56 protein-coding genes (1 of these 56 cut by a window edge) are annotated in these 56,581 nt (G+C 61.6%); 28 read left to right on the forward strand and 28 right to left on the reverse strand.

The features are described from left to right. Nucleotides 1-92: 92 nt before the first annotated feature. From J0909_RS13525 to phnF, 7 genes are all read right to left on the reverse strand, one after another. A complete protein-coding gene (locus tag J0909_RS13525) occupies nt 93-1,202 on the reverse strand; it encodes a DEAD/DEAH box helicase (protein ID WP_207263632.1) in 1,110 nt (369 codons plus the stop codon). A 304-nt stretch (nt 1,203-1,506) separates the two neighbouring features. Further along, nucleotides 1,507-1,686 carry a hypothetical protein gene (locus tag J0909_RS13530; RefSeq protein ID WP_207263634.1) on the reverse strand — a complete coding sequence of 60 codons (180 nt, stop codon included), beginning with the start codon at nt 1,684-1,686 and terminating at the stop codon, nt 1,507-1,509. A 66-nt stretch (nt 1,687-1,752) separates the two neighbouring features. After that, entirely contained in the window at nt 1,753-2,316 is a 564-nt protein-coding gene (locus J0909_RS13535) for an Hsp20/alpha crystallin family protein (RefSeq protein ID WP_207263636.1), read from the reverse strand. Nucleotides 2,317-2,416: 100 nt separating this feature from the next. Continuing rightward, nucleotides 2,417-2,986: a phosphonate metabolism protein/1,5-bisphosphokinase (PRPP-forming) PhnN gene (gene phnN / locus J0909_RS13540; RefSeq protein WP_207263638.1), complete on the reverse strand. Its 570-nt coding sequence runs from the start codon at nt 2,984-2,986 to the stop codon at nt 2,417-2,419. Then, nucleotides 2,983-3,690: a DUF1045 domain-containing protein gene (locus J0909_RS13545; protein ID WP_207263640.1), complete on the reverse strand. Its 708-nt coding sequence runs from the start codon at nt 3,688-3,690 to the stop codon at nt 2,983-2,985. Before J0909_RS13545 ends, phnN begins: the two co-directional genes overlap by 4 nt. After that, entirely contained in the window at nt 3,687-4,331 is a 645-nt protein-coding gene (locus tag J0909_RS13550; protein ID WP_207263642.1) for a DapH/DapD/GlmU-related protein, read from the reverse strand. Before J0909_RS13550 ends, J0909_RS13545 begins: the two co-directional genes overlap by 4 nt. 223 nt (nt 4,332-4,554) lie before the next feature. Next, nucleotides 4,555-5,274 (reverse strand): phosphonate metabolism transcriptional regulator PhnF, encoded by a 720-nt coding sequence (gene phnF, locus J0909_RS13555; RefSeq protein WP_207263644.1) that lies wholly within the window; start codon nt 5,272-5,274, stop codon nt 4,555-4,557. Nucleotides 5,275-5,354: 80 nt separating this feature from the next. On the opposite strand from phnF, the gene phnG reads away from it, so the two are divergent. From phnG to J0909_RS13630, 15 genes are all read left to right on the forward strand, one after another. Beyond that, nucleotides 5,355-5,834 (forward strand): phosphonate C-P lyase system protein PhnG, encoded by a 480-nt coding sequence (gene phnG / locus J0909_RS13560; RefSeq protein ID WP_207263646.1) that lies wholly within the window; start codon nt 5,355-5,357, stop codon nt 5,832-5,834. A gap of 10 nt (nt 5,835-5,844) precedes the next feature. Beyond that, the gene (gene phnH / locus J0909_RS13565; RefSeq protein WP_286182022.1) at nt 5,845-6,441 is read left to right on the forward strand and encodes a phosphonate C-P lyase system protein PhnH; all 597 of its coding nucleotides are present in this window, start codon (nt 5,845-5,847) and stop codon (nt 6,439-6,441) included. 1 nt (nt 6,442) lies between these two features. Beyond that, nucleotides 6,443-7,555: a carbon-phosphorus lyase complex subunit gene (locus J0909_RS13570; RefSeq protein WP_207263648.1), complete on the forward strand. Its 1,113-nt coding sequence runs from the start codon at nt 6,443-6,445 to the stop codon at nt 7,553-7,555. Beyond that, the gene (locus J0909_RS13575; protein ID WP_286182023.1) at nt 7,552-8,493 is read left to right on the forward strand and encodes an alpha-D-ribose 1-methylphosphonate 5-phosphate C-P-lyase PhnJ; all 942 of its coding nucleotides are present in this window, start codon (nt 7,552-7,554) and stop codon (nt 8,491-8,493) included. The genes J0909_RS13570 and J0909_RS13575 overlap by 4 nt, the downstream gene beginning before the upstream one ends. Further along, nucleotides 8,490-9,272, forward strand: a complete 783-nt coding sequence (gene phnK, locus J0909_RS13580) for a phosphonate C-P lyase system protein PhnK (protein ID WP_207263650.1) — start codon at nt 8,490-8,492, stop codon at nt 9,270-9,272. Before J0909_RS13575 ends, phnK begins: the two co-directional genes overlap by 4 nt. Nucleotides 9,273-9,280: 8 nt before the next feature. After that, nucleotides 9,281-9,979 carry a phosphonate C-P lyase system protein PhnL gene (gene phnL, locus J0909_RS13585; protein ID WP_207263652.1) on the forward strand — a complete coding sequence of 233 codons (699 nt, stop codon included), beginning with the start codon at nt 9,281-9,283 and terminating at the stop codon, nt 9,977-9,979. Beyond that, complete coding sequence (locus tag J0909_RS13590) at nt 9,976-11,142, forward strand: alpha-D-ribose 1-methylphosphonate 5-triphosphate diphosphatase (protein WP_207263655.1); 1,167 nt, start codon at nt 9,976-9,978, stop codon at nt 11,140-11,142. The genes phnL and J0909_RS13590 overlap by 4 nt, the downstream gene beginning before the upstream one ends. A 155-nt stretch (nt 11,143-11,297) precedes the next feature. Then, nucleotides 11,298-12,119 carry a phosphonate ABC transporter ATP-binding protein gene (phnC, locus tag J0909_RS13595; RefSeq protein WP_207263657.1) on the forward strand — a complete coding sequence of 274 codons (822 nt, stop codon included), beginning with the start codon at nt 11,298-11,300 and terminating at the stop codon, nt 12,117-12,119. Nucleotides 12,120-12,189: 70 nt separating this feature from the next. Next, entirely contained in the window at nt 12,190-13,074 is an 885-nt protein-coding gene (gene phnD, locus J0909_RS13600; RefSeq protein WP_207263658.1) for a phosphonate ABC transporter substrate-binding protein, read from the forward strand. Between the two features lie 50 nt (nt 13,075-13,124). After that, nucleotides 13,125-14,180: a phosphonate ABC transporter, permease protein PhnE gene (gene phnE, locus J0909_RS13605; RefSeq protein WP_286182025.1), complete on the forward strand. Its 1,056-nt coding sequence runs from the start codon at nt 13,125-13,127 to the stop codon at nt 14,178-14,180. A 543-nt stretch (nt 14,181-14,723) separates the two neighbouring features. Continuing rightward, complete coding sequence (locus J0909_RS13610; protein ID WP_207263663.1) at nt 14,724-15,977, forward strand: PAS domain-containing methyl-accepting chemotaxis protein; 1,254 nt, start codon at nt 14,724-14,726, stop codon at nt 15,975-15,977. Nucleotides 15,978-16,811: 834 nt separating this feature from the next. Then, nucleotides 16,812-17,525: a DUF429 domain-containing protein gene (locus tag J0909_RS13615; RefSeq protein ID WP_207263665.1), complete on the forward strand. Its 714-nt coding sequence runs from the start codon at nt 16,812-16,814 to the stop codon at nt 17,523-17,525. Nucleotides 17,526-17,532: 7 nt separating this feature from the next. Further along, the gene (locus J0909_RS13620) at nt 17,533-18,783 is read left to right on the forward strand and encodes a ChaN family lipoprotein (protein ID WP_207263666.1); all 1,251 of its coding nucleotides are present in this window, start codon (nt 17,533-17,535) and stop codon (nt 18,781-18,783) included. A 139-nt stretch (nt 18,784-18,922) separates the two neighbouring features. Continuing rightward, nucleotides 18,923-19,471: an ATP-binding protein gene (locus J0909_RS13625; RefSeq protein ID WP_207263667.1), complete on the forward strand. Its 549-nt coding sequence runs from the start codon at nt 18,923-18,925 to the stop codon at nt 19,469-19,471. Further along, nucleotides 19,472-19,954, forward strand: coding sequence for a hypothetical protein (locus J0909_RS13630; RefSeq protein WP_207263668.1), 483 nt, complete (start codon nt 19,472-19,474; stop codon nt 19,952-19,954). A gap of 98 nt (nt 19,955-20,052) precedes the next feature. Here the strand turns inward: J0909_RS13630 and J0909_RS13635 are convergent, their stop codons facing one another. The 11 genes from J0909_RS13635 to J0909_RS13685 form a co-directional block, all read right to left on the reverse strand. Next, entirely contained in the window at nt 20,053-23,277 is a 3,225-nt protein-coding gene (locus J0909_RS13635) for an efflux RND transporter permease subunit (RefSeq protein ID WP_207263669.1), read from the reverse strand. A gap of 17 nt (nt 23,278-23,294) precedes the next feature. Continuing rightward, nucleotides 23,295-24,386, reverse strand: coding sequence for an efflux RND transporter periplasmic adaptor subunit (locus tag J0909_RS13640; RefSeq protein WP_207263670.1), 1,092 nt, complete (start codon nt 24,384-24,386; stop codon nt 23,295-23,297). Nucleotides 24,387-24,399: 13 nt separating this feature from the next. Further along, nucleotides 24,400-25,032 (reverse strand): TetR/AcrR family transcriptional regulator, encoded by a 633-nt coding sequence (locus tag J0909_RS13645; protein ID WP_207263671.1) that lies wholly within the window; start codon nt 25,030-25,032, stop codon nt 24,400-24,402. Nucleotides 25,033-25,098: 66 nt separating this feature from the next. Then, complete coding sequence (locus tag J0909_RS13650; RefSeq protein WP_207263672.1) at nt 25,099-25,611, reverse strand: DUF2867 domain-containing protein; 513 nt, start codon at nt 25,609-25,611, stop codon at nt 25,099-25,101. Continuing rightward, complete coding sequence (locus tag J0909_RS13655; protein ID WP_207263674.1) at nt 25,608-26,228, reverse strand: TetR/AcrR family transcriptional regulator; 621 nt, start codon at nt 26,226-26,228, stop codon at nt 25,608-25,610. The genes J0909_RS13650 and J0909_RS13655 overlap by 4 nt, the downstream gene beginning before the upstream one ends. Nucleotides 26,229-26,430: 202 nt before the next feature. Continuing rightward, nucleotides 26,431-27,651, reverse strand: coding sequence for an ABC transporter permease (locus J0909_RS13660; RefSeq protein ID WP_207263675.1), 1,221 nt, complete (start codon nt 27,649-27,651; stop codon nt 26,431-26,433). 11 nt (nt 27,652-27,662) lie between these two features. Beyond that, a complete protein-coding gene (locus J0909_RS13665; RefSeq protein WP_207263676.1) occupies nt 27,663-28,328 on the reverse strand; it encodes a DUF3431 domain-containing protein in 666 nt (221 codons plus the stop codon). Between the two features lie 20 nt (nt 28,329-28,348). Then, nucleotides 28,349-29,098 carry a nickel pincer cofactor biosynthesis protein LarC gene (larC, locus tag J0909_RS13670; RefSeq protein ID WP_207263677.1) on the reverse strand — a complete coding sequence of 250 codons (750 nt, stop codon included), beginning with the start codon at nt 29,096-29,098 and terminating at the stop codon, nt 28,349-28,351. A gap of 6 nt (nt 29,099-29,104) precedes the next feature. Next, complete coding sequence (larB, locus tag J0909_RS13675; RefSeq protein ID WP_207263678.1) at nt 29,105-29,857, reverse strand: nickel pincer cofactor biosynthesis protein LarB; 753 nt, start codon at nt 29,855-29,857, stop codon at nt 29,105-29,107. After that, the gene (gene larE / locus J0909_RS13680; protein WP_207263679.1) at nt 29,854-30,615 is read right to left on the reverse strand and encodes an ATP-dependent sacrificial sulfur transferase LarE; all 762 of its coding nucleotides are present in this window, start codon (nt 30,613-30,615) and stop codon (nt 29,854-29,856) included. The genes larB and larE overlap by 4 nt, the downstream gene beginning before the upstream one ends. A 35-nt stretch (nt 30,616-30,650) precedes the next feature. Continuing rightward, on the reverse strand, nt 30,651-32,042 hold the full coding sequence (locus J0909_RS13685) for an MATE family efflux transporter (protein WP_207263680.1): 1,392 nt from the start codon (nt 32,040-32,042) through the stop codon (nt 30,651-30,653). 173 nt (nt 32,043-32,215) lie between these two features. Here J0909_RS13685 and J0909_RS13690 point away from each other — a divergent pair, with 173 nt between their 5' ends. The 3 genes from J0909_RS13690 (at nt 32,216) to J0909_RS13700 (ending at nt 33,869) form a co-directional block, all read left to right on the forward strand. Further along, the gene (locus tag J0909_RS13690; protein WP_286182027.1) at nt 32,216-32,728 is read left to right on the forward strand and encodes a MarR family winged helix-turn-helix transcriptional regulator; all 513 of its coding nucleotides are present in this window, start codon (nt 32,216-32,218) and stop codon (nt 32,726-32,728) included. 474 nt (nt 32,729-33,202) lie between these two features. Next, a complete protein-coding gene (locus J0909_RS13695; RefSeq protein WP_207263683.1) occupies nt 33,203-33,454 on the forward strand; it encodes a helix-turn-helix domain-containing protein in 252 nt (83 codons plus the stop codon). A gap of 10 nt (nt 33,455-33,464) precedes the next feature. Then, nucleotides 33,465-33,869 (forward strand): hypothetical protein, encoded by a 405-nt coding sequence (locus J0909_RS13700; protein ID WP_207263685.1) that lies wholly within the window; start codon nt 33,465-33,467, stop codon nt 33,867-33,869. A gap of 463 nt (nt 33,870-34,332) precedes the next feature. Here the strand turns inward: J0909_RS13700 and J0909_RS13705 are convergent, their stop codons facing one another. The 3 genes from J0909_RS13705 to J0909_RS13715 form a co-directional block, all read right to left on the reverse strand. Beyond that, the gene (locus J0909_RS13705; protein WP_207263687.1) at nt 34,333-35,628 is read right to left on the reverse strand and encodes an ATP-dependent 6-phosphofructokinase; all 1,296 of its coding nucleotides are present in this window, start codon (nt 35,626-35,628) and stop codon (nt 34,333-34,335) included. Between the two features lie 38 nt (nt 35,629-35,666). Continuing rightward, nucleotides 35,667-36,680, reverse strand: coding sequence for a D-glycero-beta-D-manno-heptose-7-phosphate kinase (gene rfaE1, locus J0909_RS13710; RefSeq protein WP_207263689.1), 1,014 nt, complete (start codon nt 36,678-36,680; stop codon nt 35,667-35,669). A gap of 164 nt (nt 36,681-36,844) precedes the next feature. Next, entirely contained in the window at nt 36,845-37,762 is a 918-nt protein-coding gene (locus J0909_RS13715; RefSeq protein ID WP_207263691.1) for a ParB/RepB/Spo0J family partition protein, read from the reverse strand. Nucleotides 37,763-37,850: 88 nt separating this feature from the next. On the opposite strand from J0909_RS13715, the gene J0909_RS13720 reads away from it, so the two are divergent. Continuing rightward, nucleotides 37,851-38,276 (forward strand): hypothetical protein, encoded by a 426-nt coding sequence (locus J0909_RS13720; RefSeq protein WP_207263693.1) that lies wholly within the window; start codon nt 37,851-37,853, stop codon nt 38,274-38,276. Between the two features lie 67 nt (nt 38,277-38,343). On the opposite strand, the gene J0909_RS13725 is transcribed toward J0909_RS13720, so the two are convergent. From J0909_RS13725 to J0909_RS13750, 6 genes are all read right to left on the reverse strand, one after another. Beyond that, entirely contained in the window at nt 38,344-39,117 is a 774-nt protein-coding gene (locus J0909_RS13725; RefSeq protein WP_207263695.1) for a ParA family protein, read from the reverse strand. Between the two features lie 228 nt (nt 39,118-39,345). Continuing rightward, nucleotides 39,346-40,353, reverse strand: coding sequence for an NAD-dependent epimerase (locus J0909_RS13730; protein ID WP_286182029.1), 1,008 nt, complete (start codon nt 40,351-40,353; stop codon nt 39,346-39,348). 380 nt (nt 40,354-40,733) lie between these two features. After that, nucleotides 40,734-41,435 (reverse strand): hypothetical protein, encoded by a 702-nt coding sequence (locus J0909_RS13735; protein WP_207263698.1) that lies wholly within the window; start codon nt 41,433-41,435, stop codon nt 40,734-40,736. Next, a complete protein-coding gene (gene coaBC, locus J0909_RS13740; RefSeq protein WP_207263699.1) occupies nt 41,411-42,637 on the reverse strand; it encodes a bifunctional phosphopantothenoylcysteine decarboxylase/phosphopantothenate--cysteine ligase CoaBC in 1,227 nt (408 codons plus the stop codon). Before coaBC ends, J0909_RS13735 begins: the two co-directional genes overlap by 25 nt. 1 nt (nt 42,638) lies before the next feature. Then, nucleotides 42,639-43,097 (reverse strand): hypothetical protein, encoded by a 459-nt coding sequence (locus J0909_RS13745; protein WP_207263700.1) that lies wholly within the window; start codon nt 43,095-43,097, stop codon nt 42,639-42,641. 48 nt (nt 43,098-43,145) lie between these two features. Next, nucleotides 43,146-43,826 (reverse strand): hypothetical protein, encoded by a 681-nt coding sequence (locus J0909_RS13750; protein ID WP_207263701.1) that lies wholly within the window; start codon nt 43,824-43,826, stop codon nt 43,146-43,148. Nucleotides 43,827-43,983: 157 nt separating this feature from the next. On the opposite strand from J0909_RS13750, the gene queA reads away from it, so the two are divergent. From queA to J0909_RS13775, 5 genes are read left to right on the forward strand one after another with little or no spacing between them, the layout of a single operon-like run. Further along, nucleotides 43,984-45,066 carry a tRNA preQ1(34) S-adenosylmethionine ribosyltransferase-isomerase QueA gene (gene queA / locus J0909_RS13755; RefSeq protein ID WP_207263702.1) on the forward strand — a complete coding sequence of 361 codons (1,083 nt, stop codon included), beginning with the start codon at nt 43,984-43,986 and terminating at the stop codon, nt 45,064-45,066. A gap of 44 nt (nt 45,067-45,110) precedes the next feature. Next, nucleotides 45,111-45,344, forward strand: a complete 234-nt coding sequence (locus J0909_RS13760; RefSeq protein ID WP_207263703.1) for a 4Fe-4S binding protein — start codon at nt 45,111-45,113, stop codon at nt 45,342-45,344. A gap of 1 nt (nt 45,345) precedes the next feature. Next, nucleotides 45,346-46,416 (forward strand): 3-methyl-2-oxobutanoate dehydrogenase subunit VorB, encoded by a 1,071-nt coding sequence (locus J0909_RS13765; protein ID WP_207263705.1) that lies wholly within the window; start codon nt 45,346-45,348, stop codon nt 46,414-46,416. Then, nucleotides 46,417-47,187, forward strand: coding sequence for a thiamine pyrophosphate-dependent enzyme (locus tag J0909_RS13770; protein ID WP_207263706.1), 771 nt, complete (start codon nt 46,417-46,419; stop codon nt 47,185-47,187). It begins immediately after the preceding gene. Next, nucleotides 47,187-47,729 (forward strand): 2-oxoacid:ferredoxin oxidoreductase subunit gamma family protein, encoded by a 543-nt coding sequence (locus J0909_RS13775; protein WP_207263707.1) that lies wholly within the window; start codon nt 47,187-47,189, stop codon nt 47,727-47,729. Before J0909_RS13770 ends, J0909_RS13775 begins: the two co-directional genes overlap by 1 nt. 354 nt (nt 47,730-48,083) lie before the next feature. On the opposite strand, the gene J0909_RS13780 is transcribed toward J0909_RS13775, so the two are convergent. Further along, entirely contained in the window at nt 48,084-49,253 is a 1,170-nt protein-coding gene (locus tag J0909_RS13780) for a homocysteine biosynthesis protein (RefSeq protein ID WP_207263708.1), read from the reverse strand. A gap of 369 nt (nt 49,254-49,622) precedes the next feature. Here J0909_RS13780 and J0909_RS13785 point away from each other — a divergent pair, with 369 nt between their 5' ends. The 4 genes from J0909_RS13785 to gyrA form a co-directional block, all read left to right on the forward strand. Continuing rightward, nucleotides 49,623-50,921: a helix-turn-helix domain-containing protein gene (locus J0909_RS13785; protein WP_207263709.1), complete on the forward strand. Its 1,299-nt coding sequence runs from the start codon at nt 49,623-49,625 to the stop codon at nt 50,919-50,921. A 147-nt stretch (nt 50,922-51,068) separates the two neighbouring features. Beyond that, on the forward strand, nt 51,069-52,238 hold the full coding sequence (gene dnaN / locus J0909_RS13790) for a DNA polymerase III subunit beta (RefSeq protein WP_207263710.1): 1,170 nt from the start codon (nt 51,069-51,071) through the stop codon (nt 52,236-52,238). Continuing rightward, the gene (gene gyrB / locus J0909_RS13795) at nt 52,239-54,632 is read left to right on the forward strand and encodes a DNA topoisomerase (ATP-hydrolyzing) subunit B (RefSeq protein WP_207263711.1); all 2,394 of its coding nucleotides are present in this window, start codon (nt 52,239-52,241) and stop codon (nt 54,630-54,632) included. 198 nt (nt 54,633-54,830) lie between these two features. Next, nucleotides 54,831-56,581, forward strand: the 5' portion of a protein-coding gene (gene gyrA, locus J0909_RS13800; RefSeq protein ID WP_207263712.1) for a DNA gyrase subunit A. The gene runs 709 nt beyond the window's last position; 1,751 of the gene's 2,460 nt are visible here — the first part of the coding sequence; the start codon lies at nt 54,831-54,833; the stop codon falls past the right edge of the window.

Raw genomic sequence — 56,581 nt, forward strand, 5'->3', positions numbered from 1 at the left:
AGAAATACGGGAGTCCTTGACATGGGGCCGCATAAGAAAAAAAGCCCGTCCGGCTTTTGCCGGACGGGCTGTCGTTCACGGTAAGGCGCGGCCTACAGGCTCTGCCGCGTCAGCTTGACGCGCATGACGCGCTCGATGTCCCGGACCTGGGTTTTGTCCTCGCCGGTGACCAGGCTGACGGCATGGCCGGAGCGACCCGCGCGGCCGGTGCGGCCGATGCGGTGGGTGTAGGTCTCCACGGTGTCGGGCATATCGAAGTTGATGACGTGGGAAATGCGTTCGCAGTCGATGCCGCGCGCCGCGATGTCCGTGGCGACCATGATTTCGAAGCGGCCGTCGCGGAAACCGTCCAGGGCGCGCTGGCGCTGATTCTGGCTCATGTTTCCCTGAAGGAAGGTGGCGTTGTAACCCGAGCCCGACAGCTTGCGGGCCAGGTTCTTGGCCTTGTGCTTGGTCTTGGTGAAGATGAGCACGCTCTGGTGCTCGCCGCGATCCAGCAGCCGGGTCAGGAGTTCGCCCTTGAGGCGGCCTTCCGTGGCGTAGAAGCTATGTTCCACGGACTCCACGGGCTTGGTGTTGGCTACCTGGACGGTCTTCGGGTTGACCAGGATCTTGTCCGCGAGCTTGCGGATGTCCTGGGGCATGGTGGCCGAGAAGAGCAAATTCTGACGCTTGGCGGGCAGCTTGGCCAGGATGCGCTTGATGTCGGGCATGAAGCCCATATCGAGCATGCGGTCAGCCTCGTCCAGGACCAGGGTGTCGATGTGGTTCAGGGACACGGACCCCTTGCTCAACAGCCGGACCAGCCGTCCGGGGCAAGCCACGATGATGCGGCAGTGGGAGAAGGCGTGAATCTGGGGATTCATGCCCACGCCGCCGATGACCGCGCCGCAACGGAAGCCGGTGTGCTTGCCCAGTTGATTGAAGTTCTCGTCGATCTGCAGGGCGAGCTCGCGGGTGGGAGCCAGGACCAGAACGCGGGGAATGGCCCGGTCGGCCTTGTTCGCGGTGAGCAGCCGCTGAAGGATGGGCAGGGCGAAGGCGGCCGTCTTGCCGGTGCCGGTCTGGGCCAAGCCCATGACGTCGTGCCCTTTGAGCACGAGGGGGATGGCCTGCTCCTGAATGGGAGTGGGAGTCTCATAGCCGCAATCCTTGATCCCGGCCAGGATGCGCCGGTCCAGGGAGAAAATGGAAAAATTCATAATTGCCTTTGGTAAAAAAACTATATCTTCGACGGCGCGCGACAGCGGTCGGGGTCCGGTTGCCCGGTGTATCGGAAGTGCTCTGGTACGGGAGTAAATCTTGGTTCGACGGGGTGTGGAACGTTGGGTGCCCGATGGGGCTAAGAAGTAATCGTGCGTCCAGTCACGCTGAGCGCTCTCCTTATCGGCTAATGGCGGGACAAAGTAAAGGAGTATTTTGCGAGGTGAAAAAAGACAGGCCCCCGTTCGGGAGTACGGGGGCCTTATCCTAGGGGACATGTCCGGCCGGGAGGGGCCGGACGCATCAGCAGCGGGGCGGCGGACCGGACGCGATGCCCGATCGGGCGTCGGCTACGGACCGGGACGTCGAATCATCCTCTTCCCGCCGGGGGCTGACGCCCGACCGGCAAAGGGGACAGAGGGTTTCGAGGACGAGGGCGTCCCAGGTGCCGCTCCACTGACAGTTGTCGCATTGATAGTGCATGTCTCCTCCAAGTAAATGCGAGACCCCGGTCGGCGACCGGGGTTCGAATGGTGAGTGATGGCGGGATCAGGCCTTGGCCGAGCCGTCGATGGCGATCTTGCGCGACCCGCTCTCGGACTTGCCGGTCCTGGGCATGGTCACGCACAGGACGCCCTTGTCGAGCTTGGCCTTGATCTTGTCGCGGTCCACATCGTCCGGCAGATCGAGGACCCGGCGAAAAGCGCCCGAAGAGCGCTCCACCCTATAGTAGCCCTTGTCCTCGGTCTTTTCCTCGCTGTGCTTTTCAGCGGACAGGATCAGGACATCGCCCTCGACCTCCACGGACAGGTCCTTCTCCTCGATACCGGGGAGATCGGCCTGGACAACATATTCCTTGTCCGTGCCGTAGACGTCCACATTGGGACGGATGGCCATATCCCGCAAACGGGACTCCATCGCGCCGGGGCGAAAAACGGGGTTCGACAATCCGAAACCGGAAAACATGGACTCGACCATACGGTCGAATTCGGCGTGGAACTGGTCCAGCGGTGTGGCGGGTACGCCTTCTCCCGCGTCGTTGCGACGGACCGGGAGGGTCTGCTCGTGTTCCCTCTTGAACCAATTCCAGGGGTTCAGCTTGGTGCTAGCCATAGCGTCCTCCTTGGAAGCAGTTGAAGGTTACCTTTCGACATCCCTTCAATAAGTCCTGTCCGGAGACAGTCAAGAGGGGTGCTTCTTTTTCCGGAGAGGATCAGACCGCCCGGCACATGCGGGGCGGCCGGTTGCGGGCCAATTCGAGCAAGGCGCGGCCTGCCTCGGCCAATTCTCCGCTGTTGTCGATGGTCCGCAGGGCCGGGTGATCGACGGCGTAGTCCCCGGCGCGCGCGAGTCTGCGCTCGACCTCCCCGGCGGACTCCCGGCCGCGCAGGATCAGACGCTGGCGCAGGATGTCCGTGTCCACGGCCACCAACACCGGGATCAGATCCGGATAGCGGCGGGCGGCCTCGGGCAGGTAGGCCCGGGAGCCGTTGACCACCACGTTCAGGCCCGCCTCCATCCAGGCGTCGATCTCCACGCCCACGCCGTAGCGGTTGCCGTGGCTGTCCCAGGCCAGGGCGAACAGCCCCCGGTCCAGGCGGGCCCGGTATTCGTCGGGCAGCAGGGCCACATGGTTCTCGCCCCCGGCGTCGGCCGGCCGGGTGATGTAGCGATGGGCGAAGGCCGCCTCGTCGCCGGGGCAGTGCTTGCGGGCGTAGAGCATGATGGAGTCCTTGCCGCAGCCGGAAGGACCGACGACGTAGACCAGTTTGCCTCGGTTCATGAGTTCTCCTTGGGATTGCCGAGCCGGGCCCGGTGGATCAGCCGAAACGGAGCGGACCGGTCCGGCTGGTGGAAAAGACAGAGTTCGTTGACCGGGTGGGAACGATTGATGACGGGCGCGGCCAGTTCGCACAGGAGGTCCTTGAGCCGTCCGCGTTGGTCCGGGTCTTCCACCCGGCCGGTCAGGCTGATGTGAAAACGGAATTCCCCGAGCACGTAGGGGTAGCCCCATGTTTCGAGCAAGCGGTCCTGAGCCGGGGTCAACCCCTGGGCGCGGCGGGCCTCGTTCTCCGGAGGAGAGGGCGGCCTGCGCAGGGGGGTCATGCCCCGCAGGCAGGCTTCGGCGGCCTCGGCCGAGCGGGACTGCTCCGCCGGGACCAGGGCCAGGAACGAGCCTATCTCGCGCACGGACAGCGGGGCCAGAAAAAACGGGAGCAGGGTGCGAGCCAGGGATTCCAGCCGCCGGACGATGGCCGCTCCGTCCACCCCGGGCAGGGGAGGGAAGGGGGGCATGAGCGTGGCGTGAAAGCCGTAATGACGCGGCGACGCGGTGGCCGTGCGCCAGATGTCCGGGGAAAGGCCGTGGAGCGGGAGCACGGGCACCTCCAGGCCGGTCTCGTTGTCCCGGCCGAGCCAGGCCGAGCCGAACCGGTCCAGATCGCCGCCCCGTTCCGGGGCGTAGTATACGCCGTACCGTTCGCTCACGGGTTCACGCTCCCTTCGTACTTGTCCAGAAACGCTTCCACGTCCAAAGCGCGGAAGTCGGCCAGCCCCTCTTTCAGACGGTCGTGGGACCAATCCCACCAGGCCAGACGCAGAAGCCGCGCCCGCACCTCGGCCGGAAACCGCTCGCGAATCAACCTGGCCGGGACGCCGCCCACCACGGCATAGGGGGGCACGTCCTTGGAAACCACGGCCCCAGCTCCGACCACGGCGCCATGGCCGACGGTTACGCCGGGCAGAATAACCGCCCCATGGCCGATCCAGACGTCGCAGCCGATGCGCGTGCGCTGGGTGCGCCGCCACTCGAAGACCGTCTCGTCGTCCAGGCCGAAATCATAGCGCGCACTCCGGTAGGTGAAATGGTGCTGGGAGGCCCGCCACATGGGGTGGTTGGTGGGCCCGATGCGCACGTTCGAGGCGATGGACGCAAACTTGCCGATATCGGCGTAGGCCACGTCGCAATGAGGGCTCAGATAGGCGTAGTCACCCAGGACGGACTCAAGCACCAAACAGTTTTCCAGGACCTCGGTATAGGGACCGAGCCGACTGTCGCGGACGTCCGCCGAGGGGTGGACCGCCGGGGCCGGGCCGAGCCGGATATCCTCTTGGGGATGCGGATGCATATTCATGACTCCTGACTGACAAATGCGGCCCGTTTGGAAAAGCACGGGTACGCATCATTTCCGCAACGAAATTGACGATCCGGTTACAACAAGTTGAAATTACGGGCCAAAGCGGACAAGTGCCGGACTTGTCTAGTGTGCCCAGGCCACCCTTGCCCTATCACGTTGCCTAACGCGGCCCGATCCCCGGGCCGGGCAAACCCGGAACGTGTCCATGACCCTATCACGACTCCACCAGGATCTGCACCCAGTCACTGGCGAACAGGCAGACGCCAAACTCCACGGGCACGCCCGAGGGGTCCTCGTTGACGCTTTCGGTGACCAGCACCGGACGGCTCCGGGGCTGACGCAACTCGCGGGCCTCCCCGGCCGTGGGCATGCGGGCAATGATCCGGGTATGTCTGCGTGCGTAGTCGGCCACGCCGAAGTGCTCCATGGTCCGGGTCACGGACTTGAGCTCGCGGTACACGCGGACCATGCCCGGAAACAAGGTTTTAGGGAAAAAGGCCGTGGAATAGCTGATACGCCGACCGTCCGCCTCGCCCGCGCTGGTGATCCGCGTGACCACTTCGCCCGACTCGATGCGCAGGGCCTCGGCCACTTGCGGGTCCGCCTCGGCATCCACGGCCGCGAGCAGAATGTTGCCCGGCGTGCGCCGCTGGCGGGACAGGTTCTCGCTGAACCGTGTGCGGCGGCTGACCGGATAGTGGATGACCGGCTCGCGCACAAAGGAACCGCGCCCCTGCTCCACGCGAATGCGCCCGTCCTCCTCCAGCACGGACAGGGCGCGCCGGATGGTGTGGCGGTTGACCCCGAACTCCCGGGACAGGTCGTTCTCGGACGGCAGCCTGTCGCCCGGCCCGAAGCGGCCGGACGCGATGGCCGCCTCCAGACTGGCGTGAATCTGCCGCCACAGGGCGACGCCGGTTCCGCGTGTAAGCATGAGCGCACCTCGATTCCTTTTCGACCGGAACAACACAGGCGCCGCCGCCTGTCTAGACAACCCGTAAGGATTTCACAGAAATGAAACCCGATAGTGACAGAAAGGCCCCCATGGACCGCTCCTCCCAAGCCAGAAAGGAATGGATGGGGGTCCTGGCCCGAACCGGGACGGACAGACTTGAAACGGCCTTCGCCCGGCTCGACCCGGAACCCCGATTCGAACACCTGCGCCCGCCCGAAGTGGGCATGGCCCTGGTCCGCGCCCGGGCCGAAGCCCGAGGCGAGCGCTTCAATCTCGGCGAGATGACCATGTGCCGCTGCTCGATCCGCCTCGCGGACGGCAGCGTGGGCCACGGCTTCGTGGCCGGACGCGACAAACGGCACGCCGAACTGGCGGCCCTGTTCGACGCCTTGCTCCAGGACCCGGAATCGGGCCCCGTCCTGCGCCGGACCCTCATCGAGCCGCTCGCCGCCTCGCTGGACCGGGACCGTAGGGCGCGAAACGCCAAAACAGCAGCCACCAGGGTGAACTTCTTCACCATGGTTCGCGGCGAAGACTAGGGGGAACCCCATGCAAGGACACGCCATGAACGCGGACCGCGATCCGCGCGATCCGGCCCTTGAAAACCAGCGTATTTTCCGGGCCATACTGCTGACCATGTCCCATCCGGGCACGGTCACCGTGCTCGGCAACTGGCCCAAGCCGCCCAAGGGGCTGCATCCGGCCGCGGCCGCGGTCTGCCTGGCCCTTGTGGACATGGATACGCCCCTGTGGATCGGCCCGGCCGCGCCGCTGGATATCCAGACCTACCTGCGGTTCCACTGCGGCTGCACCGTCTCCCGCAACCCCGGAAGCGCGGCCTTCGGGCTCATCCTGGACGGCCAGGAACTGCCGGACCTCGACCGGTTCCATCCGGGCGACCTGGAATACCCGGACCGCTCGGCCACATTGATCATCCAGGTCCGGTCCATGAACGTGGGCCGGGGCATCCCCCTGTCCGGACCCGGCATCCGGGACGAGAACCGGCTGCACGTGGACGGGCTCAACCCGGAATTCTGGCGGATGCTGCAACGCAACGCCCGACGCTTCCCGCTGGGCTTCGACGTGATCCTGGCAACGCAAACGGAGATCGTCTCGCTGCCGAGAACGATCCAGGTGGGGATTTAACGTGTACGTAGCCGTCAAGGGTGGCGAACAGGCCATCGACAACGCCCATCGGCTCATGGCCGAAGAGCGCCGGGGGGACACCTCCGTCCCGGAACTGACCGTGGAACAGATCATGGAACAGATGCGCCTGGCCGTGGACCGGGTCATGAGCGAGGGGGCCCTGTACGACCCGTGGCTGGCGGCCCTGGCCGTAAAGCAGGCGCGCGGCGACCTGGTGGAGGCCGTCTTCCTCCTGCGGGCCTACCGCACGACCCTGCCGAGGCTGTACGAATCCCTGCCCGTGGACACCACGGCCATGGAAGTCCGCCGCCGCGTCTCGGCCACCTTCAAGGACATTCCCGGAGGCCAGCTCCTGGGACCGACATTCGACTACACCCACCGGCTCCTCGATTTCGGCCTGGCCGCCGGGCAACCCCCCGAGCCCGCGCCCTCGGCCCCAACGGGCGAAGCGGACGGCGAACGGCCCCTGTCCCGGGTCATGGACCTGCTGGCCACCGAAGGATTGGTGGAGCGCCCGAAGGACGATGAAAGCGCGCCCGTGGGCGACATCACCAAAGACCCGCCGGCCTATCCGGCCGCCCGCGACGCGCGTCTGCAGAACCTGGCGCGCGGGGACGAAGGCTTCCTGCTGGCGCTGGGCTATTCCAGCCAGCGCGGGTTCGGCGACAACCATCCCTTTGCGGGTGAAATCCGCATGGGCGAGACGGCCGTATCCATCCGCCCGGACGAACTGGGCTTCGAGGTGGAGATCGGCGACGTCACCGTGTCCGAATGCGAGATGGTCACCAGCTTCAAGGGGTCCAAGGACGAACTGCCCCGGTTCACGCGCGGCTATGGCCTGTCCTTCGGCTACAACGAGCGCAAGGTCATGGCCATGGCCCTGGTGGACCGGTCCCTCCAGGCCCGGGAGCTGGGAGAGGACGTCACCGCCCCGTCCCAGGACGAGGAATTCGTTCTCTCCCATAGCGACAACGTGGAGGCCCAGGGGTTCGTCCAACACCTCAAGCTGCCGCATTACGTGGACTTCCAGGCCGACCTGGTCATGGTCCGGGCCATGCGGGCCGAAATTCTCAAACGCGCCGAGGCCAAGGCCGAAGCCGAGGAGGCCGCATGACCGCCGCCGCACAGATGCCTCCCGCCGTGGAGGCGGGCTACAACTACGGCTATCTCAACGAACAGACCAAACGGATGATCCGCCGGGCCGTACTCAAGGCCGTGGCCATTCCCGGCTACCAGGTGCCCTTTGCCGGGCGCGAGATGCCCATGCCCTACGGCTGGGGCACGGGCGGCATCCAGCTGTCCGCCTCCATCCTCGGGCCGGACGACGTCTTCAAGGTCATCGACCAAGGCGCGGACGACACCACCAACGCGGTCTCCATCCGCAAGTTCTTCGCCAAGGTGACCGGGGTGGAAACCACCGAGCGGACCGTCGAGGCCACGGTCATCCAGACCCGTCACCGCATCCCCGAGACCCCGCTCAGCGAGGGCCAGATCATGGTCTACCAGGTGCCCATCCCCGAGCCCCTGCGCTGGGTGGAGCCGCGCGAGACCGAGACGCGGACCATGCACGCCCTGGAAGAATACGGGGTCATGCACGTCCAGCTCTACGAAGACATCGCCCGGCACGGCCGCATCGCCACCAACTTCATGTACCCGGTCAAGGTCAACGGGCGGTACATCATGAGCCCCTCGCCCATCCCCAAATTCGACAACCCCAAGCTGGACCGGTCTCCGGCCCTGCACGTGTTCGGCGCGGGCCGCGAAAAACGGATCTACGCCATCCCCCCGTACACCGAGGTCAAGAGCCTGGATTTCGAGGATTTCCCGTTCGAGGTGGAGACCTGGGACGGATGCTGCGCCCTGTGCGGGGCGACGGACAGCTACCTGGACGAGGTCATCCTGAACGACGCGGGCGAGCGCATGTTCGTCTGCTCGGATACCGACTACTGCGCCACCCGCCGCGCCCGGGGCCACACCGGCCCCATGGCCGACCGCGAGGACCTGGCGGAACTCACGGGCAAGACGCCCGGCAAAAAAGGAAACAAGGCATGACCACTGCGCCGCAACCCATGATCCGCGCCCGCGGCATCACCAAGAAATACGGCGGGATGATCGGCTGCCGGGAGATATCCTTCGACCTCTGGCCCGGCGAGGTCATGGGCATCGTGGGCGAGTCCGGCTCGGGCAAGTCCACCTTGCTCGGCTGCCTGTCCGGCAGGCTCGCCCCCACGGCCGGATCGGTCCGCTACGTGTCCCGCGAATTCGGCGACATCGACGTGCACGGCTGCCCCGAGCCGGTCCGGCGCAAGCTGCTGCGCACCGAGCTGGGCGTGGTCCACCAGAACCCGCGCGACGGCCTGCGCCTGGGCGTCACCGCCGGAGCCAACCTGGGCGAGCGGCTCATGTCCGTGGGTGCGCGCCATTACGGAAACATCCGGGCCGAGGCCCTCCAGTGGCTGGCCGAGGTGGAGATCGAAGCCGGGCGCATAGACCACTTCCCCAAGACCTTTTCCGGCGGCATGCAGCAACGGTTGCAGATCGCCTGCAACCTGATCACCCGGCCCCGAATCGTGTTCATGGACGAACCGACCGGCGGCCTGGACGTATCCGTGCAGGCGCGGCTGCTCGACCTGTTGCGCAACCTGGTTTCCCGGCTCGGGCTGTCGGTCATCATCGTCACCCACGACCTGGCCGTGGCCCGCCTGCTGGCCCACCGGCTGATGGTCATGCAGCGCGGCGAAGTGGTCGAAACCGGGCTGACAGACCAGGTCCTGGACGATCCCCAACACCCCTACACCCAACTGCTGGTCTCCTCGATACTGCAGGCCTAGGAGTTTTCATGACAACCATGATTTCGGTTCGCGACCTGGACAAGACCTTCACCCTGTACACCCAGGGCGGCACGGTCATCCCGGTCTTCTCCCGGCTCGACCTGGACGTGGGGGCGGGCGAATGCGTGGCCCTGGCCGGTCCCTCGGGCACGGGCAAATCCTCGCTCATCTGCTCGCTGTACGGCAACTACCGGCCGCAACGGGGGTCCGTGACGATCTGCCACGAGGGCAGGCCGGTGGACATAGTCACCGCCACCCCCCGGCAGATCCTGGACATCCGTAAAAAGACCATGGGCTACGTCAGCCAGTTCCTGCGCGTGGTCCCCCGGGTTCCGGCCCTGGACGTGGTGGCCGAGCCCCTGGTCGGTCTGACCGGGGACGTGGCGGCCGCCCGCGATCGGGCCGCCTTCCTGTTGAAGAGACTGAACATCCCCGCCGCCCTGTGGTCCCTCCCCCCGGCCACGTTCTCGGGCGGCGAGCAGCAGCGGGTCAACATCGCGCGCGGCTTCAGCGTGGAATACCCGGTCCTGCTCCTGGACGAACCCACAGCCTCCCTGGACGCCGAGAACCGGCGGGTGGTGGTCGGGCTGATCAACGAGGCCAAAACGCGGGGCGCGGCCGTGGTCGGCATCTTCCACGACGAGGAAGTGCGCGACATGGTGGCCGACAGACTGTTCGCAATGCGCAGCTTCAAGGAGGCCGCATGACCAGGGAACACATCTTCAAAAACGCGCGCATCGTCCTGCGCGACGAAGTTTTCACCGGCGCGGTCAAGATAGCGGACGGGGTCATCCAGTCCATCGCCCCGGGCCCGTGCAACGTGACCGACGCCGAGGACCTGGGCAACGACTATCTCTTGCCCGGCTTCGTGGAACTGCACACCGACAACCTGGAACAGGAACTGGAGCCCCGGCCGGGCGTGTTCTGGCCCGATCCCCTCGCCTCGGTCCTGGCCCACGACAACACCATGGCGGGCGCGGGCATCACCACGGTGCTGGACGCGGTGTCGCTTGGCGAATACCACGACGGCCCCAAGCGCTCCAGGATGATGGACCTGTCCCTCAAGGCCCTTCGCCGGGCGCGGGCCACCGGCATCCTCCGGGCGGACCACCGGCTGCACCTGCGCTGCGAGTTTTCCGACCCCAACGTCCTGGACATGCTTTTGCCGCACATCGACGACCCGAAGCTCATGCTCGTCTCGCTCATGGACCACACCCCGGGCCAGCGCCAGTTCACGGACACGGACACGTACCGGGCCTATTACAAGAAGGGGTGGAGCGACGCGGAATTCGCCGAGCTCTCCCAACGGCTCCGGGCCACCCAGCAGGCGTGCGCCGAGGACAACCGGCAGGGCATCGTGGCCCTGTGCCGGGAGCGGGGCATTCCCATGGCCAGCCACGACGACACCTTGCCCGCCCATGTGGCCCAGGCCGTGGCCGAAGGCATGGCCATCTCGGAATTCCCGACCACCGCCGAAGCGGCCCGCCTAGCCCGCGAGGCGGGCATCCAAATCGTCATGGGCGGCCCCAACCTGGTCCGGGGCGCGTCCCACTCGGGCAATGTCTCGGCCCGCGAGCTGGCCGGGGAGGGCCTGCTGGACATCATCTCCTCGGACTACGTGCCGGGCAGCCTGGCGGGCGGGGCCTTCGCCCTGCACCGCGACCTCGGGTTTTCCCTGCCCGACGCCGTGGCCCGCATCAGCGCCAATCCGGCCGACGCCGTGGGGCTGGCCGACCGGGGGCGCATCGCCTGCGGCCTGCGCGCGGACCTGGTCCGGGTGCGCGAAATCGAGGGCGTGCCCGCCGTGTTACGGACGTGGTCGGTCGGATGTTCCGGGAGCCTTGAAATCACTGCGAAAAACGCGGCCTGATTGTTACGCCCCCAAGCGACGATTCCGTCAAAACGTCACCCGGTCACCATACCCCTGTTGCAGGGGGTGCGTAGACCCTTCAAGGTGAGGGAAGCCGCCGTCTCCAGACCGCGCCTCCCCCGAAAACACCCCAAAGAACGAGTCGGGAGGCTTCCATGAAATCCATCAGCATCCGCAACCGGCAACAGCGCGAGGCCATCCAGGCCAAAGGGCTGAGCAAGGTCTATCCCAACGGCACCGAGGCCCTGAAGGACGTATCCGTGACCGTCAACGCGAATGACTTCTGCGTCATTATCGGCCTGTCCGGTGCGGGCAAATCCACTCTGCTGCGCTGCATGAACCGGCTCATCCGGCCGACCCAAGGGACCATCGCCCTGTTCGGCGAGGACGTCACCCGGGTCAACGGCGGGCAACTCCGGCAGGTGCGCCGCCGCGTGGGCATGATCTTCCAGCAGTTCAACCTGGTCCGGCGGCTGACAGTGCTCGACAACGTCCTGGTCGGCCGTCTGCGTTTCAACGCCCACCCGGTGAAGCGCTGCCTGTCCATGTTCCGCAAGTTTTCCAGGGCCGAGCGCGAATTCGCCTTTGACTGCCTGCAACAGGTGGGCATCGGGGACCTGGCCTTCCGCCGGGCCGACGCCCTGTCCGGCGGCCAGCAGCAGCGCGTGGCCATCGCCCGCGCCCTGGCCCAGGAGCCCGAGGTCTTCCTGGCCGACGAACCCATCGCCTCCCTCGATCCCCGCAGCTCCGAGACGGTCATGCAGATCCTGGCCAAAATCCACGAGGACAAAGGCATCCCGGTGCTCGTGAACCTGCACCACATCGACTTCGCCCAGCGTTACGGCAAGCGCATCCTGGGCATGTCCAAGGGCGAACTGATCTTCGACGGCACGGCCCGCGACCTGGACGCCGAGACCGTGTCCCGCATCTACGGCGACAAGGCGGAGGAGGCCCTGGAAGAGCTTTCCGCCGCCTGACCATACGGCCGCAACCCGGCCGCCGATCGGCAAGAACTGCGTCAACCCCAACAAACACAGGAGATTCCCCATGTTCTCGAAACTGTCCAAAGTGCTCATGATGGCGGCCCTAGTGCTGACCGTGGCCCTGCCCGGCCTGGCCAACGCCGGCCCCGCAAACTGGCCCTCCACCCTGAAGCTCGGCTTCATCCCCACCGAAGGCGCGGCCGACTCCGCCAAGCGCGCCAAGCCCATCGCGGCCGAGCTGGAAAAAGACCTCGGCGTCAAGATCGAGATCTTCACCGCCTCCGACTACAACGGCATCCTCACCGCCATGGCCAACAAGCACATCGACCTAGCCTACTACGGCCCCAAGAGCTACGTTGAAGCCGCCGAGAAGGCCAACGCCGAAGCCATCCTCATGGAGCTGAACAAGGACGGCCAGCCCGGCTACACCGGCATCATCATCACCAAGAAGGGCTCCGGCATCACCGACATGGACAAGGCCAAGGGCAAGACCTTCGCCTTCACCGATCCCAACTCCACCTCCGGCTACCTGGTGCCCAACGTCATCTTCGCCCGCGACATGAAGATCAACCCCGAGAAGTACTTCAAGGAAGTGCGCTTCTCCGGCTCCCACGGCGCGTCCATCCTGGCCGTCAAGAACGGCTCCATCGAAGTGGCCGCCACCAACAACATCGACCTGGACCGCATGATCGAAAAGGGCGCCGCCTCCCTGACCGACTTCAACATCATCAAGCGCTCCGACATGATCCCCGGCGCGCCCATCGCCGTGCGCAAGGACCTGCCCGAGAGCCTCAAGTGCGCCATCGCCGGCTCCCTGCTCAAGATCAACGATGATCCAGAGGCCCTGCAAATCCTCCAGAACGGCGGCTACCGCCACACCTCGGACAAGGACTACGACATGGTCCGCTACCTCAAGCGTCTCAAAGCCGAACTGGCCAAAAAGAAGTAACGATGTATCATGAACTGACACTTGATCAGGTCACCCCCAGGAAGAGCTTCATGCGGAAGCTCGCCCTGGGGGGCTTGGCGGCCATCATCCTGGCCGTGCTCGTGGCCTCCTACATCTCCACGGACATCGACCCGTTCAAGCTCTACAGCAAACGGCAGAACGCCTTTGAATACCTCTTCGGCAGGCAGCTCTCCGAAGCGGACAACCAGGCGGCCATGGAACAGGCGAAACGGCTGCCCGCCATCATCGCCTTCGAGGAGTCCTACCAGGCCGTCAAGGCGGAATACGCCGCCACCGGCAAGACACTGGACCCGGTGGCCATGCAGCGCGAGGCCCGCAAGCGCGCCGACGCCCGCATGAAGGCCATGACCCCGGCCGAACGCGACCGGATCGTGCACAGCGAATTCGACCGCATCGCCGACGAGAAATCCGGCGGCTACTTCCCGCCCGAAACGGCCTGGCCGCACCTCCTGGAGTACTCAAAGGCGCTCATCGAGACCGTGGCCATCGCCATCTGGGGCACGCTCATCGCCTTTATCGCGGCCATCCCCATGGCCATGTTCGCGGCCAGCAACACGCTGGAGCTGATGGTCCAAGGCGACGGTCTGCACCAGCGCATCATCCGCTGGTTCGGCCAGTTCGCGGCCCGGCGCGTGCTCGACTTCTGCCGCGGTTTCAACGAATTCGTCATGGCGCTCATCTTCGTGGCCGTCATCGGCCTGGGGCCCTACGCGGGCGTCCTGGCCCTGGCCATCCACACCTTCGGCATCCTGGGCAAGGTCTTTTCCGAGGCCATCGAACAAATCGAACCGGGCCAGGTGGAGGCCGTCACCGCCTCCGGCGCGGGCCCGGCCCAGATCATGGCCTTCTCGGTCATCCCGCAGGTCATGCCGCTGGTGGTCAGCTACACCCTGCTGCGCTTCGAATCCAACGTCCGCTCGGCCACCATTCTCGGCTTCGTGGGCGCGGGCGGCATCGGCTTCCTCATGTTCGACAAGATCAACGGCTACCTCTACCGCGAAGTCTGCACCATGATGATCATGGTCATCGTCTCCGTGACCGTCATCGACTACTTCTGCGGCATCCTGCGCCGCCGGTTCGTATAAGAAAACCGCCTCCGGCGGCCGGGGGAAGGAGAGGGGGAACATTTTTGAAAAAAGCTCATCCTCTCCTTCCACCGGCCCCCATTTCCCTAAAATTTTATGGTGTTGCGAGTTGCGCGAATATCGCTCCAACAGACTTTCATGTGCGCACGCTCAGCCGAAGGCAGCCAAAACATCTGGGGGACAGAGGGTACCCCGTTTCAAACAAGAGCAGGCCGTCAATCTCGGGGGACAGTAAAGTGCAGCTCGCACCTGATAATCAAAATGGAAAATGAGTCAAAAATTGCCTGTTTGGACCTTCGTCAAAACAGATGAACGCGTGACAGTTACCGCTTGACTCTCCGTGTTGCGCAATCGCCCCGCGAGATGTCCAACCGTTTGAAACCGTATAGCTTTCTGAAAATTCCATTGAACCATATTTCAATTTCGCGACTGGTTTAAAACGGAGACGGCCAATTGCAGTTGGGAAAAAAGCGACACGCATTATAATAGCCCCCTTCAATCCCCTATGCGATAGAATATAGACCTAAGCAATCAGGAGGCTCCATGACTAAAAGGAAATTCGTTCTCATTTCAGTCATATTGTCTATCATCTTCTGTGCTTCCGTTGCGGAAGCGCAGTACCTCCTTGCAAGCGGATCAATTGAAATATTCACTTCACTAGCCATAATATTGGCGTCATTCCTGCTGGTTGCTGGCTACATGACCTACTATTTTCTCGAAACTCACAACTGGTTCAGCCAAATCCTTGATTTGATGGAGCAACCGCTTTCCATTACCGACCCCAATATGAACTGGACGTTCATCAACAAGCCCGTTGAAGGCATGCTCAACGTTAAAAGAGCTAACATGTTAGGGAAGCACTGTTCGACTTGGGGTGCTAAGATTTGCAATACTGAAGATTGCGGCGTGCATTGCCTGCGAAAAAACAAGGGTGAAACGTTCTTTGACCAATTTGGAATGAATTTCCGCGTCAACACTAATTATTTATACAGCCTACGCGGCAAGGAGATGGGGCACGTCGAAGTCGTTACCGACATCACAGATAAGGTGCAGTTTCGCGAACTGAAGACCAAAATGAGCACCGATGTGAACAGATTGCTCCGCGAGTTGAATGAAGGATCGACCAGCTTGGCTGCTTCCACAGAGGAAGTGAGCTCATCGGTCGAAGAAATCTTCGCCTCAATTGAAACAAGCTTTCAAAATTCCCAACAGACTAAAACGAAAACAAATGGAGTAGCTGACCAAGCTGATGAAACGCGAGCAAACCTTGAAAACTCCATCAGTGCTGTTCAGGACATTGTTAATAAAGTTGGACTGATACAGGAAATAGCCCGTCAAACCAATTTATTGGCTTTGAACGCGGCAATCGAAGCCGCCAGAGCGGGGGAAAGCGGAAAAGGCTTTGCCGTCGTAGCGGGAGAAGTAAGATCCCTTGCTGAGAAAAGCCAAATTGCTGCCAATGAAATAGAAGAACTCACCAAGTCAACCAAAAGCGTATCCGAAGAAGCGGGTAATAAGTTGAGAGAACTTGTCCCCAACATCCAGGAGACCGTAGAGCTCGTTAGCGAGATCAACGCATCAATTCTGGAACAAAAGACCGGAATTGAGCAGATTAATCAAGCTATTCAGACGGTCAGCGTGGTCGCCCAAGAGTCAAACGCCATTGCTGAAAACTTATCGAGAGCATTTAGAGAACTCGAAAATTTTGGGCAAACCAAAGAAGACACGAACAACCCTGAGATTGTCATGGCTGAACCATCCGCTTTACCGGAGACCAGTGATTTTGACCGGTATTAAACACTGAGGCAGTAGGGTGCGCCGCCTCAAGCTAAGGGTGCAATGTTAATTAGATATTACGAGATACCGCATCCGATCATTATTCATACTCCAGATTCCACGGGAAAAAGCTTAGAAGGGAATCTTCTAAGCTTTTTTATCATAAATACTCCTTCAAAACATGCTTAAGCATTTTCTGGCGTGATATGCTCAATGCATAACGAGTTAAGTTAGTATTATATAGGACGCGACACGCACTCAGGCGCGCTCATAAGTCTTGACGAAGTCTCAACGTATGAACGCTGCTGAAGCACAGCACCCCACCGAGCAAACGACAGGCCCCTAGGAATCTGCCGTTGTCGAAATTGCCCCACGGCAACCGCTTTATACGCCGGACGAACAAGCCTGGGTGATGGCGCCCTTTATTGGATGGATCCTCAGGGTGTTTCCTTCTATGGGAAACGAACATTGATTTGTCCTGCGTTGGTTGTTGTGTGGCCCATTCGCGCTATAGGCGGCCCCGTGGGGTCACTCTGTCCCAGGACGCCGCCCCGAACTTGAGGGAGGAGATTCCCGTGAAATCCCTAAGTCTGGGACTGGGCGCGAACAGGGCCTCCCTGTCCGGCCCCAAACCGAAACAATACAGGATTTGCCAACACGCCAAGGTCGTTGCAAAACGGCTTCGCCGTGCGGGCTTTGGCGTCAAGAAGTGGTCCAGGATTCCCTCGGCAGTTGCCCGGCAAATGAAAGGCAAAGGCGACGGGCGTATCGCCGAAATCTTTGTGGCTGCCCGCGCCCTGTGCGGCCCGTTGCAGTTGGTTGCGGGCACTGCCGGGGGCGCGTATAGGTGCTGGTATGAAATTCGTGGGCGTGGACGGATGCAAGGCCGGATGGTGCGCGGCCTGGGTGGAGGACGACCGGTGGGGCGTGGGTGTCTATCCCCTGTTCGCCGACCTGTGGGCCGAACACCGGGACGCGCGAAGCGTGCTCGTGGACATCCCCATAGGTCTGGCTGACGACGCGAACCGCACGGCGGAAAAACTGCTCCGGGAACGGCTCGGTCCGAGAAGGAACAGTGTGTTCAATACGCCCGCCCGCGAGGCGCTCCATGCCAGGTCCAAAGCAGCGGCAAAGGCCATCAATCGGAAAGCATCCGGTAAGTCTCTATCCGAGCAATCTTTAGGTATTATGAAAAAGATTGCCGAAGTCGATTCATTTTTGACCGCCCATCCAGAGGCTGTGGAAAAGATGTTCGAATCACACCCGGAGCTGTGCTTCGCCATGGCGGCCGGACACCCCCTGGCCTACCCCAAGCGGGACGTGCCGGGCGTGGTGGAGCGGTATGAAATCCTGCAGCGGTTCGTGCCGGACGTGCGCGGGCTGCTGGATCGAGTGCGGGAGTACCATTCCGCCTCGAAGGTGGCCGGGGACGACGTATTCGACGCCCTGATGCTGGCCGTGAGCGGACGGCAGGGCGCGGGACGGCTGCACTCCCTGCCCGAGCCGGTGGAGCGGGACGCCAACGGTCTGCCCATGGCCGTTTGGTATGCTGAATTCGACAAACAATGAGGTTTTCATGATCGAGAACGGAGTACGAAGCGCGTGGACCCGGGCCCTGTGGCTGTGCCTGCCCGGCCTGCTTCTGACCTTGGGGGCTTGCGCCAGGAATGCGCCCGGCATGCGGGCCGACGCGGTCGGAACCCCCTCCCTGTCCGTGACCTTTTTGCCGCAAAAGGGCGACTTCATCTCCGCCTACGGCGCGCCGCTCTCCCTGAACGACGTGAAGGGCCTGGCGCAGGGCTACGACTACATTCTCATCGGCGAAGGGCACCGCAATCCGGTGGATCACGAGGTGCAACAGCAACTGCTCGATACCTTATCGAATAATGGTGACGGCCTGTCCCTGGGGCTGGAAATGGTCGGCGTGGACCGGCAGCAGGAGCTGGATGATTTTTGCAAGGGCCAGGTGTCCCTGGAGGCATTGCCCGGAGAGTTGGATTGGGCCAAGAACTGGGGATACGACTTCGGCCTGTTCCGCGGTCTCTTCGCCATTGCCGAGCGCAACGGCGTGCCCGTGGCCGGACTGAACGTGCCGTCCGGGGTGGTCCGCACGATTACCAAGGAAGGGTTGGACGGATTGAGCGACGCGGACCGGGCGTGGTTGCCGAAAGAGATCGTCCCCCCGGCCACGGACCAACGCGCCTTCCTCGACTCGGTCATGGCCATGCACAAGGGCAAAGATCCCAAGGACACAAAGGAGCGCGAACGGTTCTACCTGGTCCAGTCCATCTGGGACTCCAAGATGGCCGAGGAGGCCGTCAGGCTGCGCAAGCAGTATGACTGGCCCGTACTGGTGGTGGCCGGGGCCGGACACGTGGAGTACGGTTGGGGCATCGCCAAGCGCATCCGCTGGTTCGACCCGGCGGCGCGCATCCTGACCATCATGCCGTGGCGCGGCGGGGAGTTCGACTCCGAGGCAGGGGACCTGTTCTTCTATGCGCCGGATACCTACCGTTCGCGCATGGGCATGATCCTGTCCGCCCAGGCCGACGGCATTCTGGTGGAATCCGTGTCGCGAGGTTCGCGCGCGGACCGGGCCGGTCTGCGGCCGGGCGATCTGCTCCTCGAAGCCTGCGCCATCCCGCTGCACGGACTATTCAGCCTGCACATGGCCGGGACCAAAGCGCACGACGCGGACGAGCCGCTGGTCTTCACGGTCCGGCGCGACGGCGCAATCTTCAGCGTGGACATGGGCAGGCTCGGCACGAAGCGGAGCAAGGCCAAGGCCGCGCCCAAGGACGATCCTGCGTCCCAAGGTGCCCCCTAGACGCTCTCGCGCCCTGGACCGCACGGGTCGCACGGGTCAGCCGCGTCTCGAAAATCCACAGGGCCACCCGACGCCTCTCGCCGTCATCCGCGTCCGGGTGCCCGATGGCGCGAAAAAATCACGGGATGAGACAAAACGAATGCCTTCTTCAAGAAATTTGATCTTTGTAAACGGCCCCATGGGGGTTGGCAAATCCGCAACTTGCCAACGGCTTTTGGACATTCTTCAACCGGCGGCATACCTGGACGGGGACTGGTGCTGGATGATGAAACCGTGGTCGGCCACCCCGCGAAACATCGCAATGGTGCGGGCAAACATCATCTTCGTCTTGCGCCAGTATCTCGCAAACCCGGAGATCGGAAACATTATTCTGGGGTGGGTGATGCACCAATCCGATATAATCACCGGACTGCTCGATGCCTTGCCGTTAGCTGACGTTCAAGTGCATGTATTCTCGCTGGTTTGCACGCCCGAAGCACTCAAGCGGCGCATTATGATGGATGTTGCCAACGGGACGAGAAGTGAAGATGTCATCCCTCGCAGCCTGGAGCGCCTCCCATTGTATGCCTCCATGCCGTGGCCGAAAATCGATGTCTCGGAGATCAATGCGGAAGAGGCTGCCTGCCGCATCGCAAATCGAATACGCACCGTCGGCACCGCCGTCCCCCCGAAGACGGAGGTCCGCTAGATGCGCCGCCTCAGCCTGATTCTCCTCTGTGTGCTTCTCCTGGCCGTTCCGGTCCCGGCCGCCGCCGACGACCTCACCGGGCTGTTTCCCGCGTCCGTGGGGCCGCTTGAGCGCGTGCGGCTCGTCACCGGAGCCGAGGCTCATGCCGAGGTGGACCGGCTGCACGGCAAATCCCTCCCGGCCGAGGCCAGCGCCATCGCCCGCTACGCGGAGGAGGGCGGACGGCCCGCCGAGGCGTGGGTGTCGCGCGTCTCGTCCGGAATGGAGGCGCGCCGTCAGACCGGACTCATGGTTCACAAGATGTTCGAAAATCCCCAATCGCCTTTCGGCCGCCCGTCGCGGAGGGACTACCGGGGAATGGCCGTGTACCGCTTCACCGGCATGGGCCAAGTGCACCTGATCTGGTGCTCGGACGATCTGGTCTGGTGGGTCAGCGCGAACCCTGCCCTGGAAAGCGCATTCCTCGACGCCCTGTGCCGCTGACCGGTCGATCAAGTACGTCGTTTTCGGCGCAACCGGGAGAAAAAATGCTCATTATTCCCGGCTGCGCCGCTCTTTTCCAGAATTAATCCAGACTTTATCTAGAATGGGGCAGACTCCGTTGCCGCACCCCGTCGCCGCCGTTTTGCCGCGCGCTTGCGGTCCTTTCGCTCCCTGCGCCGAGCGACCAGGTCCCAGAGCAAAGGCATGACCAGTAGCGTCATGCCCGTGGCCACGCACAGGCCGGTGACAAAGGTCGTGGCCATGGTCCCCCAGACCACGGAGTAGTAGGGGATGCCGAGCGCCATGGGCAGCAGGCCCAGGGTGGTGGTCAGGGTGGTCAGCAGGATGGGCCGCAGCCGCACGCGCACGGCCTCGCGGATGGCTTCCATGCGCCCGTAGCCCTTGGCGTAAAGGCGGTTGATGAAGTCGAGCAGCACCAGGGAGTCGTTGACCACAACCCCGGCCACGCCCACGGTGGCGATGAAGCTGTTCACCGTGAACAGGGAGCGGGTCAGGAAGGTGCCGAAAACCACGCCGATCAGAGCGAACGCCACGGCGGACAGGATGATGGCGGGCTGGACATAGGATTGGAACTGGCAGGCAAGGATGGTGTACATGACCAGCAGGGCGATGCAGAAGGCGTACATGAGCGAGGTGAAGGACCGTCCCGTGGACTCGTATTCCCCGGCGAAGCTCAGGGTCGCACCGGGATAGTCGTCCTGGATGGTCCGGTAGTAGGCCCGCACGTCGTGAACCACGCTGGGCGCGCTGACCGGCGCGCCCTCGCGGATGTTGGCGGTCAGGGTCACGGCCCGTTGGCCCTGGAAGCGGTTGAGCTGACCGGGCTCGCGGTAGGTGCGCACCTCGGCCAGATCGCCCACGCGCACCGGGCCGGTGTCGTTCTGCAGGATGGGGATATCCAGTGCATCCTCGGGCCTGGCCATGAACCGCTTGTCGATCTTCATGCGCAGGTCCACATCCTCGTCGGCGGTCCTGAACTTGCCCACGAACCGGCCGTCCAGGATTCCGCCCGCCAGGGCGATCACCTGGGCCGGGGTCAACCCGTACTCGGCCACCAGGCTCGGGACGGGCATGAACCGGAAGACCCGGTTGTCCGTGCCCGTGTCCGTGGCCAGGTCCTCCAGGTGCGGCGCCAGCCGTTTGTTGTTGTGGATCCAATCGAAAATCCGATTCTTGAGGGCCATGACCGCATCCTGGTCCGGCCCGAGCACACGGATGTTGACATCCTTGCCCGCAGGCGGGCCGCCCTGTTCGGGCCAGACGCGCAGCCGCCACCCGTTCACGGCCAGGGATTCGAGCCTGCCGCGGACCACGTCCAGCAACCGTTGCGGGTCGTTATCCGGGTTGTCCACGAAGGCCTGTTCGCCCTGGCGGGGCAACTCCACGATGACGATGGCCCGGTTGGGACCGAAAATATTCTCGTAGTCCTCGTTGATGTCCATGCCGCCCAGGCCGGAGCAGGACTTGGTGGTCCCGGGGCCCAGGGCCATGAGGGCCCGGGACACCTCCTTGGCCTTTGCGGAGGCGGTGTAGACGTCCGTGCCCACGGGACCTTCCATGGATACGTAGTAGAGGGTGTATTCGTCCGGGAAGAACTTGATGCGCAGCAGGGGCATGACCCCGGTGACCGAGACCCCAAGCATGAACAGGGACAGGAGAAAGGCGGTGGCGACCAGGGCCAGGGTCTTCCAGCGGTGCCGCAGCGTCCGCTGCAAAAGCCCGTCGGTGACCTTTTTCAACCAGTACATGAACTTCGGATCGCGGGCCTGAAGCTGGTCGGCGGCCTGCTCCCCGAGCTTGTCCGCACCGGGCCAGTCCAGGAAGTGCAGGGGCAGGATGGCCAGGCATTCGACCAGCGAGGCAATGATGGCGAAGGACACGGCCTTGGGGACCAGGGCGAAGAACTCGCCGGTGGACCCGGTCATGATCAGCATGGGCATGAACGCGGCCACGGTGGTGGAGGTGGCCGCCACCACGGGCAGGAAGACCTCGCTCGCGCCCTCCACCACGGCCTCCTTGAGCCCCTTGCCGTCCTGCGCGTGGCGATAGATGTTCTCGACCACCACAATGGCGTCGTCCACGATGATGCCGCTGACCAGGACAAAGGAAAACAGGGTGATCTCGTTGATGGAATTGCCGGTGATCCACATGATGATCATGGTCACCAGAAAGGAGAAGGGTACGCCAACGGTGGTCAGCATGGCGTTGCGGAAACCCATGACCAGCCAGATGCAGCCGCAGACCAGGGCGATGCCGACCAGCAGGTTGGAGCCGAGCGTGTTGATGTTCTCGCGGATGGGGACGCGCTGATCCTGGGTGACGACCGCGCGGACGCCCTCCTTGTCGAGCACGGGCTTGTACTCGGCCAAGACTTTTTCCACGGCCGCCCCGATGTCCAGGGAGTTGCCCTCGGGCGATTTGAGGACCTTGACCGAGACCGCGTCCCGGCCGTTGACGGACGAAACCACGAACGGGTCGCGGTAGTCCATGCCCGCCGAACTCAGCACGTCGCCCACGGTGACGAAGGAGCCGTCCAGGTCGCGCCGGACGATGGTCCGGGCCACCTCGTCCCGGGAGCGGAACCTCTGGTCCGCCACGATGACATATTCCCCGGATTCACTGATGAAATCGCCTGCCGGAACCGATACGTTGGCACCCTGGAGAGCCTGTCCCACCTGATCGAAGGTCACCCCCAGGCGCATCATCTTGACCGGGTCCAGGGCCACGTGGAATTCGCGGGTGTATTCGCCGCTGATCTGGACCTCCTTGACGCCCGGAATGGCTTGCAACGGCAGCTTCAGCTCGTCGGCCATAAGGCTGAGCGCCCGGTTGGAGCGCTCTCCCAGGAGGTTCACGGACAGGACCGGCAGCCACTCGGACACGCGGATAACCGTGAAATTCGGCGGGTCCATGTCGTCGGGCAGGTCGTTTTGTATGGACAACACCTTGAAGCGCAGTTCGTCATACAGTTTGTCGTAGTTGGTGTCGTCCAGGAACTTGACCATGATGGAGCAGCGCTGCCGGAAGGAACGGGAGCGGATGAACTCCACGTTTTCCAGGTCTTCCAACGCGTCCTCGATCTTGCGCGTGACCAGGGTCTCCACCTCGTCCGGGCTGGCCCCGGGCAGGAAGGCCGAGATAACCACCTTGCCCATGCGCACGTCCGGATAGCGTTCCACGGGCAGGTCCAGAACGCAGAATACGCCGACCACCATGAGCAGGACGAACATGAGGTTGACGAAGACCTTCTGACCCAGGGTGAACCGGATGAGGGCCCGGGCGGGCGTATCCTTCTCGTGCATGGCTCGTCTCGCGGCGGTTAGGGGTGGAGCAGGAAGACGTCGCCGGGATGCACGTCCGGCCCGGACACGCGGCGCAGCCCGTCGCCCGCCGAGCCGAGCAGGACCACCCGCACCCGATCGCCCCCGGGGGGCACCAGGAAGTATTCCTCATAGGCCTTGACCAGGGCGGACTCGGGCACGACCACGGCCCCGCCGGGATCGGGCAGGACCAGGCCCAGTTCGGTGCGGACGCCGCCCCGGAACTCGAAATCACCCTCGACGATCTCCAGGTCCACGTTGATCTTGCGCGTGGCCGGATCGAAACCCGGTGAAACGCGGGCCACGCGGGCCGCCACCGTGCCGCCCAGATCGGTCAGGCGCAGGACGACCGTGTTCCCCAAGGCCTTGAGGGCGCGGTATTCCTCGCTGGTCAAGGCGAAGGGCACGAGCAGGATGTCGTAACGCCCGAGTTCGGCCACGGTCTCGCCCTTGGTCACCCATTCGCCGGGCTCGATGTCCCGGGCGATGACCTTCCAGCCGGGAGGGCCCACCAGAGAAAAGCGCTTGAGCCGTTCGAGCAGGACTTGCTCCTCCACCTGCTTGGCGCGCAGTTGCTGCAGGGCGGCCTGATGGGCGCGGACGTTGGCGTCCAGGGTGGACTGGGGCGCGGTGTCGGTCTTGACCAACGCCTTGTAGCGGTCCATCTCCTTGCGGTTATAGTCCAGGTCGCTCTTGAGCCGTTCCTGGTCCGCGCGATTGGCGGCCAGGTCCAGCCTGATGAAGGTCGTATCCAGCTCCGCGAACAGGCCGGTCCGGCCGAGCGCATCGCCCACGTCGGCCTGAACCTTGACCACCCGGCCGGACTCCTCGGCCACCAGGCTCATGGCGCTGCGGGCGCGGGTGAATCCGGTCAGGGAGGACCGCCGGTCCGCGGACCGGGCGGTGAATGTCTCGCCGTGCGCGGGCTTGTCCGGGACCGGGGTTGGCACCTCGGCCCGGGCGGTCTCGGCCAGGGCGCTGCCCGGCACCATCGTCCCGCCTTCGTCCGCATGACCGAGCCGATCATCGCCGCAGGCCGTCAAGGCCAGGGCCAGCAGCAGGGCCGTGAATGTCGCGCAAATCCATTTCATGCTCTTTCGCCTTCTATCGCGGCTGCGATTTTCCCGGCCCGGCCCCCGGACGCAGGCTGAATTCGATAATTTCGGCCACCAGCCGGTCAATGTCGGCGCCTTGGCTCAGGGCCGCCACCTGGCCTGTGGCCATGAGATGGACCAGCCCGTGAAGCTGGGACCAGAGGCCGAAGACCAGGGCGGTCACGTCCACCTCGCCGAACCGGCCCGTGTCCACGCATTCGGCCACCGTCGCCCGGAAGTTCCGGAAGGACCGGATGGAACTGGCCGCCCATTCCCCCTGCATGTCCACCTGACCGCAATCGAAGCTGAACATGAGCTGGTAACGGTCCGGCTCCGCAAGGGCGAAGCGGATGTACTTGGTCATGCCCGTGCGCAATCGCTCCAGGGGATCGGGACAGGCCTGCCGGGACGCCTCCTGCTGGGCCACGAGGCGGACGAATCCCTCCTCGCGCAGCACGGATAAGATCTCCCGCTTATTCTTGAAATAGCGATACAATGCGGCCGGGCTGTACTCGATTCTGGAAGCGATCCGGCGCATGGACACGTTGTCGAATCCCTCGCGCAAGAAAAGCTGCTTGGCTGCATCCAGGATGCGCCGCCGCATGGCTTCCCGGTCCCGCTCCCGTCGTTTTCTGGTGCTCATGCCCGCCCCTAGCAAATGGTGTTTACTTTGTAAACACCGTTCATGTGACAATAGGGCCCGCCGGATCTAGCCGCCGTCCCGGCCCAAGACCGATCGCATGGCCGCATGGACCACAAGGTGGTGGAAAGGCCGGATGAGATTGAAATACACGGCGCCGGCCCGGTTGTGATAATGGACTATGGTGACGACGTGGAACCGGTTGCGCCCGCCCGGAAGGGGTTCCGCGCAAACGGCCATGGCCGCTTCCAAGTGGGACTCCCGGCCCGTAGTGATCCAATGCGTCTCGCGGTCCGTGCGGACCACGGTGAATATACCGACACGCGCGCCGGGGGTGCACGGCAGGGTTTTGGCGGTCAACCGCGCCCGGTCCGGCACCGCGCGCCGACCCTGGCCCAACACCCGAAGCAACCCCACACGCATACGCCACAGGGCCTCCATCCAGGCAGGGCGATAGGAAAGGATGCCCGCAGCCAATTCCAGGACCGTGCCGCAACCGTCCATGGTATGCACGTCCACATGGTCCGCACCGTCCAAAAACCCGGCCAGGCCCGGCAGCCGTCCAAGTTCGCGCCGGTTCATGGCCGCCCCCCGGCGAGAACCCCGCCCAGGACCACGTCCACCAATTCCATGACCCCGGCCACCTGGCCGTCCACATCAAACCGGTCGTGATTCAGCCCGTCAATGAGGCCTGCCGCATACAGGGACCAGCAGACCCGTGCCACCCGGAGGCCGGACACGTCCCGGCGGACCTCGCCGGTCGTCTTGCGCGCCTCCACCTGCTCGGCCACCCGGCCGAGAATCTCCTGCATCAGTCCGTCGAAGCGCGCCTTCCATTCGCCGTCGGCGAACAGCGCCTCCTTGACCACGGAACGCAGGAACAGCGTGTTCTCGCCGTAGTAACCATACATTGTGCGGAGCATGTGCCGGAATTGTTCCCTGATGTCTCCGTCCCGGGGCGCGGTCTCGACAGCCCGACGGGATATCTCACTGATGTCCTCGAAAAACGCGGAGAAGAGCAGAGAAGTTTTGTCCTGAAAATGCAAGGCGATGGTGCCGACACCCACCCCGGCCGCCGAGGCCAGGCCGCGCATGGTCGCGCCCTCGAAGCCCTTTTCCGCGATAAGAGTCCGGGCCGCTTCTTGAATCCGCCGCCGCGTCTCGGCCTTGTGTCGCTCGCGCAACGATACGCTCGCCATCGTCCCTCCCCGGTCAAAATTGAACACGTTCATTCTCTGAACATGTTCATTAAAGCGTTCATGAGCGCGTCGTCAAGCGGGTGCGGAACAACAACCAAGTGCCCGCCGGATGCGGCCGCCAATTGGGATGGCGACCACGGCCAAGCACTGATTGATTGCAGGCTATATATCTTTCAACAACCCGATATCATTTAAAGACCAATCATGACTTAAGTACGTCGAGAATCTCGATGTTGGCGGCCTGCCAGGCGGGGTAGGCCCCGGCGAGCACGCCCAGCAGGCAGGACCCGGCCAGGGTGACGGCCAGGCTGGCGGGGTCTAGAATGATCGGAAGTCCGGCCAGGGTGCAACTCACCAAGACCAGGAGCACGGTCACGGCCACGCCCAATCCGCCGCCCACCGCCGCCATGAGTCCGGACTCGAACAGGAACTGGCGGACGATGTCCCGCCTGCGGCCCCCCACGGCCCTGCGCACGCCAATCTCCACCCGCCGGGAGCGGACCACCAGGATCATGATGGACAGAATGCCGAGCCCGCCCACGGCGAACGAAATGGTCGAGGTGATCCCGCCGAGCGTGGTCATCAGGTCCAGGGCCTGGCGTTGCAATTTGATGGCGTCGGCTGCGGACATGGAGCTGAAGTCGTCCTTTTCGCCCGGATCGATGCGATGCCGTTCGCGCATGACCGCGTTGACCGCGTCGTTGACCTGGGCCAGCCCGGCGTCCTTGTCCAGACGCAGATAGACCCCGGAAAGCCAGCGCTGATTGCTGGCCCGGCGCATGTAGGTGGTCAGCGGCATGAGCAGGATCTCGTCCTGGTCCGTGCCGGACACGTCGCGCCCCTTTTCCTCCATGACCCCGAGGACCCGGAAGCTGGCCCGAAACATATAGATTTTATGACCCACGGCCAGTTCGGGACGGCCGAACAGCCGCTGGGCGATCTTGCGCCCGAGCACGCAGACCTTGGCCCGGGCATCCATTTCATTCCATGTAAAGAAGCGGCCCGCATCCGGCCGGAAACTCCGGATGTCCTGATAATTGGGCCAGCAGCCCAGGATCTGGGCGTTGACCGCGTTGCCGTTGCCGCGCACGGCCATGGTCGAGGTGACGAAGGGTGTTCCGGCCAGGACCGAGGGCACGGAATCCATCAGCGCCTTGGCGTCGGCCAGGACGAAAGTGCGCGCATTGCCGTTGACGCGCATGGCCCCGCCCCTGGTGAAGCGGACCGAGCCGGCCAGGACCGCATACAGATTGGGCCCGAGTTTTTCCGTCTCGATCTCGGCCTGGCGGACCATGATCTTGGATACGTGCTGCACCCCGGTAAAGGCCAATGCGCCCAAAAATACCCCGAGCATGGCCAGCACGGCACGCAGCTTGTGGGCCGAGAGGGAGGAGACGGCGATGGTCAGGTTCAACGGCAGCATGCGACCCTCCGCTACTCGTACCGGTCCCGATTCCAGGCCGTGTTGCCGTTGAAGATGTGTTGCCACAGCCGTTCGAAGGCATGGCCGGTATTGCGTTCATCCCGAGGGTCGTCCTCTATGAGCCGCAGACAATAGGCGTAAAACGCCCGGGGCCGGGTGCGGATGCGCTCGCCGGTGACGCAGAAGTTGCCCGTGGGCGCGCGGCAGAGGATCTCGTCCGGCATGGGCACGCCGAACAGGCGCTCGAACAGCTCGCCCACCGGAATGTCCCGGCCCCAACCGGGCCAGCGCCCCTCGTTCTCGGGCTTGCGCAGGTCGTGGGGACGGCCCAGCCGGTCGCAGCGGAGCTTGAACCAGGCCAGCCCCTTGAAGGGCATGCCCCGATCCGCAACGTCCTCCAGGCTCTTCCGCAAGGTTTCCACCGAGGTCCGGCCGCGATCATCCAGGTGATCAAACGGGTCTCCCTGCAAGAAGACGTTCAGGGGTGCGAGGGTCTCGTACTCGTTGACGATGTGGGTGAAATAGGTATGGGCTTCGCGCCCGATGTTCGGCAATGGACGGGCCTCGGGGCCGAGGTCGCCGCCCTTGTCGTAGACCACGTGAGCGCATCCCAGGCCGGTGGCCCAGGACACATCCTCGCGATATCTGGCTATGATCACCCGGATGTCATCACGCACGATCACGCTCCCTGCGGCGGCTATTCCACCGCAACCTTCTCCAAGACCATGGCCCGGACATAGGTGGGCTGCTCGTCCGAGGACCGCCCGCCCGAGCCGTACCCCACGCCGAGCAGGGAGCCCAGGGGCAGGGAACCAAAGCTATCCGCAACAGTCCGCAAAATAGCCAGGCCCGTGGGGGTGGCCCGCTCCATGGAACAGTCGGAGCCGAAGGTGGTCAACCCCTTGGCAAGTTCCGCACAAGCCGGTGCGGGAACTGACATTTTACCATGAGCACAAGTCACGAAACCGGACCCAAGGTCCACGGGGCTGCAGACCACTTTTTCGGCCTCCAGGGCCTCCAGCAAAAGCATGGAACCGCAAATATCAGCAAGAGTATCCACAGCGCCTATCTCATGGAAGTGAACCTGCTCCAGATCCACGCCGTGGACCTTGGCCTCGGCCTGCCCGAGCAGCCGCAAGGCCTCGACCGAGCGCGCCCCGGCCCGGCCAGCCAGCCCGCTCGCCTCGATGATCCGACAGAGGTCGGTGTAGTGGCGCAGGGGCTGTTCCCGGGTTTGGAGTACATCCACATGCATGGTCCGGATGCCCGCGATGCGTTTTTCCGTCCACCGGAGCCCGAAGCCGTCCAGTCCGAGCCGGGCCAGCTCCCGTTCCAGAAAATCAAATCCGCTGCCGGGGCCGCGCCATTCCTCCAGGGCCTGGCTCAGGGCCGAGAGGAGCATATCCCCGCTCACGCCCGTGGAGCAATCAAGATAAATAGTGTTCATAAGTCCTTATGGATTTCGTTCGCCGATGGCCAACACGTTGATCTTGTGGGCGAGATAGCCCGCGCCGAAGCCGTTGTCGATGTTGAGCACCCCGATGCCCGGCGCGCAGGAATTCATCATGGTCAGCAGGGCGGCCAGTCCCTGAAAGCTCGCCCCGTAGCCCACACTGGTAGGCACGGCGAGGATGGGAGGCATGGCCATGCCCCCGATGACCGAGGGCAGCGCCCCCTCCATGCCCGCCACGGCGATGATGACCGAAGCCTTGTTAAGCTCGTCCATGACCGAAAAAAGCCTGTGGATGCCCGCCACCCCGCAATCGAAGTGCCGGTCCACCCGGCTGCCCAGGAACTCGGCCGTGCCCGCTGCCTCCTCGGCCACGGACAGGTCGGACGTGCCCGCCGAGACGACCACCACCTTGCCAGCCGGAGCTGCCGGGGCCTCCCCGACGGACAGCAGCCCGGACACCGGGTCGAAGCGGGCATCCGCCACCGCACGAACGGCTTCGAAGTGGGCCTGATCGGCCTTGGTCCCGAGGGCTCTTCCGTTGTGGCGGTTAAGGTGATCAAAGATCGAAGCCACCTGATCGGGCGTCTTGCCCGCGCAATAAACCACTTCGGGTCCGCCGGTGCGCAATTGGCGAAACTGGTCAATCTTGGCGCAGCCGGTCTCAATGAAGGATTGCCTGAGCAATTCCTTCTTCAACGCGTCCCGCGAAATCTGTCCGGCCTCAAAATCGTCGAGCAGGCGGTCCAGACTCATTCCCTCCACTCCTTGAAGGTGCATGATTCCAGCCCGATCCTGTGCGCCAACGCCACGACTTTATCACGATTTTCCATTATTATTTCTGCATATTGTGGAATATACTCCACGGTTGCCATCAGATTATCGGACCGCGCCCGCACGGTCTCCACGCCGATGGCATGGAGGTAGGATTCCAAAGCGTTCACCCGGCCGAGCCCGTCGGCGGTCAAGGCCGTGCCCATGGGGATTCGGGTGGCCAGGCAGCTTTCGGACGGCGCATCCCAGTTGGGCAACTCCGCCTCGCGCGCCAGTCCCCGGATCTCGGCCTTGCCGAGCCCGGCCGCCAGCAGGACCGAATAGACGTTGAACTCAGCCACGGCCTTGAGCCCGGGACGCTTCGGATCGTCGTCCGCGTTGGTCCCGTCCAGAAGCAGGCAGTCAGCCCCGAAGGCATCCCGTATGGTCCGGAAAACAAGACATTTGCAATGGTAGCACCGGTCGGCTCGATTGTGTTGAACCCCGGGAACGGCCAGGGCCGAGACTTGGATGACGCGGTGCTCGATGCCGATGTGCGCGGCCACCCACTCGGCGCGCCGCAGGTCCCGCTCCGGGGTCAATTCGCTGACCACGGTGCAGGCCACGGCCCGGTCCCCGAGGGCGAGATGCGCTGCGGCGGCCGCAAGGCCGCTGTCCACGCCGCCGGACAGGGCCACGACCGCGCAGCCGACGTCGCCAGCGCGAGCGGCAACGAGGGAAGCGAGATGTTCAAGGCTCATACTGGAAGATAGCCCACACGACAGCCCGGTTCAACTCATTTCAGGCTTTCGCGGCCCAGGAGGTCTATGCGCCGCCAGGGCCCCTTGGTGAACCGGAACGCAAACGTGGCTGCCAAAATCACCACGTAGACGAGCAGGAACAGCCACGGTCCGTGGATGCTGACGATGCCCAGCCAGTTAATGATCATCAGGGGAATGACAAGGCAGACGATGGAGGAGGTGCCCATGACGAACATGATGAACCGGGTGTCGCCCGCGCCCTTGAGGCCCCCCATATAGATGATGGCCACGGCATCCAGTAGCGTGAACACCGCACTGTAGCGCATGAGCACTTCGCCCATCTTGAGGACCGCGTCGAAATTGACCCCGGCCGCGCCCCGGGCCCGGAACAGGTTCAGCAGAGGCTCCGGCAGGAGCCAGAAGACCACAGCCATGACCCCCATGTAGGCCAGGGCCAGATGCAGGACCGAATGGGTGCAGAAGGCCGCCCGGTCGGGGTTCCTGTCGCCCATGGCCTGGCCGGCCATGATGCTGGCCGCCACATGCAGGCCGATGGTCGGCAGGAAGGCCAGGTTGTAAATGGAGAAAACCGCGCTGGTGGCGGCCAGCTCCACCGGCCCGAACCGCCCGACGATGAAGACAAAAAAGGAGATGGCGAACATATCCAGGAAAAACTGGACCCCACCGGGCAGGCCGAAATGCAGGAACCGGGCAAAGAGGGCGCGATCGAACCGCCAGGCGGACCGGACCTTGAAAAGGACCTCGTTCTTGCGGGTGAAGATGAGCAGTATGTAGACGATCAGAGGCGCGATGAAACCGATGACCGTGGCCAGACCCGCTCCGGCGATGCCCATTTCCGGAAAGGGACCGATGCCGTTGATCAGACAGTAATCCAGCGGGATGTTGATGAAGATCGACCCCAGACTGATGAGCATGACCGGCTTGGTCAGGCCCCGTCCGGCAAAGAAGTTCGACAGGCACAGGCCCAACAGGCTGGGCAGGCTGCCCACGGTCAGGATCTGGAAATAGATGACTTCCAGCCGCCGAATGGACTCGGGGTGCCCCCCCAAACTGAACAAGGGCTCGGCCAAGAAAGCCAGGGAAGCGAGCAGCAACCCGGCGGGCACACAGAACCAGATGCCCACCCACAGGGCGCGGCCCACATCCGCGGGACGGCACGCGCCGGTATACTGGGCGATGAACACGTTGACGTATTCAGACACGCCCATGAAAAAGGACAGAAACAAAAAGGCCATGACATTGGCCGGCAACGACGCGCCCAAGGCCTCCAGAGAGTAGTTGCCCAGAAAAATGCGGTCCGTAAAGGTCATGACCGTGTTGGAGATCATACTGACGACCAGGGGCAACCCGATGACCAGGGCCTCCCGATACCCGCCTTGTGCGCGCCAACGCTTCATCAACTTCATTTTATTCCTCGATTATTACGGCCCGCCCCCCCGCAGGGCCTCGGACCGGCTTTGGCAACCTATACCGGCAGGGCGCGACGGTAAAGGAGAATCCATGCACGGTCCCGACTTGCGAGACGAAAGACAGCATGCTATCTAAAAATCGACATCAAGTTGCAATATCGGGGGAAGTTATGGACGAAAATGCGGAGTATCGGTTCTTCCCGGCCATATCCCGGTTTAACCGGCTGTATGCCAAGGCCTTGTCCAAGCGGCTCGATCCCCATGGGGTGCGGCCCGGCTATCTGGAAGTCTTGTTCCGCCTGTGGGAAGGGGACGGCATCACCCAGAAGGAGCTCCACGCCTGCCTCGACGTGGAACAGGCCACATTGTCCAACACGCTCAAGCGGATGGAGCGGGATGGCTTCCTGACCCGCGAGCGCAGCCGGAAAGACCGCAGGCGGTCCGTCATCCTGCTGACCGAAACCGGAGCGAGCCTGCGCAAGCTGGTCCCGGCGGCCATTGATGACCTGCAAGCCGTGGTCAACACCCGCCTGAGCGTCACCGACCGGCGCTACTTCCGGCGCATCCTCATGCAAATGAACGAACAGCTCGTTTCGGACTTGGACGACGCCACCCTGGTTCTCCTCGACGAGGTGGAGCCGGACGGCGACACCTTGATGCTCGTGGATGAAATCAAAAAATAGCCCGCCTCGACATCCGCAATCAACCACAAGCGATCCCAGGGCGTTTTTTCCCTGGGCCGCCAGGCCCTGCTCCGGGGTTTTCCCACCCATATCCGCACAATACAGCATACGTCCTCAAAGGATGCATCCAATAGCCGCACTTTTTCGCCACACAGCACACTTATTTTTAACATATTGTAATAATACGTTATTTAAATAAAGTCACGCTAACAGCTCGTTGACGGCAGTGTTTCGAACGTGCTAATTCAACCAAGCCGTACAGGAACGGGAAATGTCCAAATTGTGTTTTTTCCCCATTATTTTTTGCGGCGAAATCTGCTATGTGTTCCCTAATTAACAACAACATCCTGTAATCTTTCTTTATAGGGTTATGTCTAGAACAATTCTAGACAATATGGGACAACGTTGTACTTTGTTGACAATCTTTGACACCCTATGTCAAAAGACGAACATCATAGGTCGAATTGTGACATTATGGACAACTCAGATGCACCCAGGCCGCCGACTCTGCTTACCGTGCGGGAAGTTGCGGACTATTTACGGGTTCACCAGAGGACGGCCTACAGGCTGATCACCAGCGGCGAAATCAAGGCCATCAAGATCGGAAGCCAATGGCGCGTCCCCGAGCAAGCGTTGATGGAATTTTTAGAGAGTGGAATGAAGGCGGCGGCTCCTTCGCGCAAGCGGAAGGCCGGTCCGGATCAATTCAAACTCCCACTGGACTAAGGAGAGCGGCATGTCGAGAAGAACGGTTGGCGGTTATGACGGGAGCGACCCGATCCTGAACGTGACCCTGCCGAATGATTTCGGCGAGGACCTTGCGGTTACCGGCCAGCTTATTGGCGAAGAAATGTACTTTGACGACGGAACCGGTATGCTGACCATGGAAAAGCTGTACCGGGCCGAAGACGGAAAGCTTGCCTACGGCATCATCTCCGCCATCGGGCATGCCCGTGAACGCCGCGCCTACCGCGTCGAGGAGGGCGAGGAAAGCTGCATCGTCACCAACGGCAGCCTGAGCCTGGAATTCGGCTACGACCAACTCTTCGAGCTCCTAGCCGTGGCCCTGGAGTCCGAAAAGGAAGCCGCTGGCGCACAGGTCGGCGAACAAGTTCGCCGCAAACTCGCCGTCAACGAATAGTTTTCTCCGATACCGGAAGAAAAAAAGGGGCCTTGAGCCCTTTTTTTTTGCTTATATAGTTAGCTCCCTTTCCATAAGCGAAAAGCCGCGTAGTGGAAAAAAGATCGCGCCGCAGCGCAAAAACGGGAAGCAAGGGCGCGAGTCCTTGCCCGCCGGAGACGAAATCATTTTGATTTTCGCCGCGAAGCGGCTTTCAACGCCTGATTTTTCCAGGAAGTTAAGGAGATAGCTCTTTTTTTGGGCCTTACATGGTGGTTGTCGCCCTCCGCGCAACCAAAAGTCCACAGGACGCAAAACAGCCACCCGTCGGCAGGCCGAAGCCACTTCGGCCCCTTCAGGCCTTTTCCCGCTCTCCGCAGATACCGCGCACACGCCAACCTCTTTCCCTCTTCGTTTTTCCTCCCCGCGAACGGTACAAAAAAACCAAGAGGGAAAAGGAGATGGAGCAAAAGGCATCCAACCTCTACTTCAAAAAATCACGCTGGCCGGTGGCTTCCATGACGGAGGCCCACCAATCGGAACTGGTGTTGATGTGACGGCGTTTGGTGGCAACGAGGTCCAGGGGCAAGTGAACCATGCTTGATTTGAGGCGGGACACGACCATGCCGGTTTTGCCCGCCATGGCCGCATGCACGGCATTCTGGCCAAGAAATCCGCAATAGACCCGATCGCTCGCGTTGGCCGGGACAGATCGTATCAAGTAGCTGGGATCAATGAATTTGATGTTAACCTCGAAATTTTTGACCCGGGCATATTCCTCAAGCTCGGAGACGATACGGCCGCATATGTCACCGAGTTTCGGGTTGCCCGAGGGGTCCCGTTCGGGCTCGCCACCGAGCAGGTCCTGGCCCGCGCCCTCGGCACAGACGATGATGGAGTGTTTGCGCTCCTTGAGGCGCGTTTCCACGGCTTGCAGCAGCCCGCCTTCCCCGGTCAGGGCAAATGGCTGTTCCGGGACCAGGAGGAAGTTGACTTCCTGCATGGCCAGGGTGGCCTGGGCCGCGATGAAACCGGCTTCCCGGCCCATGAGCTTGACCAGCCCCACGCCCATGTCCATGCCGGTGGCCTCCACATGGGCGCACTGGATGACCTCGGCGGCCTTTTCCACGGCGGTGTCGAAGCCGAAGGAGCGGGTGATGAAGTTGATGTCGTTGTCGATGGTCTTGGGGATGCCGATGACGGCGATGTTCCGTTTGCGCAGGGAGATCTCGTTGACGATGGATTTGGCCGCGCGCATGGCTCCATCGCCACCGATGACGAACAGGACGTTGATGTTCAGCCGCTCCAGGGAATCGACGATCTCCACGGGGTCCTGGAGCCCACGCGACGAACCGAGGATGGTCCCGCCGAACTGATGTATGTGCGAGACCGCGTCCGGGGTAAGCTCCCGGATGTCGTAACCGTACTTGGGAATGAAGCCGCGCAGGCCGTTGGTGATGCCGAGCACGTGGCGCACGCCGTAATGATAGTGGGCCTCGTGCACGATGGCCCGGATGACGTCGTTGATGCCCGGGCAGATGCCGCCGCAGGTGACTATGGCGCAACGGGCCTTAGCGGCGTCGAAGTAGATGTGTTCGCGCGGCCCGGCCTTTTCGAAGTCCTTTTGCAGAACGTCGGCGTCCAATTCGGTCAATTCGCCGGAGGTGAGCATCAGGCTCGTCGGGCTTGATCCGTCCACGAACCGCGCCTTTCTGAGTGGCGATTTGATTTTGGCCTTGCCAAGAGTCGGAATTTCAGTAATGAAATCAAACTGTTTCATTGTACTACGCTCCGCTTTTCATCCGGAATTACGGCTGGTCATTCCGTCCAGAAGGTCACCTGGGGTTCCGGCAACTCGTTGATGGTTTCCAGGAGCTCGCCGGGAGTTGCCGTGGCCGCGCCCACTTGGGCCACGACCACGCCTGCCGCGTAGTTGGCCAGGGTGCAGGCGGTGAGCAGGTCCATGCCCGCGGCCAGGGCCAGGCCCGTGGTGGCGATGACCGTGTCGCCTGCGCCGGTGACATCGAAGACCTTGCGCGCGAATGTCGGGATATGTTTAATGGCGTCGTTCCCTTCGAACAAGGCCATGCCGTCGGGTCCGAGGGTAATGAGCAGATTGCGACAGTTGAGCCGCCTGAAGAGGGCACGGCCCGCCGCGATGATGGAGGCCTGGTCGGAAACCGGCAGGTTGGCGCCTTCGCTGGCTTCCTTGGTGTTGGGCGTAAGCAGGTCCACGCCACGGTAGAGGTCGTAATTCACGGTTTTGGGGTCCACCAGGATCAGCGGTGGAGTGGACCGGGCCTGGACCAGCGGCATGAAGCGATCCATGAATTCCTTGGAAATAAACCCCTTGCCGTAATCGGAAAGAATGATCACCGGAAAATCGGGCAGATTTTCCTGAAGAATGACGAAGAGGGTGTTCATTTCCTCCGGGGAAAGGGAGCCCACCCGTTCCTGGTCCACGCGCACGACCTGCTGGTTGTGCGCGATGATCCGGGTCTTGACCGTGGTGGGGCGGTCGCCGCCCTGGATAAGCCGAGTGCTCAGGCCCGCATGCTCGCACAGATTCTCCAGGATTTCGCCGTTGTGATCCGTGCCTACGGCCCCGATGAGCAGGGGTTTGCCGCCCAGGTCGGCGATGTTCCGGGCCACGTTGCCCGCTCCGCCCAAGAAAAAGGATTCGTCCTTTACCTGGACCACCGGCACGGGGGCTTCCGGCGATATGCGTTCCACGCCGCCCATGAGGTAGTGGTCCAGCATGAGATCGCCTATGATCATGACCTTGTGGCCCTTGAGAGCGCTGACGGCTTCCAAAATCATTTCATGTGACATGTTGTAAACAACCAATGTTTTTATGTTGTTGCTTCGGGTCTTATGCGAATAGCCATTACGCCCCACAGGCGTTCTTCAAAAGACGCAGCGCGGGATGGAGATCACACAAAATCATTTGACGCTCATGGAGGTCGCCCGGGACCGCATATTGGCGGGTCGCGTCCTTACGCAAACTCGCCGCCGAGCTTTTCCACAACGGACCGCAAATCGTCTTCAGCTACATAACGCACTGTCAACTTACCTTTTTCCGGAGAACCGGAGATTTTTACCGTAAGCCCCAACAAGTTGGAAAGCTCACCCTGGAGGGTTTCCAGCCTGGGGTCGAGTTGCCGGGGCTCGGATTTTGCGGAATGCGAGGAGGGCGCGGTCCCGATTTCATCCGCACCGGGCAGGCGGCCGTTCTGCTTGAAAAAGGAGGCTTGGGCCTCCGCCTGACGCACGGTCAGGCCGTTCTCTGCAATGCGCCGGTGCAATTCGGCCTGGGGAGTGGGGTCGCCCACGGCCATGATCGCCCGACCGTGCCCGGCGGACAAGACACTCTGTTGAATATCGAGGCGCACGCTTTCCGGCAGGTTAAGCAACCGCAGGGAGTTGGCCACGGCCGAACGGCTCTTGCCCACCTGACGGGCCAATTCTTCCTGGCTCAGGCCGAACTCCTGCTGAAGGCGTTGATAGCCGAGCGCCTCTTCCACGGCGTTCAGGTCTTCGCGTTGCAGGTTCTCGATGAGCGCGATGGCCAGGCTTTCCTGGTCGGTCATATCGCGAACCAGGGAAGGGATTTCCTCAAGCCCGGCTTTTTTCGAGGCGCGCAGCCGGCGCTCGCCGGCCACCAGTTCATACTTGCCGCCGCCGAGAGGGCGGACCAGCACAGGCTGGAGCACGCCGCGCGTCTCAATGGAGGCGGCCAGATCATTGAGCGCCTCCTCGGAGAACTCGCGCCGGGGCTGGTGCGGGTTGGGGGTGATGGCTCCAACCGGGATGAGGCGTACCTCGGCGGCGTCGGCCGTGACGTTCTCGTCCTCGCGCACGCCGCCCAGCAACGCGTCCAATCCCCGTCCCAGGCCCCTGTTCATCGATGTCATATATCACTCCTGTATCGCTTGGAATTCTATCCTTGCCCAAAAATGGTTCAATGCCTATAACGCCCCAATGAAACCAAATGGAGCGAACATGTCCGATATTCTCACCGAACTCTACGACAAGGACGGCAATCTTCTCGGTGCCCTGTTGACCGCCGAGGCCTGGGCCTCGGTCCGCGACCAGGTCATGGCCGCTCTCGGCGTGAGCCAGGCCCCCGAGATCGAGGAAAAACCAGAACCGTTGTCCGATTGGGAACTGCTGACCCAATATTGGGATTTCCCATATCCCGTGGACATGGACGTGGCCTGCGAGAACTGCGGCAACCAGACCGCGAACTGGTCCGAGGACGATCCGCGCCGGTTCCGTCTGACCAGCGCCAACCTTGCCGGACTGGTCGCTTTCCAATGCGCGAATTGCCGGGCGAAGGTGGTCAAAAAGCACTTCAAGGACAAGATCTCCACCGAATGCACGCCCTATCGCGAGGAGAAGATAACCACCAAGGAAGGGCGGTACTGATCACCGCCTGCTCGCACCCGCGCCGCCCGCTCATCACAGGGGCGGCGCTCCAGTCAAAGGACCTTCCCTACGCCCCGGCCGTGGCGCTGCGCTCCACTTCCTGAGCCAGCGCAAGATACGCCTCGGCGCCTCGCGACTTGATATCGTAATTGATCACCGGTTTACCAAAGCTCGGGGCCTCGGACAACCGAACGTTCCTCGGAATGATCGTCTCGAACAGGTGCTGGGGAAACGCCTTGCGCACCTCGTTCTTCACCTGCCAGGACAACCTGTTTCTCGAATCATACATGGTCAGGACCACGCCGAGGATATCGAGCCCCGGGTTGAGGCGTTTGCGCACCAACTCGTAGGTCATGAGCAACTGCGCAATACCCTCCAATGCGTAATACTCGCACTGCAACGGCACAAGCAACTCACTTGCCGCGCACAGGGCGTTGACCGTCAGCAGACCGAGGGAAGGGGGGCAGTCTATGAGAATAAAGTCGTATTCGGCATCCACTTGTTCAATGAGCTCGCGCAGGTAGAATTCGCGGCCGAACTTGTCCACCAATTCAATTTCCGCACCGACCAAATCTTGTGTCCCGGGCAGAATATCGAGGAAGGGCACACCCGTCTGACAGATGGCCTTGCCGATGTTCTTCGGTTCGAAAAGTACGCTGTAGACATTTTCGCGTTTGTCGCCCGGATAAAAACCAAGGCCGCTGGAAGCGTTTCCCTGAGGGTCACAGTCCACCAGCAGGACACGTTTTTCCATCACAGCCAGCGAGGCCGCCAGGTTGATGGCGGTGGTGGTCTTGCCCACACCGCCTTTTTGATTCGCAATCACGATTTTTCTCGCCACATGACCCTCGCTTTCGAGCTGCATTCGGTGCGTTCGAGACTCCGTCGCTTGTTTCACGTGAAACAATCAGTTGATGATCAGAGTTGTTTCACGTGAAACATCGTCCTCTTGTCGTTCCGATTGTCGTAGGATGAAAGAAAAACAAAGGCAAGAGGTGGAGTGAAAATTGAAGAAAAAAGACACAAAAAAGGGCGGCCAAGCCGCCCTGATGATCATGATGATCGAGTCCTATTTCCCGTAGTACTCGTGGTACCACTCGATGAAATTGCGGATTCCATCCTCGATGGAGGTGTCCGGTTTAAACCCGACATCCGCCTGAAGATCGGAAACATCCGCTTCGGTGGCCGGGACATCGCCCGCCTGCATGGGCATGTAGTTATAGATGGCTTTCTTGCCGACAACCTCTTCGATGACTTCGATGTAGCGCGACAACTCAACAACATTGTTGTTGCCGATGTTGTAGATCTGATACGGGACCGAACTGGTGCAGGGATCAGGATTGTCGCCGTCCCATTCGGGGTTGGGCCTGGCGGTGCGCTGCATAACCCGGAACACTCCCTCGACGATGTCGTCGATATAGGTAAAATCGCGACGCATCTTGCCATAGTTGAAGACGTTGATGGGCTTTTCCTCGATGATGTTTTTGGTGAACAGGAAAAGCGCCATGTCCGGACGGCCCCACGGACCATATACCGTAAAGAAGCGCAGGCCCGTGGTGGGCAGGTCATAGAGGTTGGAATAGGAGTGGGCCATCATCTCGTTGGACTTCTTGGTGGCCGCGTACAAGCTCATGGGATGATCAACCCCTTCGTGCGGGCTGAGCGGCATCTTGGTGTTCATGCCGTATACCGAAGAGCTGGAGGCGTAGACTAGGTGCTCCACTTTGTTATGGCGGCATCCCTCAAGAACATTGAGAAAACCAACCACATTGGAGTCGATGTAGGATTTTGGATTTTCGATGGAGTACCGGACGCCCGCCTGGGCCGCGAGATTGACCACATGCGTAAACTGTTCCGCCTTGAACAGATCGCTCATGGGCTGATCATCCTGAAGATTGATGTTCACGTGCCTAAAGAGCGAGGACTGCTCCAAGACCTTGAGGCGGTTCTTCTTCAGATTGACGTCATAATAGTCGTTCAGGTTGTCCAGGCCGACGACTTCGTGGCCCGCTTCGGTCAGCCGCTTGGAAAGGTGAAAGCCGATAAAGCCGGCGGCTCCGGTGACAAGTGTTTTCATATGCATGATCCTTATGCCAGTTGATGGTCAGGTGATTGTCGCGTGATGCGCGGCTGTCGGGGCAGTGTGCGCCGCCCCAAGCTCATACTCCATTCCCTACCCCAAGGGCAAGCGGCCAAAATTCGCTTTTCGATCCAGCCGGGCAGCGATTCCCCTCGAATCGGGCGATTCGCACGAATTTCACACAGCAACGCCCGCAAACCCTTGGGGGACGGGGCTTTGCGGGCCATCCGCCAAATTTGCCCGGACAGCGCATTTTGCGAAAAAAACGGATACACCCCCGCCGGAAACCTAAAAATGCGATAAAATGAAAATATGCGCGAAATTCAGCGAAAAGGCGGAAAAGCCAGGCATCGGACAGGCCGTGCGGCCACAACCCGCTACAAACGGAGACCGGCGATGGCTTCCGCGGCCAATTGTTGCTCATGGGGAAGCATTTCCACCAGACGAGCCAAAGGCGGCAGTTTGTGGACGATGACGTTTTCCAGCAAGTGCGTAACCTTCTGGATTTCGGCGTCGGGCAGGATAACCCGCAACGCCTCATCGCCGAAGCAGATGATGTATGGAGTGCGCCACAGCTCCCAACCCCGCCAGAACATGGCGGTGTCCGGCTGGAGAGCTCCGTCGGCCAGGCAGGCCACCGGCCAGAAGTTGATGGTCCCGGCGGGCCACTTCAGATGCGCCTGGAGATTTTTGAGCACGCCGCGCCGCCTCGGGTCGGACTGGCCGGCCAGATCCAGGCCGAGCTCCATGTAGGTCATGACCACCCGCGCTCCCGGTTTGGTGAAACGCAGAAAAGAGGACCACGGCGTAGGGAAATTCGGCTGCGGACGGCCTGCGGCCCGGTCGGCAGGGGAGGGGGCATCCTGAGGACGATCGGCTGTAGGCTGCCGCCGGGGACTGGTCAGCGGTTGTTGCGGCTGCGATTGCGGCGGATGCGGCAAAGCCTCGGCCCGGGCAGCAATAGGTTCGGGCCGAGTTTCCGCAGTCCGTCCGCCGGGGGCGTAGACGAACTCCAGCCCGGATTCAACCCAGGGGCGCAGGCTCTCGCGCAGGTTCAGTCGAGCAGAAGGTGATCCCATAATCTCCAGGCCACTTCGGTCTTGGGTAGTTGCGGCCACTGTTCGCGGCGGCCCTTGGCGTCCAGCACGAACATCTCGTTGGTGGTCACGCCAAAGCCACTGCCCGTCTTGGCGATGTCGTTGGCCGCGATAAGGTCGAGATGTTTGTTCGCGAGCTTGCGGGCGGCCTCTTCGCGCGGATTGCCGGTCTCGGCCGCGAAGCCGATGAGCTTCTGGCCATCGCGCTTGGTCTCGCCGAGGGTCTTGAGGATATCCGGATTGGTTTCGAATTCCACGGTAATCCCCGCGCCCGCCGAGGTTCCCTTCTTGAATTTGGTCTCGCCGAAGGGCACGGGCCGATAGTCGGCCACGGCCGCGGTCAGACAGCCCATGTCCATGTTCGGCCAAAGGTCGGTGCAGGCCGCGTACATCTGCCGCGCGGTGGTCACCGAGACCACGGCCATGTCGCAGGGGAAGCTCAGGCCGGTAGACCCGGCCACCACGGTCACGTCCGCGCCGCGCAGGTAGGCGGCCATGGCCACGCACGCGCCCATGGTCCCGCTGGAAGGGTTGGACCAGAAACGGACCGCGTCCCACGGCTCTCGGGTGGGTCCCAGTGTGACCAGGACCTTTTTGCCCGCCAGGTCCTGGGGAGCCAGGGCCTTGAGACAGGCCAGGAAAATGTCGTCCACCGGAGCCAGCCGTCCGGCACCGGTATCGCCGCAGGCCACGGAGCCGCACTCCGGGTCCACGCGGACGTACCCCAGCGCTTCGAGGGTATCCCAATTGCGTCGGGTGGCCGGTGCGGCCCACATGCGCGGATTCATGGCCGGAGCCACGATCTTCGGGCCGGGAAAGGCCAGGGCCTGACAGGAGAGCATGTCGTCGGCCAGGCCCATGGCGAGCTTGGCGATGATGTTGGCCGAGGCCGGGGCAATGACCATTACGTCGGCGGCCTGGCCCGGCTCCAGATGACCAAAGGCCGTATCCGCGTCCGGGTTCTCGGCGAACATGTCCGTATACACCGGGGACGCGCCGAGCGCCTGGAAGGACAGGGGGGTCACGAATTGCCGGGCGGCCTCGGTCAGCGTGGCCGAAACCATGCAATCCGCCCGTTGCAGGGCGCGGACCAGATCAATGACCTTGAACGCGGCGATGGAGCCGGTCACGCCCAAGTGGACGCGTTTGCCCATGAATCCGGCAAAACCGTAGTGAGGCTGCATGCTATTTTCTCTTCACGCCGGCGTCCTTGACCTCCACGGCGAAAATGGTCGTGGTGGCCGAGGCGAAGGTATCGTCGATTTCGATGACGCAACTCTTGTTGTACTTCTCGAAAGTCAGGAACTGGACCGAGCTGGCCTTGTTGTTGGAGACGAGGGTCCAGTTGTCCTTGGTCATGTTGTTGATGAAGTACTGGACCAATTCGGGAATCTCCACGCGGCCCTTGAATTTCATGATCGAGGCGCGGAACTTGGTGTTGTCCAGCTTGTAGGAGCCGTCATTGATATAATCAATCTCCTTGGGGATCATGATGTCGTCGAAGTCCAGGTAATAGTCCGGAGCCTGATGCTCGGCAGCGGCTTGCGGTTCGGCCCCCTGCGAGGAAGAGCCGGTTCTGGCGGTGCAGGCGGCCATTACGCCGACAATGAGCAACGGCAAAAGCAATTTGATGAAAGAACGCATGGTATATCCTCCCTCGCGTATAGGCAGTGATGTCGTTTTGTCTCGTGATCAGGACGCGACTTCCTTGAGCCGGTCGATCTTGTCCTGAAGGTACCGTTCCATGTCCCGCCGATCCTTGCGCAACCGGACGAGCTCGCTTTCCAATATCTGCAGCTTGGCCTTGATGTCGGAGGTGTCGAAGGTCAGCTTCAGGGCCATCTCTTCGATTTCGGCATCCTTTTCCTCCAGCGCCCTGGTCTGCTCCAGAAGCCCCTCGGGCAGGGCCGCCTGTCCCGCAGGCAACTGCTTGATGCGCTTCTGGCTGCGGGCCAAAAGCACGAAGGCGGTCTTGAGCTTGTGGATGTCGTCCTGTTGCCGCTCAATGACCGACTTCTGGTCCGCGATGACCTCCATGCAGGAAGTCACCCGGGAGAGCACGTCGTTGAAGGTGGACGCCAGATCGGCGAACCCGTCGGCAGGCCCGTAGCCGGAGTTGGCCGGGGTGTGCTCAACCTCTATGGTCCGGGGAAACTCGCTGCGCAGACGGTCATCAATTTCATTGGTAACCAGTCCATCGCCGTAAAGCCGGGAAATGCGCTCGAAAATAACGGCGGATTCTTCCGGGTATTTCGTCACGCGGCCGACCTTCCGACCCCCGAGGAAGTCCTTGAACAGGGCGGCATACCGACGGGCGGTCGGCGCGGGGATACGGGTGCGTTTGGCTATCTCAGCCACGGAAAGCCAATTCATGTTTATGAAATACCATGAATCCGGCCAATATCAAGCCCCATGGGCCTATTGGGCATAGCTTTGCCTAGCTACCCGATATCATTGGAAAAGAAAAAGATTACGTAGAAATCCGAGATGTTGTACAACCGGATCCTACACAGAGACCGGACCTATTATTATGGAAATACCCGAAGATTACCGCCTGTCGAGCTACGACTACGACCTGCCCGAGGACCGTATCGCACAGGAACCGGCCGCCCGCCGGGATGGCTCCAAACTGCTGGTCCTGGACCGCGCAGACCATTCCCTGACCCCGGCCCGATTCACGGACCTTCTCGATTACCTGCCGGACGACTGTCTGCTGGTGGCCAACAACTCGCGCGTCATCCCGGCGCGCATCTTCGGCCGCAAGCCCACCGGCGGCCAAGTGGAGTTTTTGCTGCTCACGCCCCTGCCGCTTCTTGAGCCAAGCGAGGAGGGCGGGTGGCTGACCGCGCGGGCCGAAGGCCTGCTGCGCGCCTCCAAGGGCCCAAAGCCCGGCACGGTCGTGACCTTTGCCGACGACTTTTCCCTGACCGCCATGGAGAGGGGCGAGTTTGGCCGATGGAAGGTGGAACTGCGCTGGAAGGGCGACCTGACCGGCCTGTTCAACACGTTGGGTCATCTGCCCCTGCCGCCGTACATCAAGCGCCCGGACCGCGAGGAGGATCGCGAGCGCTACCAGACCACCTATGCGGACCGGTCCAAGACCGGCTCCGTGGCCGCGCCCACGGCCGGACTGCACTTCACCGCGGAGCTGCGCGAGCGGATCCGCGCCAAGGGCATCCAGTGGGCCGAGGTGACCCTTTACGTGGGGTACGGGACCTTCAGCCCGGTGCGCTGCCCCGATATCCGCGACCACCGCATGCACGCCGAATACATCGAGGTGAGCGCGGAGACCGCCGAAGCGGTCCGCCGAGCCAAGGAGCAGGGGAGGCCGATCATCGCCGTGGGCACCACCAGCGCCCGAACCCTGGAAGGCATGGTCCGCGAAGCCGGGTCCATACGCCCGTTTCAAGGAGAAACGGATATCTTCATTTCCCCGGGCTATACATTCCGGGTTATCGACGGTATCCTGACCAACTTCCATTTGCCAGAATCGTCGCTCATCATTATGATCTCGGCTCTTGCTGGCAGAAAAACGATTCTGGATGCCTATGCGTTCGCCCTGGAAAACGACTTCCGTTTCTTCTCCTACGGGGATGCGATGCTCATCAGGTAGGCGCGGCAACCATCCACCACTACTAAACAGAACTGGAGTAGTACATGTCTCGAATCGAGGTCCGGGAAGATCGGTGCAAGGGGTGCTTGCTCTGTACCACCGTCTGTCCCGTTGACATCATCGTCCAGTCTGACCGGTTCAACGTCAGCGGCTACAAGGTTGCTGAGGTGCCCGAGGCCGACAAGGACAAATGTACCGGCTGCGCATCCTGCGCCCAGATCTGCCCGGACGTGGCGATCACTGTGTACAGGACCCCGAAAAAGAAAGAGGGGAAGTAGCATGACCAAGACCAGCGAACGCATTTTCGTCAAAGGAAACGAAGCCATCGCGCGCGGCGCCCTGGCCGCCAAGTGCAAATGTTTCTTCGGCTATCCGATCACCCCGCAAAACGACATTCCCGAATTCATGTCCTCGGAGATCATCAAGGCGGGCGGCGACTTCGTCCAGGCCGAATCCGAGGTGGCCGCGGCCAACATGCTCCTCGGGGCCGGAGCATCCGGCGTCCGGGCCATGACCTCCTCGTCCTCGCCCGGCATTGCGCTCAAGCAGGAGGCCATCTCCTATATGGCGGGTTCCGAAGTCCCGGCAGTCATCGTCAACATGACCCGGGGCGGGCCAGGTCTGGGCGACATCGGCCCGGCCCAGGGCGACTATTACCAGTCCACCCGGGGCGGCGGGCACGGCGACTACCGGCATTTCACCCTGGGACCCGGCACGGTCCAGGAGGCCTACGACCTGACCATCCGCGCCTTCGACATCGCCTTCAAATACCGCACCCCGGTGCTCATCCTCGGCGACGCCATCCTCGGCCAGATGAAGGAACCCATCGTCCCCTGGGAACCCACGGACGTCGATGAGGACGCAGGGCGCGACTGGGCCATCACCGGACGCACCGGCGGCCGCGAAAAGCGCCTCATCAAGTCCCTGTTCCTCGATGAAGGAGCGCTGGCAGAACAGAACAAACACCTCCAGGCCAAATATGATTCCTGGAAGGATCTGACCGAGGCCGAACAGTTCGAAACCGAGGATGCGGACCTCATCGTCTGCGCCTACGGTTCCATCGGACGCATCGCCAAATCCGCGGTACGCAAATTCCGCAAGGACGGCCACAAAGTCGGCCTGTTCCGGCCCATCACCCTGTACCCGTTCCCGTCCGACGAACTCAAAGCCCTTGCCGAGCAGGGCAAGCGGTTCCTGACCATCGAGCACAACCTGGGCCAGATGGTCGATGATGTGCGTCTGGCCATCCGGACCGTCGCCGACTCCGACTTCTATCCCATCTACCCCGGTAATCTGCCCACTCCGGACGAACTGGAGGAGCCGATCCTCAAATGCCTGGAGGGTAAATAAATGACCGAAATGAACGAAAAACTGGTCTTTGAACGGCCCCGGTCCGTCATCGACCGGCCCACCCATTACTGCCCGGGCTGCCATCACGGCATAGCACACCGGCTCATAGGCGAGCTGTTCGACGAAATGGGCTTGGCCGAAAACACCCTCATGGTCACTTCCATCGGCTGTTCGGTCTTCCTGTACAACTACCTCAACGCCGACGCGGTGGAGGCCCCCCATGGCCGCGCCCCGGCGGTGGCCACCGGCGTCAAGCGCGCCCGGCCGGACAAGTTCGTCTTCACCTACCAGGGCGACGGCGACCTGGCTTCCATCGGCATGGCCGAGATCATGCACGCCGCCAACCGGGGCGAAAAGATGTGCGTGGTCTTCGTCAACAACACGGTCTACGGCATGACCGGCGGCCAGATGGCCCCGACCACCATGATCGGCCAGATCACCACGACCACCCCGGCGGGACGCTGCCAGACCCACGAGGGCGCGCCCATCCGCATGACCGAGATCATCGCCTCCCTGGGCGGCACCGCCTTTGCCGCACGCGGCGCGCTCAATACCGTGGCCAACATCAAGAAGGCCAAGAAATACCTGAAAAAGGCCTTCGAGTTTCAGCTCAACAACACCGGCTTCGGGTTCGTGGAACTGCTCTCCGGCTGCCCGACCAACTGGAAGATGACCCCGCTTGCGGCCAACGAACGCATTGCGAACGAAATGATCCCGTACTTCCCGCTCGGCATCTATAAAGACGTGTCCGAGGAAGGAGGCGTCTGCTGATGCGCTACATGGACACTATTATCGCGGGCTTCGGCGGGCAGGGCGTCATGCTCATCGGCAACCTGCTGGCCTACGCGGGCATGAAGGACGGCCTTAACGTCACCTACATTCCGGTCTACGGCCCGGAAATGCGCGGCGGCACGGCCAACTGCACGGTCGTGCTCTCCCACGAGGACATCGGCTCGCCCATCATCCGCCGGCCCAAGTCCCTCATCGCCATGAACCGCCCGTCCGTGGACAAGTTCCAGCCGCGCGTGGAGGACGGCGGCATCCATATCATCAACTCCTCGCTCATCGACATGGAGCTGGCCGATACGGACCGTCTCGAGTGCCACGGCGTTCCCTGCAACGAGATCGCCGACGAACTGGGTAATACCCGCATGGCCAACATGGTCGCCATAGGCGCCTTCGTCCAGGCCTCCGGGATCATCACCCTGGACGCCCTCATCGGCTCACTGGAGAACGTCATCTCCCCGCGCTACCACAAGCTCATCCCGGCCAACACCAAGGCCATTCAGGCGGGCGCGAAATACATCGCCTAGACGCGGGACAAATGTAAAAAAAGAGCCCTGCCGACATCAGTCGGCAGGGCTCTTTCTTTTATCTCCTACGACCTGAGAAAGGGGAGAAAAAAACTTCAAAAAGGACTTTTTCCCTCTCCTTTTCCTAACTATTTTAACGCCGCTTTGCGGGGTGGATCAAGATAATCCAACAGTAGGACAATAAAACCATTGATTACGGACAATCCGTAAAAAAAAAATGAACGGCTTGTAAAAATTATCTCTGCATAACCGCGTCCGCACGGCCCTGCCGCAGGCACACAAAAAGCTTTGAAAGGGAGTCCAGAGGGGAAACTTTCTCGAAAGTTTCCCCTCTGGCCGCCGGAGGCATTTTTATCAGAAGCTCGGGATATCGTCCTGCTTTTCGGTCAGCAGGAAATCGCCTTTGAGGATCCATTCCTTGAGCTTGTCGGCCACTTCCAGGGACATGGAATAGGAGGTCACGGGTACAGTGTCGGTTTCCTTTTCATTGATCGTCACATGCCCGCTGCGCAGCTCGGCGAAGGTCACGCGGGTAACCTCGCGCGGAATGCCGTTGGGATAGTCGTAGCCGTAATCCTTGACCGGCATGGAGATGTCCTCGTTGGACACTCCGGTGAACCAGGCCATCTCCTCGTTGAGCATGGGGATGGGTATGCCCACGCCAAGCGCCAGGGACACGCCGTAACCGATGATGGACTGGGCGCGCACATAGCGGGCGTTCATCTTCTTGAAATCGCCCTTGAGCATGAGCGTGCCGGACCCGCTTTCCGGGATGCCGCGTTCGTTGCGCTTGGGCTTCTGGACGTGCTGGGTGCCTTCGCCGATGACGTAGCCGGTTCCGCCGCCCAGGAAGATGCGCGTGCCCATGCCGATGGTCCGGAAATACGGATCATTGAACAACGGCGAGAGAGCGCCCGCTGTGGCGTAGTTGACGTTGGACGAATTGGCCTTGAGCGGCCCCATGTACGTGTAGATGGTCCGGTTGGTCAGGTTCACGGCCGCGTTGTAATTCTGGTAGCAGTTGCGCGGATTGAGCATGATCGCGTTGGGCAGGTCTGCCAAGGTGATATCCTTGTCCAACTCGCGCCGGGGATAGCAGTCCGTGCCGTAGGCCTCGGCCCGCAGATGCACGGCCTTGCCGCGCAACAGATCCTCCATGACGTGGGCTCCGCCATAGGCGAAACGGCCGGGGTGGACCTTGTTCAGGGGATCGTCCTCGGACGGCTCCGTGGCCCCCAGATAGGCGTCCACCGCCGCTATGCCGCTGTAGCAAGGCACGTTGTTGAGCCAGAGCTTGGAAACCTTCATAACCGGCGGCTGCTGGCCTATATTGAAGAGCAGCCCCGAGGAGCACATGGGCGAGAAGGTGCCGGTGGTGACCACGTCCACTTCCCGGGCGGCATTGACCTTGCCTTCCTTCCTGACGATCTCGATCATCTCCTCGGCATTGACCACCACGGCCTTGCCCTTGCGGATGCGTTCGTTGATCTCCTTGACCGTCTTGTTCACTTTGAATTCTGCCATTTTTATCCTGCCTTCGCCCCCAGGGCCTGGAGCCCGCACGGGGGTATTGTTCGCTACGTGAAGTCCACCCCTTGTAATCCAAATCCGCCGGAAGGAAAACCAGCTTCTTTCCCGCGTGCCGCCTCATTGTGAATAACCCGCAGAACAGAGGAAAACTCCCGGTTTTCCGCAGGTTTTAAACAGGCGTGTCAAAACACGGGGCAGCGGTCGCCGTCCAGGGGTGGAATACGGGAAAAACTGGCGGAAAAGCTTGGCTTCCGGGCTATTTTAGGGTATAAAATCAAATGAATTTCGGGAGATTCTTTAGACTCAAATTTTGTTTTTTAAAAACCAATTAATTTAACTGGTTGTAACGGGCATCGGCACATCGTGAAAGAATCACTTCGGCAACACCTTCTTCAGACCTGCACGGACGAGGATCTCAAGCGCTGGTTCGACCCGCTGACCTTCGATTATTCCGAGGAAAACAAGCGGCTGACCGTGGGTTTTCCCCATGCCTTTTTCGCCAAGTGGTTCGAGTCCGACATCCAGGACAAGTTCGAGGCGCAACTGAACATGTTCCTGGGCAACGGGTACCTGATCAGCTACAAGGACAGCGAAACTCCCGACCGTTCCCGCGGGGTGCAGGTAGCCGACGTGGTCAAACGCATCGACTTCCCGTTCGGCCAGGAATTCACCTTCGACACTTTTCTGATCAACAAAAAAAACTATTTCCCCATAGCCTCCGCCAAAGAGGTGGCCAAACAGTCGGGTTCGCTCTTCAACCCGTTCATCATCTGCGGGCCCGGCGGATCGGGCAAAACCCACCTGATCAAGTCCGTGGCCAACGAGATCGCCAAGAAGCACGACTATTCAACCATCTTCATGGGCTCCCTGGAGGAGCTCAACTCGCTCTATTCAATCCGCTTCAAGGGCGACCCCTTCAAGGCGCGCAACCATCTGTTCGGGTATAATTTCCTGTTTATCGACGACTTCCACAAAATCAAGGAACATCCCCACTTCCAGCAGGAACTGGTCAATATCTTTAATCACTTCTACGACAACAAGAAGCAGATGGTCCTGGCCTGCCGTGAAAAGGTGACCAGTTACGACTTCCTGGACGACAACCTGCAATCCCGGCTCGGCTGGGGGCTTATCGTCACCCTCAAGGAGCCGGACCTGGAAATCCGGGTGGGCTACATCCAGCGCCAAGCCAAGGCCAAACGGCTCTCCCTGACCAAGGAACAAATTCTGACCCTGGCCCAGCGGTTCGCCGATTTCCGATACCTCCAGGGCATCCTGCTCAAGCTCTTCGCCTTCAAGGAACTGGTCAAGCAGGACCTTTCGCAAAAGGACTTTGAACACATCCTGGCCAACACCGAGGAAAAGACCACCGACGACCTGACGCCCAAGAAAATCCTGAGCGTGGTGGCCGAGCACTTCAATGTGCACGTAAAAGACCTGACGGGAACAAAACGGCATCAGCACATCGCCCATGCCCGGCAAGTGGCCATGTACCTCTGCCGCCAGATGTTGAACACTTCCTATCCCGCTTTGGGCAGGGCGTTTGGCGGCAAGGACCACTCCACGGTCCTGTACTCTGTGAAAAAAATCGATCAATTACAGGAAGATGACTTCGAATTGAAACAACTGTTGAAAACCCTGAAGAATAAATGTCGCATGTCGTGATCCTTTTCGAATTCGGCCGATTCATGCACGTTCGGTTCGTAAATCGTGACAATGAGTGTGCTTAAAAAATACAACTATTACGAGGTTTTAGTTTCGAAAGGAACAAAGGAACCGAGCTAATAAATCTCAATAAAGGAGATATTTTTTATGTTTCTGAAAGTGAACCGAGATGAAATCATCGAAGGACTCCAGAAGTCGGCGAATATCATCCCGGCCAAAACCGGCGCAGCATTCCTGCGGACCATCTGGCTTCAGTGCGAGAACGGGAACCTGAACATCATGAGCACGGACTCGAACCTGGAGTTCATGGGATCCTATCCCGCGGCCATCGAGGGCGAGGGTTTGGCTGGCGTACAGGGACGCGCCTTCTACGACCTGGTCAAGCAGCTTCGGTCCGACCAGGGCGAACTGACCATCCACACGGACGAGGCGGACCAAAACGTCCTGGTGGAGCAAAAGGCCCGCAAGTACAAGTTCCCGGTGAACGATCCCGAGTGGTTCCAGAAATTCTCCACCTTCCCCGAGGACAACACGGTCTATTGGTCCGGTGACTTCCTCCACGAGATCATTGATAAAATATCCTTTTGCATCTCCGACGAGGATTCCATGGAGGCCATCGCCTGCATCTACATGGTTCCCCGTGAAAAGGACGGAAACAAGACCGTCGAGGTCTGCGGCCTGAACGGCCATCAGTTCTCCATGCTCAACTTCGTCAACGACGACATTTATGCCATGTTGCCGGAAGAGGGCGTTCTCATCCAGAAGAAGTACCTGACCGAGTTGAAGAAGTGGTTGACCGCCGACGAGATCGAGCTGGCCATTTCCAACAAGCGGCTCTTTTTCCGCACCGGGGACAAGCGCGAGACCTTCACCCTGCCGTTGTCCTACTACCAGTATCCCAACTACAACAACTTCCTGGCCCGGCTGGGCGACGACAACGTCTCCACACTGGAAGTCAACCGTCTGGATCTGGTGGACGCCCTGTCCCGCGTGGCCCTGTTCAACACGGATTCCAACCGCTGCGCCTACTTCTCCTTCGACGAGAACGAGGTCACGGTGTCGGCCCAGGGTCAGGAGACCGGCACGGCGCGCGAATCCATCGACGCCGTCTTTACCGGCGACATGGCCCGCATCGCCTTCCCCACACGAAACCTGATCGAGATTCTCAATCACTTCGCCTCGCCCACCGTGAAGTTCACCCTGACCGGCACGGAAGCGCCGTGCGGCCTGACCGGGCCGGACGACAAGGATTACAATGTGATCGTCATGCCCATGATGATCCAGGAAGAGACTTACTATACCGAGGAAAACGCATAAATGAGCGATAAACAGTACAATGCCGAGTCGATCACCGTACTCGAAGGGCTTGAGGCCGTCCGCAAACGGCCGGCCATGTACATCGGGTCCACGGACATCCGGGGCCTGCACCATCTTGTCTATGAAGTCATCGACAACTCCATCGACGAGGCCATGGCCGGGTACTGCGACAAGATCAAGGTCACCCTGCATATGGACAACTCCTGCACGGTGACGGATAACGGCCGCGGCATTCCCGTAGACATCCACCCCAAGGAAAAGGTCCCGGCGGTCCAGTTGGCCATGACCACGCTGCATGCGGGCGGCAAGTTCGACAACGACTCCTACAAGGTCTCGGGAGGCCTGCATGGCGTGGGCGTGTCCTGCGTCAACGCCTTGTCCGAGTTCATGGAGACCACGGTCCGGCGCAACGGCAAGACTTATCGTATGAAGTTCGAGCGCGGCCACGTGACCCACGAGTTGGAGGAGATAGGTCCGTCCGATTCCACGGGTACCACCCAGCGCTTCCGGCCCGACGAGGATATCTTCGAGGTCAACCAGTTCGAATACGACGTCCTGCGCAAGCGGTTCCGCGAGCTGGCCTATCTCAACTCCGGCCTGGAGATCGAGTTCAAGGACGAGCGCTCCGGCGACGATGAAAAGTTCAAGTTCGAGGGCGGCATCACCCAGTACGTCAAGGACATCAACAGCAATCTGAACACCATCGGCGAGATCGTCCACGGCGTGGGCGAGTCCGAGAACATGATCGTCGAGTTCGCCTTGCAGTACACGTCGAGCTACAAGGAAAACACCTACACCTTCGCCAACAATATCCGGACCATCGAAGGCGGCACGCACCTGGCCGGGTACAAGACCGCCCTGACCAGGGCCATCAACAACTACGTGCAGAACGCCGACCTCCCCAAGAAGCTGATCAAAAAGCTGACCGGCGACGACGTGCGCGAGGGGTTGACCTCGGTCATCTCGGTCAAGCTGCCCAACCCGCAGTTCGAGGGCCAGACCAAGACCAAGCTCGGCAACTCCGAGGCCGCGGGCCTGGTGGCCGCCGTCATCTACGACAAGCTGAACACCTTCTTCGAGGAGAATCCCAAGGAAGCGCGGTTCATCATCGAGAAGGTGGTGGATGCCGCCCGGGCGCGCGAAGCGGCCCGCAAGGCCCGCGATCTGGTCCGGCGCAAGGGCGCCCTGTCGGACAACTCCCTGCCCGGCAAGCTGGCCGACTGCCAGTCCAAGAACCCCAAGGATTCGGAAATATTCCTGGTCGAGGGCGACTCGGCCGGCGGTTCGGCCAAACAGGGCCGCGATCCCAAGATCCAGGCCATCCTGCCCCTGCGCGGCAAGATCCTGAACGTGGAGAAGACCCGGCTGGACAAGATGCTCGGCAACAAGGAAATCCGGGCCATGATCACGGCCTTCGGCATCGGCATCGGCCACGAGGAAGATGCCAAGGATTACGACAAGCTGCGCTACCACAAGATCGTCATCATGACCGATGCCGATGTGGATGGTTCGCACATCCGCACCCTGCTTTTGACCTTCTTCTTCAGGCAGTACGAAGAGTTGATCAACCGGGGCCACATCTATATCGCCCAGCCGCCCCTCTACCGGGCGAGCAAAGGCAAGTTCGAACGGTTCATCAAGGACGACGTGGAGTTGGACAATTTCCTGCTGGAACGAATCGGCGGGGACCTGTCCGTCAAGACCGGCAACGAGCAGGTTTTGGAAGGACAGCGGCTCATTGACGTCATGGACAAAATCCGTTCCCTGCGCACCCGGTTCCACGAGGCCGAGACCGTGGGCATCGACGCGGTGCTCTACCGCAAGCTTCTCGATTTTCCCGAACGCCTCTCGTTCACCTACTTCGAGGAGCATGATCCCGAGAAATTCAAGCGGGACTTCGAGACCAATGGTTATCAGGTGAACATCGAAAAGGAACATGACGCGGAGATGGACAAGGAGCGCACCTATCTGGTGTTCGAGAACGAAAACGGCCACCGTACCCGGCTGGCCATGGAGTTCTTCCACTCCAAGCTCTACAAGGCGGCCTACAAGACCTATGGAGAGCTTAAGGAAGCCTGCGGCGGGTTCGAGTTCGTTCTGGATCTGAAAGAGGGCGAGCGGCCCGTTTCCGGCTTTTTCAGCCTGTATGACTCGGTCATCGAGGAGGCCCATCGCGGCTGGCAGATCCAGCGCTACAAGGGTTTGGGCGAAATGAACCCGGAACAGCTCTGGGAAACGACCATGAATCCGGAAAACCGGACCATGCTCAAGGTGACCGTCGAGGACGCGGTCGCGGCCAACGACATCTTCGTCGATCTCATGGGCGACAACGTGGAACCGCGTCGGGAATTCATCGAAAAGAACGCCCTGGCCGTCCAGGAACTGGATATCTGATCCGGCGGTCGAGAGACAATGGCCGGAAGGATTTCTACCATCAGGAACCAACGCCGACGACGCGGACGAATGCGGCCGCACGTCGGACGGCGAGACAACAAGTTTAGGAGATTCCCGGGCCGCCCTCGATAGGGGGGCTTGGGCCGCCGGAGACAACCCCAGGTACGGGATTCCGGCATCCTAGGAGGCAAGTAAGGAATGAGTGATACCATCACCATCGAGAGCGAACTCAAGAAAAGCTATCTTGAGTACTCCCTGTCCGTCATCATCGGGCGCGCCATCCCGGACGTGCGCGACGGGCTCAAGCCCGTCCACCGGCGTATTCTCTACGCCATGCACGACCTGGGCAACTACTACAACCGGGCGTACAAAAAGTCCGCGCGCGTGGTCGGCGACGTTATCGGTAAGTACCATCCGCACGGCGATTCCGCGGTTTATGACGCCTTGGTGCGCCTGGCCCAGGACTTTTCCATGCGCGACACCCTGGTGGACGGCCAGGGCAACTTCGGTTCCATCGACGGCGATTCCGCGGCCGCCATGCGTTACACCGAAGTGCGCATGGCCAGACTCTGTTCGGAGTTCCTCGGGGACATCGAAAAGAACACGGTCGATTTCACGCCCAACTACGACAACACCATGCAGGAACCGTCGGTCCTGCCGACCAAGGTGCCGAACCTGCTGCTTAACGGCACCACCGGCATTGCCGTGGGCATGGCCACGAACATTCCGCCGCACAACCTGGGTGAGCTCATCGACGGCTGCATCCATCTGCTGGACAATCCGGATTGCTCCATCCCCTCGCTGATGACTCTGATCAAGGGCCCGGATTTCCCGACCGGCGGCACCGTCTTCGGCGGCCAGGGACTCATGGATGCCTATACCACCGGACGCGGCTCCATCAAGATTCGCGGTGTGGTCGAAATCGAGGAGGCCCACAAAGGGCACAAGGAATCGATCATCATCAAGGAGATTCCCTACGCCCTGAACAAGTCCACCCTGGTGGAGAAGATCGCGGCCCTGGTCCACGAGAAGAGGATCGACGGCGTGGCCGATCTGCGCGACGAGTCCGACCGCAAGGGCATCCGCATCGTGCTCGAACTCAAGCGCGGGGCCATCGCCGACATCATCATCAACTCGCTGTACAAATTCACTCCGCTGGAAACGAGCTTCGGCATCAATATGATGGCCGTGGTCGGAAAGCGGCCCATGCTCCTGAATCTGAAGGACGTCCTGAGCCACTTCCTGGAGCACCGGCGCGAGGTCATCATCCGCCGGACCAAGTTCGATCTCGACAAGTGCGAGAAGCGCGTCCACATCTTGGAAGGTCTGCGCATCGCCCTGGACAACATCGATGAAGTGGTCAAGCTCATCCGCGCGTCCAAGACCCCGGAGGAGGCCCGCGAGGGTCTCATGAGCCGCTTCGATCTGTCCGATATCCAGGCCAAGGCCATCCTGGACATGCGTCTGCAAAAGCTGACCGGCCTGGAGCACGACAAGCTCCTGGAGGAACTGGCCGAGCTGATGAAGAAGATCGAATACTTCAAGTCCATTCTGTCCAACGACGAGGTGCTCAAGGGCGTCATCCGCGAGGAATTGAGCGAAATCAAGACGAACTACGCCACCCCGCGCAAGTCCGAACTGCTTCAGGCGGACCTGAATTCCATAGACATCGAGGATCTCATCCCCGACGAGGAGACGGTCATCACCCTGAGCCGCCGGGGCTACATCAAGCGCACTCCGCTGTCCAACTACACCGCCCAGAAACGCGGCGGCAAGGGCATCGCGGGCGTGCAGACCGGTGACGGCGATTTCATCCACACCTTCATGCTGACCACCAACCATCAGCATCTGGTGCTGTTCACCAACCTGGGCAAGATGTTCAAGATCAAGGTCCATCAGGTCCCCGAGGGATCGCGCTACGCCAAGGGCGGGCACGTCAACAACCTCCT

It is taken from the genome of Desulfovibrio sp. Huiquan2017, from assembly GCF_017351175.1.
Taxonomy (GTDB): domain Bacteria; phylum Desulfobacterota; class Desulfovibrionia; order Desulfovibrionales; family Desulfovibrionaceae; genus Pseudodesulfovibrio.

Excerpts from the sequence above, each read along its gene's own strand:
- J0909_RS13525 (WP_207263632.1), bottom strand. The coding sequence starts at position 1,202 with ATGAATTTTTCCATTTTCTCCCTGGACCGGCGCATCCTGGCCGGGATC.
- J0909_RS13530 (WP_207263634.1), bottom strand. The coding sequence starts at position 1,686 with ATGCACTATCAATGCGACAACTGTCAGTGGAGCGGCACCTGGGACGCC.
- J0909_RS13535 (WP_207263636.1), bottom strand. The coding sequence starts at position 2,316 with ATGGCTAGCACCAAGCTGAACCCCTGGAATTGGTTCAAGAGGGAACAC.
- phnN (WP_207263638.1), bottom strand. The coding sequence starts at position 2,986 with ATGAACCGAGGCAAACTGGTCTACGTCGTCGGTCCTTCCGGCTGCGGC.
- J0909_RS13550 (WP_207263642.1), bottom strand. The coding sequence starts at position 4,331 with ATGCATCCGCATCCCCAAGAGGATATCCGGCTCGGCCCGGCCCCGGCG.
- phnF (WP_207263644.1), bottom strand. The coding sequence starts at position 5,274 with ATGCTTACACGCGGAACCGGCGTCGCCCTGTGGCGGCAGATTCACGCC.
- phnG (WP_207263646.1), top strand. The coding sequence starts at position 5,355 with ATGAAACCCGATAGTGACAGAAAGGCCCCCATGGACCGCTCCTCCCAA.
- phnH (WP_286182022.1), top strand. The coding sequence starts at position 5,845 with ATGCAAGGACACGCCATGAACGCGGACCGCGATCCGCGCGATCCGGCC.
- J0909_RS13575 (WP_286182023.1), top strand. The coding sequence starts at position 7,552 with ATGACCGCCGCCGCACAGATGCCTCCCGCCGTGGAGGCGGGCTACAAC.
- phnK (WP_207263650.1), top strand. The coding sequence starts at position 8,490 with ATGACCACTGCGCCGCAACCCATGATCCGCGCCCGCGGCATCACCAAG.
- phnL (WP_207263652.1), top strand. The coding sequence starts at position 9,281 with ATGACAACCATGATTTCGGTTCGCGACCTGGACAAGACCTTCACCCTG.
- J0909_RS13590 (WP_207263655.1), top strand. The coding sequence starts at position 9,976 with ATGACCAGGGAACACATCTTCAAAAACGCGCGCATCGTCCTGCGCGAC.
- phnC (WP_207263657.1), top strand. The coding sequence starts at position 11,298 with ATGAAATCCATCAGCATCCGCAACCGGCAACAGCGCGAGGCCATCCAG.
- phnD (WP_207263658.1), top strand. The coding sequence starts at position 12,190 with ATGTTCTCGAAACTGTCCAAAGTGCTCATGATGGCGGCCCTAGTGCTG.
- phnE (WP_286182025.1), top strand. The coding sequence starts at position 13,125 with ATGCGGAAGCTCGCCCTGGGGGGCTTGGCGGCCATCATCCTGGCCGTG.
- J0909_RS13610 (WP_207263663.1), top strand. The coding sequence starts at position 14,724 with ATGACTAAAAGGAAATTCGTTCTCATTTCAGTCATATTGTCTATCATC.
- J0909_RS13615 (WP_207263665.1), top strand. The coding sequence starts at position 16,812 with ATGAAATTCGTGGGCGTGGACGGATGCAAGGCCGGATGGTGCGCGGCC.
- J0909_RS13620 (WP_207263666.1), top strand. The coding sequence starts at position 17,533 with ATGATCGAGAACGGAGTACGAAGCGCGTGGACCCGGGCCCTGTGGCTG.
- J0909_RS13625 (WP_207263667.1), top strand. The coding sequence starts at position 18,923 with ATGCCTTCTTCAAGAAATTTGATCTTTGTAAACGGCCCCATGGGGGTT.
- J0909_RS13630 (WP_207263668.1), top strand. The coding sequence starts at position 19,472 with ATGCGCCGCCTCAGCCTGATTCTCCTCTGTGTGCTTCTCCTGGCCGTT.
- J0909_RS13635 (WP_207263669.1), bottom strand. The coding sequence starts at position 23,277 with ATGCACGAGAAGGATACGCCCGCCCGGGCCCTCATCCGGTTCACCCTG.
- J0909_RS13640 (WP_207263670.1), bottom strand. The coding sequence starts at position 24,386 with ATGAAATGGATTTGCGCGACATTCACGGCCCTGCTGCTGGCCCTGGCC.
- J0909_RS13645 (WP_207263671.1), bottom strand. The coding sequence starts at position 25,032 with ATGAGCACCAGAAAACGACGGGAGCGGGACCGGGAAGCCATGCGGCGG.
- J0909_RS13650 (WP_207263672.1), bottom strand. The coding sequence starts at position 25,611 with ATGAACCGGCGCGAACTTGGACGGCTGCCGGGCCTGGCCGGGTTTTTG.
- J0909_RS13655 (WP_207263674.1), bottom strand. The coding sequence starts at position 26,228 with ATGGCGAGCGTATCGTTGCGCGAGCGACACAAGGCCGAGACGCGGCGG.
- J0909_RS13660 (WP_207263675.1), bottom strand. The coding sequence starts at position 27,651 with ATGCTGCCGTTGAACCTGACCATCGCCGTCTCCTCCCTCTCGGCCCAC.
- larC (WP_207263677.1), bottom strand. The coding sequence starts at position 29,098 with ATGAACACTATTTATCTTGATTGCTCCACGGGCGTGAGCGGGGATATG.
- larB (WP_207263678.1), bottom strand. The coding sequence starts at position 29,857 with ATGAGTCTGGACCGCCTGCTCGACGATTTTGAGGCCGGACAGATTTCG.
- larE (WP_207263679.1), bottom strand. The coding sequence starts at position 30,615 with ATGAGCCTTGAACATCTCGCTTCCCTCGTTGCCGCTCGCGCTGGCGAC.
- J0909_RS13685 (WP_207263680.1), bottom strand. The coding sequence starts at position 32,042 with ATGAAGTTGATGAAGCGTTGGCGCGCACAAGGCGGGTATCGGGAGGCC.
- J0909_RS13690 (WP_286182027.1), top strand. The coding sequence starts at position 32,216 with ATGGACGAAAATGCGGAGTATCGGTTCTTCCCGGCCATATCCCGGTTT.
- J0909_RS13695 (WP_207263683.1), top strand. The coding sequence starts at position 33,203 with ATGGACAACTCAGATGCACCCAGGCCGCCGACTCTGCTTACCGTGCGG.
- J0909_RS13700 (WP_207263685.1), top strand. The coding sequence starts at position 33,465 with ATGTCGAGAAGAACGGTTGGCGGTTATGACGGGAGCGACCCGATCCTG.
- J0909_RS13705 (WP_207263687.1), bottom strand. The coding sequence starts at position 35,628 with ATGAAACAGTTTGATTTCATTACTGAAATTCCGACTCTTGGCAAGGCC.
- rfaE1 (WP_207263689.1), bottom strand. The coding sequence starts at position 36,680 with ATGTCACATGAAATGATTTTGGAAGCCGTCAGCGCTCTCAAGGGCCAC.
- J0909_RS13715 (WP_207263691.1), bottom strand. The coding sequence starts at position 37,762 with ATGACATCGATGAACAGGGGCCTGGGACGGGGATTGGACGCGTTGCTG.
- J0909_RS13720 (WP_207263693.1), top strand. The coding sequence starts at position 37,851 with ATGTCCGATATTCTCACCGAACTCTACGACAAGGACGGCAATCTTCTC.
- J0909_RS13730 (WP_286182029.1), bottom strand. The coding sequence starts at position 40,353 with ATGAAAACACTTGTCACCGGAGCCGCCGGCTTTATCGGCTTTCACCTT.
- J0909_RS13735 (WP_207263698.1), bottom strand. The coding sequence starts at position 41,435 with ATGGGATCACCTTCTGCTCGACTGAACCTGCGCGAGAGCCTGCGCCCC.
- coaBC (WP_207263699.1), bottom strand. The coding sequence starts at position 42,637 with ATGCAGCCTCACTACGGTTTTGCCGGATTCATGGGCAAACGCGTCCAC.
- J0909_RS13745 (WP_207263700.1), bottom strand. The coding sequence starts at position 43,097 with ATGCGTTCTTTCATCAAATTGCTTTTGCCGTTGCTCATTGTCGGCGTA.
- J0909_RS13750 (WP_207263701.1), bottom strand. The coding sequence starts at position 43,826 with ATGAATTGGCTTTCCGTGGCTGAGATAGCCAAACGCACCCGTATCCCC.
- queA (WP_207263702.1), top strand. The coding sequence starts at position 43,984 with ATGGAAATACCCGAAGATTACCGCCTGTCGAGCTACGACTACGACCTG.
- J0909_RS13760 (WP_207263703.1), top strand. The coding sequence starts at position 45,111 with ATGTCTCGAATCGAGGTCCGGGAAGATCGGTGCAAGGGGTGCTTGCTC.
- J0909_RS13765 (WP_207263705.1), top strand. The coding sequence starts at position 45,346 with ATGACCAAGACCAGCGAACGCATTTTCGTCAAAGGAAACGAAGCCATC.
- J0909_RS13770 (WP_207263706.1), top strand. The coding sequence starts at position 46,417 with ATGACCGAAATGAACGAAAAACTGGTCTTTGAACGGCCCCGGTCCGTC.
- J0909_RS13775 (WP_207263707.1), top strand. The coding sequence starts at position 47,187 with ATGCGCTACATGGACACTATTATCGCGGGCTTCGGCGGGCAGGGCGTC.
- J0909_RS13780 (WP_207263708.1), bottom strand. The coding sequence starts at position 49,253 with ATGGCAGAATTCAAAGTGAACAAGACGGTCAAGGAGATCAACGAACGC.
- dnaN (WP_207263710.1), top strand. The coding sequence starts at position 51,069 with ATGTTTCTGAAAGTGAACCGAGATGAAATCATCGAAGGACTCCAGAAG.
- gyrB (WP_207263711.1), top strand. The coding sequence starts at position 52,239 with ATGAGCGATAAACAGTACAATGCCGAGTCGATCACCGTACTCGAAGGG.